The following is a 45,130-nucleotide window of genomic DNA, read 5'->3' on the forward strand; positions in this document are numbered from 1 at the left end:
GGCAGGCATGATGCCCACCCTCAAAGTTGATTTACGCTTCGTCTTTGACTGCCGCCTGATACAGGTAAACGGTTGCCAACGGCGGTACGGTAACAGACAGGGAATTTGGTTTGCTATGCGACCAAACTTCTTCTGTCTCCACCGTTGCGCCGGCAGAAACGCCGCTGCCTTTGTAATGCAGGTCGTCTGAATTGAGGATTTCGCGGTATTCGCCGGCAGAATTCACACCAAAGCGGTAGCCTTCGCGTACTACTGGTGTGAAGTTGCTGATGACGATAACGCGGTTGCCTTCGCGGTCGCGGCGCTCGAAAACGAATACGGAATTGTCGCCGTCATCGGCAACCAGCCATTCAAATCCTTCAGGCCATTGGTCTAATTGATAAAGCGGCGCAGTGTCTTTATAGACATGGTTCAACTCGCGCACGAAGTCTTGTACGCCTTTATGCCAGCCGCCTTCTTGCTCCAGCAAGAACCAATCCAGTCCTTCGTTGTAGTTCCACTCGCGGCCTTGTGCAAACTCATTGCCCATAAACAACAGTTTCTTACCGGGGAATCCGTACATAAAGCCGTAGTAGGCGCGCAGGTTGGCAAATTGTTGCCAGCAGTCGCCGGGCATACGTCCGAGCAGCGAACGTTTACCATGCACGACTTCGTCGTGCGAGAGCGGCAGGACGAAGTTTTCGCTGTACTGATACATCATGCCGAAAGTCATTTTGTTGTGGTGGTATTTGCGGTTGATGGGGTCTTCCATCATGTAGCGCAAAGTATCGTTCATCCAGCCCATATTCCATTTGAAGCTGAAGTTCAAGCCTTCTTGGCGGGTCACATTGGCAAATGAAGTGGACTCTTCGGCGATTTCAGTCGCAGCCGGAACTTCCTCTTTCAACATGGTGTTGGTATCACGCAGGAAAGCGATGGCTTCAAGGTTTTCATGGCCGCCGTATTGGTTCGGAATCCACTCGCCGTCTTTGCGCGAATAGTTGCGGTAAATCATCGAAGCCACCGCGTCAACGCGGATACCGTCAAAGCCAAAACGTTCTATCCAATACAGGGCGTTGCCTTGCAGGAAGTTTTTCACTTCGTTTCTGCCGAAGTTGTAAATCAGGGTGTTCCAGTCTTGGTGGTATCCTTCGCGCGGATCGGCGTGTTCGTACAGCGCGGTGCCGTCGAATTTGGCCAGGCCGTGGTCGTCGGTTGGGAAATGGCCGACCACCCAGTCGAGGATAACGCTGATACCTGCTTCGTGCGCGGCTTTAATCAATGCACGCAATTCTTCCGGCGAACCGAAACGGCTGGTCGGCGCATACAAACCGGTTGCCTGATAGCCCCATGAGCCGTCAAACGGATATTCGGAAACAGGCAGGAACTCGATATGGGTAAAGCCCATGTCTTTGACGTATGCCACCAATTCTTTGGCAAGCTCTTCGTAAGTCAGCCAGAAATTGTTTTCCGGATTGCGTTTCCACGAACCCAAATGCACTTCATAAATGCTGATCGGCGCATCAATGGCATTGGCGCGAGCGCGGAAGGCCGGTTCTTCCACTTCATCAGGCAAACCACGCACGATAGATGCGGTGGTCGGGCGCAGTTCCGCACCGAAAGCATACGGGTCGGCTTTTTCACGTACATTACCGTTGGCATCGCGGATTTCAAATTTGTAGAGGGCATTAAGTTTGACTGCAGGAATAAAGATGTCCCAAATACCGTTGTCGCGGTGGAAACGCATTACATGGCGGCGGCCGTCCCAGTTATTAAATTCGCCGATAACGGAAACGCGTTGCGCATTGGGCGCCCAGACGGCAAAGCGTATACCCTTCACGCCATCCAACTCGGCAAAATGCGCGCCTAAAGTCTCATAAGGACGCAGGTGTTTGCCTTCGGCCAACAGCCAGGAATCCATGTCTTGCAATGCAGAGCTGAAATGATAAGGGTCTTCTTCAATCACTGGCTCGGTGTCTTCGGTGTAACGGATACGCAAAGCGTAATCAGGCGCATCATCGGGCAAAACAGCCACAAAGAAACCGCGTTCATCAATTTTTTCAGACGGCACGATGAGTTCGCCGCTGCGGCGGTTCACAATATCCACGCTTACTGCGCCGGGAATCAAAACGCGTACCACTTCATCGCCCTCTGCAAGGCGATGTCGCCCCAGATAAGCGAACAAGTCGCTGTGGGTGGCAAGAAACAGGCTTTCGACCGTATCGCGCTCGATTTGGTCAAGTTCATGATAAGTCTTGATTTGGCTGTTTGTTTTCATGCGTACCTCGTCAATAATGGCAAGTTGGCCGCCCATGAGGCGGTGTTGTAGGAAATCTTCCAAAGAAACCGGCATTTTTTGCGCCCAGTTCGGATAGCCTTCGGTTACACCCGGGACATTCAGATTGTCGATGACGCCCAGCAGGTTTTCCAGTTGTACGGCGTAAAGTTTGCTGCGGCTCAATGCGCCGTATTTATGCAAAGCCGCCAGCAAGGTTTCATCGGCTTTTGCCGGCATTTGTACGTCTGCACCCAGACAGCCGGTTTCTTTCAATTTATCCAGCAAATCAGCTTTATCGTGTTCGCGCTCGTCCAAGGCCGTCTGAAAAGCGGCTGCATCAGGCAAAGTACCGAGTTTGAACATCGTATCCAAATCTTTGCCTATCCAATAGCCTGCCAAGGGCGCAACATCGTGGGTACTGATGACCGTAATCGCCTGCTCGGGGTATTCTTCAGGTAATTGAAAACCGTTCCAGCCCTTGCTGAAATACATGACTTTGTAAGAGAACACTTGATAGCGGTTGAGCAGATAACGCGCTTGATCGGGTACCGTACCCAAATCCTCGCCGATAATGACGCAACGGTTGCGCCGGCTTTCCAAGGCCAAAATGGCAAAAGTCACTTCGGCATCGTAATGCACATATGCGCCGAAATCTGCTGTTTTATCGTTTAAAACCCACCACAAACGACACAATGCCATCACATGGTCAATCCGCAACACGCCATACAGGCGCATGTTTTCGCGCAACAAATGGGCAAACTTCTCATAGCCCGTATGCTTCAACATCGACGGATTAAGCGGCGGCAAATCCCAATTCTGCCCTGTCGGCCCCAAAGGATCGGGCGGCGCGCCGACCGATACGTCCATACAATAATCTTGGCGGTTTAACCAAGTATCCGCGCTGCCTCGCGCCACGCCGACTGCCAAATCGCCGTAAATGCCGAGTTTGACACCGTATTCGGCAGCGGCTTGGTTGACTTCGCGCAACTGCTCCGCACAAAGCCATTGCAGCCACATATAAAAACGGATTTCACGTTCATGGCTGCGCGCGAATTTTTCTACCGCTTCGCCATCAGGCTGATGAAATTCAGACGGCCATGACTGCCAACCCACTTGTCCGGGACGGCTGTAATACTGGTCCAAAGCCTCAAACAAACCGAAGCCTTGCAAAGCCTTGCCTTTTTCCGCAACAAATGCTTCAAATGCAGCGCGTTCATTTGCCGCAGCTTCGCAGGTATTTTGTTCAAACGCATTAAACGCCATTTGCAGCGCATCACGCTTGCATGCCCAAACCGCCGTATAAGTCACCGTTTCCGTAACACGCAAAGCGGCAATACGCTGACGGATTTTCGGTTGTGCCAGCCAGTTTTTCAGTTGCTCGTTATAAGTAAACGCGCCGACTTTTTCGATATCCAAGTAAATCGGATTGAGCCATTCGCGCGAAGAAGGGCTATACGGGCTGGCAAAGGCAGGCTTGCTGGTAAACAAGGCGTGCAAAGGGTTGATACCGACAAAATCCAGCTTTTTCTCCCCCGCATATTTCATCAGGTTCAACAAATCAGTAAAGTCGCCTATGCCCCAGTTGCGCTCGGAACGCAGACTGTACAAATGCATGGTCAAACCATTCATCCGACCGCCATTGGCAAGCAGTTTGGGTTGGTAAACCGATTCAGGCGCAACAATCAGGCGTACAAGGCGACATCCGCCACCGGTATCGGCCGACAAAGTGTAATAACCGCAAGCCAGTCGGGGCAGCTTAATCCAAAGCGTATCGTTGTCGCCTGGATATAAAGTCAAGCTCTGGCACTCATCTGCCTCATCAATCAATACGACCGCTTCCGCACCATGAAATTCAGACGGCATCTGTAAAGATTCTTCGCCGTTTTCATGCGCGATCATCGTATTCAGATAAAGGCCGTCTGAATCCGGTTTGCTTTTGTCCAAAACAGCAACGATCGATTCCAACACTTCAGGTTTGGTCGCATGATATGTACCGTTGATGTCGTGGTAGCCTAAATCAATACCGGCCTCTACGGCCTGTCGCTCCAATGTCTCACTCATTGCATTCTGCCTGTTTTACCAATATCTGAATCTTAATACAGATTGTGTCGCACCGTTATATGTAATTTATTGTAGTCTCTAACAAAATCCATATTTCCCTGTTTGATTTGACCTGCGCCAAAATTTCCTATTTATCTGTCTTGTAAAAACTTAAAGGCCGTCTGAAAAGGAAGGTTTCATTCCTTTTCAGACGGCCTTTATCATGCTTCAAGCCTGATTAGTGGTGGTGATGACCGTGCGGGCCATGTACGTGACCGTGGGCAATTTCTTCCTCGGTCGCATCGCGCACACCTTCAACAGTCGCTTTGAACAATACTTTCATACCGGCCAAAGGATGGTTACCATCCACTACGGCTTTACCGTCGGCAACATCGGTTACACGATAAATCAATACATCGCCGGTTTCCGGATCATCGGCTTCAAACATCATGCCGACTTCAACTTCGACAGGGAACACGCTTACATCTTCAATACGCACCAGCTCAGGATCTTGCTCGCCGAAAGCATCATCAGGCGACAAAGCCACTTCAACGGTATCTCCTACATTTTTGCCGTGCAACGCTTCTTCCACCAAAGGGAAAATACCGTCATAACCGCCATGCAGGTAAGCAATCGGCTCTTCGGTTTTATCCAACAACTGGTTGTTTGCATCGTACATTTCATAATGCAGCGAAACTACGGAATTTTTAACAATAGACATCATGTCGTCCTTAATCAATATTTAAAAGTCAAGTCCAGGCTATTCTATCACAGCTGTAACTAAACAATCGGTTTACCTTAAACAAATACTTTTGGCAAACACAACAAAACCAAAAAAGCCCATATAAAAAACCAAATTGAATGATCCCAATCCATAAAAGTTGCTTTTTCACAACACAAAGTTGCTAAATTACAAAAAATTCCCCAAACGCAAAAACATTCTAAATCCTTAAAACCAACAACAGTTAAAAATAATCAAATTATTGAATATAAACAACTTTTTAAAAGTTCATTAATTATGAATATTTTTAGATGATTTTTTACCTGCCTCCCTGATTTACATTATTTTCGTTAATTTTGTATTGATTTTAATCCGCAAACGGTTAAGCAACGTTGCATTGGCCCACCCCGTGGGGCATAATAACGAAAATTCAGCAATGAATTTCTACTGTACAGGCCGTTTGACGGCTATTTTTAGTTTAAATGTTTAAATCGATTTAAAAAAGGTCCTCAAAAATGAAAAAATCTCTGTTCGCTGCTGCTTTGTTGTCTTTAGCTTTGGCCGCTTGTGGCGGTGCTGATAAAGCTGCTGAAACTGCTGCTTCTGCTGCTTCTGAAGCCGCTGCTTCTGCTACTGAAGCTGCTGCTTCTGCTGCTGAAGCTACCGAAGCTGCTGCTACTGAAGCCGCTGCATCTGCTACTGAAGCCGCTGCTTCTGCTACTGAAGCTGCTGCATCTGCTGCTGAAGCCGCTGCTTCTGCCGCTTCTGAAGCTGCTAAATAATATTCTTTTGAATATAAGAAAAGCAGGATACCATTGCGTATCCTGCTTTTTTACATTCCTCACACTCCCCTTCCCGACTTTTCCGCCTGACTGCCATGCACCTTCACGACCGTTTTGCTGAGTTTCTTTCCGCCTCTGAAATTATCGAAGCCACTCCGGCCTTGTTAAATGACCAACGCCACCGCTTTGTTTCTTCGCCGAATATTGTCTTACAGCCGAACTCTGTCGAAAGCGTGCAGAAAATCATGCGTTTCTGCTTTGAGAACCGTATCCGCGTCACCCCGCAGGGCGGCAATACCGGATTATGCGGCGCAACGGTAACCACCGAAGGTGTACTGCTCAATCTCTCCAAACTCAACCGCATCCGCGATATCAACCTTGCCGACAACAGCATGACGGTTGAAGCTGGCGTGATTTTGCAAAATGCTCAAAAGGCGGCAGCCGAAGCCGGACGACTGTTTCCGCTCAGCCTTGCCAGCGAAGGCTCTTGCCAAATCGGCGGCAATATCGCCTGTAATGCCGGCGGTTTGAATGTCTTGCGTTACGGCAGCATGCGTGATTTGGTATTGGGTTTGGAAGTCGTTTTACCAAACGGCGAACTGGTTTCCCACCTTCAGCCCCTGCACAAAAACACAACCGGCTACGATTTGCGCCATCTTTTTATCGGCAGCGAAGGAACATTGGGCATCATTACCGCCGCCACACTCAAACTCTTTGCCCAGCCCAAAACCAAAGCGACAGCATGGGTAGGTTTAGACGATATTGAATCCGCCGTCTCGCTTTTAACTGCGGTACAAGGCCATTTTGCCGAACGCTTGACCAGTTTCGAGCTGATCAGCCGCTTTGCCCTCGATTTATCTTCGGAATTCAGCCAACTCAAAAAGCCTGCCGATGCGGAATGGCATATTTTGATTGAACTTGCAGATTCCGTTCCCGATGCCGGACTGGATGAAAAGCTTGCCGAATTTCTCTATCAAAACGGATGGGAAAACAGCATCTTGGCGCAATCCGAGCAAGAGCGCTCCGATTTATGGACCTTGCGTGAAAATATTTCCGCTTCCCAACGCAAACTCGGCACCAGCATCAAACACGACATTGCCGTCCCTATCGCCCAAGTAGCCACCTTTGTCCGCCAATGCGCGCCTGCCTTGGAAACCCGTTTCCCCGGCATACAAATTGTCTGCTTCGGACATTTAGGTGACGGCAGCCTGCATTACAATACATTCCTTCCCAACGTATTGAGCAACGAAGCCTACCAATACGAAGACGCCGTCAATACCATTGTTTATGAAAACATCCTTGCCTGCCACGGTACGATTGCCGCAGAACACGGCGTAGGCATCATCAAAAAACATTGGCTGCCCCGCGTACGTACACAGGCCGAACTCGTTCTGATGCATGCCATCAAAAATCAGCTTGACCCTTATAGCATTATGAATCCGGACAAACTCCTGCCTTCTTTGGATTAACCAATACAAAAAGGCCGTCTGAAACATTTCAGACGGCCTTTTTATTTTATCCAAACTATTTCAATGCCGTTTTCCAATCCAATCCGCCCAACGACGGTACCTGTATCACTTCGTTGGTATCCAAATTGACCGCTGTCAGCTCTCCGCCCCACAACGCGCCGGTATCCAAAGCAATAACCTGATCGGTATTAACGTAACCCAATGACGACCAATGTCCGAACACGGTAATATAATCCAAATTCTGCCTATCCGGCGCTTTAAACCAAGGGCGCAGGTAAAGCGGCATTTTTTTCAGAGTGGATTTATATTCATAATCCAATTCGCCTTTATACGTCAGCGCCCGCATACGGGTAAAGACGTTGATAATCATGCGTAGGCGCTCATAGCCTGTCAAATCGTCCGTCCACTCGGTCGGCTTGTTGCCGTACATTTTGCCAAAAAATTTCCTGTACTTTTTACCTTGCAACTCATCCTCAGCTTCACGGGCAAGGCTTTCGGCTTTATCAACCGACCATTGCGGCAAAATACCGGCATGCACCATCACATGCCTGTCGCCGCGCACCAACAGCGGCTGATGACGCAGCCAGTCAAGCATGGCATGACTATCGGGATGGGTCAAAATCGGCTCAACCGTATCACTACGCTTGAGCGTTCCTTCACCGCAACCGACTGCCAAAAGATGTAAATCATGATTGCCCAAAACCATTTGCACACTGCTGTCATGCTCTTTGGCAAATTTCAGGGTTTCCAAAGACTTCGGGCCGCGATTGACAATATCGCCGACCAGCCAAAGGGTGTCCGTACCATGATTAAAGCCGATTTTGGCAAGCAACAAAGTCAGCTCATCAAAACAGCCTTGAATGTCTCCGATTGCGTAATGTGCCATTATTATTGTTTTCCGTTGTTATTATTTTCAGACGGCCTCAAGCCCAGCCCAGGCCGTCTGAAAACATCATTTATGCATTTAAAACCAATACTGCCTCTGCTTCAACCTGAACGCCTTTAGGCAGGCTGGCCACGCCAACCGCCGCACGTGCAGGGAAAGGTTGTTCGATAAATTCAGCCATCACTTCATTAAACACGGCAAAGTTGGCCAAATCGGTCAAATAAGCATTGAGTTTGACGATATCGTTCAAAGAACCGCCGGCCGCTTCGGCTACGGCTTGCAGATTTTTAAATACTTGCACTGCTTCGGCGCGGAAGTCGCCATCTCCGACCACAGTCATCGTAGCCGGATCCAAAGGAATCTGACCGCTCATATAAACCGTATCGCCTGCGCGGACTGCTTGGCTGTATGCACCAATCGCGGCAGGGGCTTTGTCGGTATGGATAATGGTTTTAGACATGATATTCTCCTCAAATAGAAATGTCAGAATCAGGTGGAAGCTTCGAATTTTACTTTCAACAGAAATACGTTTCAATAAAAGCATTCAATTAATGCGTTTAGCCCGTCTTGTTCTTCCCCGATTTTAAACCTACAATCCCACACATTATTCATTTCAAAGCCGAAATTATTATGTTTTTTGTCTTATCCCCAGCCAAAAACCTCAACGAAAAAGACCCCTCCCCCATCAGCAGCTTTACCCTGCCCGATCTTCTGCCCGAAGCAGAAATCCTGATGCAGGAGTTGCGTCAGCTTGCCCCCCAACAAATCGCCGAGCTGATGCATGTTTCCGACAAAATCGCCCTGCTCAATGCCGAACGCAATGCCGTATGGCACACGCCGTTTACCCCTGAAAATGCCAAACAGGCCGTATTTATGTTCAACGGCGATGTCTATGAAGGCATTGCCGCCGATACCCTCAAACCAGAACAAATCGACTATCTGCAACAACACGTCCGCCTGCTCTCCGGCCTATACGGCGTACTGCGCCCGCTCGACTTAATGCAGCCCTACCGCTTGGAAATGGGCACGGTCTTTGCCAACTCGCGCGGTAAAAACCTCTACGAATTTTGGGGCGATAAAATTACCGACCTGCTCAACCAAACACTGGAGCAGGCCGATAGCGACGTTTTAATCAACCTCGCCTCACAAGAATATTTCAAATCCATCAACACTAAAAAACTCAACGCACGCCTGATTACGCCGATTTTTAAAGACGAGAAAAACGGCAAATACAAAATCATCAGCTTCTACGCCAAGCGTGCGCGCGGTTTGATGGTGCGCTACGCGGCAGAACACAGCATTACCGAGCCTGAAATGCTCAAAAATTTCGACTACGAAGGCTATTCATTCAATGAAGCAGCTTCAAACGAAGCCAAATGGGTATTCATGCGTGAAGAACAATCCAAATAAAAACAAAATACTAGATATTTTCCCTAAAATACCACTTGGCAAAGGCCGTAAGTTCCATTAGTATTACGGCTTCAAGAACGGAAGCGTGGCAGAGCGGTTTAATGCAACGGTCTTGAAAACCGTCGAGGGTTGATAGCCCTCCGTGAGTTCGAATCTCACCGCTTCCGCCATTCTTGATAAGGATATAAAGACTTGATTGATTCAAGTCTTTTTTTTATTTTTGTCCTTTTGAAATTTAAGTTTATGTTGACAGGTCAACATTATCGATAAACAAAAGGCCGTCTGAAACTTCCCTATCCGGTTTCAGACGGCCTTTTAAACTTTATACCTATCCAAGCACCCCTTCCCTGTTTATAACCGAATACAAAACCAAAGGCCGTCTGAAAATCTCTTTTCAGACGGCCTTTGGTTTTTCTACAAATCAAACGCGGCATTAATCAAACGTTTGGTGTAGTCGTTTTGCGGATGGTGGAAAATCTGATCCGCGCTGCCGTACTCAACCATTTCTCCCTGCTTCATCACAATCACATTATCGCTGACAGCGCGCACGACAGACAAATCATGACTGATGAACATATAAGTCAGGCCGTATTTCTTCTGCAAATCGCGCAAAAGTTCGACCACTTTGGATTGTACGGAGCGGTCAAGTGCAGAGGTCGGCTCGTCCAAAAGAATGAATTTCGGGCGCAGGATAACGGCGCGTGCAATAGCGATACGCTGACGTTGTCCGCCGGAGAATTCATGCGGATAGCGGTTGAGCGCATCAAGCGGCAGGGACACTTCCTTCATGACTTCCAAAACGCGCTGGATACGTTCTTTTTTGGTCATTTCAGGATGATGAACCGTCAAACCTTCGCCAATAATTTCGCCAACGGTCAAACGCGGGGAAAGCGAACCGAACGGATCTTGGAACACAATTTGCCGTTGCGATTTCAGACGGCGTGCTTCTTCGGTGGTATAGTTTTTCAGGTCTTTGCCTTCAAAGGAAATATGGCCGGTATAAGGCAGCATCTGCATGACGGCTTTGCCCAGCGTGGATTTGCCGGAACCCGACTCGCCGACGACGCCCAATGTTTCGCCTTCTTTAATTTTGAGGCTGATGCCTTTGACGGCGTCAAAAGTTTTGAGCGGCTTGCCGAAAAAGTTTTGCTTCAATACGAAAGAAACATTGACATTATCGGCATCGATTAACACACCGGCGCTGGTTTCTTCCGGCTCTTTCATACCTTTGGGAATGGCATTGATGAGTTCGGCGGTATATTCGTGTTTCGGATGGGTAAATACTTCTTTGATTTTGCCGCGCTCAACAATTTCGCCGTTACGCATGACGCAGACGGTTTTGGAATAGTGTTCCGCCAAACCCAAATCGTGGGTAATGAAGATAATCGCCATGCCCATTTGCTGTTGCAAATCGTGGAGCAAATCGAGAATCTCAGCTTGAATGGTCACATCCAAAGCGGTGGTCGGCTCATCGGCAATCAGCAGGTCAGGTTCATTAATAAGCGCCATGGCAATCATAATACGTTGCAGCTGACCGCCGGAAAACTCGTGCGGATACTGCTTCATACGGCGTTCGGCTTCTTTGATGCCCACACGTTCCAACAATGCCAATGCCTTCTGTCCTGCTTCTTTTTTGCCGAGCTTTTTATTGTGCACACGCGCCGCTTCAATCAGTTGCGCACCGATACGCATAAACGGATTGAGGGAAGTCATCGGCTCTTGAAAAATCACGCTGATGCGGTTGCCGCGCAAATCACGCAGGGTTTTCTCATCTGCATCCAAAATGGAAATGCCGTCAAAAGTAATGCGCGAATCTTTGCTGTATCGGGCAAATTTTTCAGGCAGCAGGCGCATAACGGACATAGATGTTACGGACTTTCCCGAGCCGGATTCGCCGACCAAAGCCAATGTTTCGCCCTCTGCCACTTTAAAGCTGACATTACGCACGGCATGCACGGTTTTCTCATGCAGCTCAAAATCGATGTCCAGATTTTCTACAACCAGTAACTGTTTTGTCATTTTGATAATCCTTTTGGTTGCGGTTTAGCGGTCTTTCGGGTCAAGCGCATCGCGCAGGCCGTCGCCGATAAAGTTGAAACAGAACAAAGTGGTTACCAAGAAGAAACTCGGCACGAGCAGTTGCCATGGTGCGGCTTCCATCGAAATCGCACCTTCTTGCAGCATCGAACCCCAACTAGTCATCGGCTCTTGCACGCCCAAGCCCAAGAAGCTCAAGAAGGATTCAAACATAATCATGCCCGGCACCAGCAAAGAGGCATACACCATCACCACGCCCAAAACATTCGGAATAATGTGGCGCGTTACGATTTTACGTTTTGCCACGCCGCTCACACGCGCCGCTTCGACAAACTCTTTATGCTTCAAGCTCAAGGTTTGGCCGCGCACGATACGCGCCACGTCCAGCCAAGACACCAAACCTACGGCGGCAAAAATCAAAAGCAGATTGCGGCCAAAGAACGTGGTCAGCAGAATGACAAAAAACATAAACGGAAACGCGTTCAAAATTTCCAAAAAGCGCATCATCAGCGAATCGAGCTTACCGCCGATAAAGCCGGCAATCGCGCCATAAAGCGTACCGATGACAACGGCCACCAATGCGCCGGCCACACCGACCAGCAAGGAAATACGTCCGCCGGTTGCCGCGCGCGACAGCAAATCGCGACCGAGCAAGTCCGTACCCAGATAGTGATGAGTAGAAAGGGACGGCGGAATCTGCATATTGTCCCAGTCGGTGAAGTCGTAGGTGTAGCGGACAATCCATGGTGCCACAATCACAAAAATGCTGATCAGCAACAGGATGATAATGCTGTACACCGCCGCTTTGTTCTGTTTAAAACGCCGCCATGCGTCGCTCCACAGGCTTTTGCCGTGTACTTGGGCGTATTCTGCTGCCTCTGCGAGGGCCTGAGTCTGCTTCTTTTTAAATAACATAATGTTCTCTCTCGCTTTTTATTCTTTCTTCAGGCCGTCTGAACGTTTCAGACGGCCTTTGCGCAAATGGGATTAATAACGGATTTTCGGGTCAATAATGGCATACAGAATATCGAGGATGGCGTTGAACAAAATGGTCATAATGCCCACCAAAATCGTCAAACCCAAAATCATGCCGTAGTCGCGGTTGAGCGCGCCGTTGACAAATAATTGTCCGACACCGGGAATACCGAACACGTTTTCAATCACAATGGAGCCGGTAATGATGCCGACGAATGCCGGGCCTAAGAAAGAAACAATCGGCAGCATAGCTGGGCGCAGCGCATGGCGCAGGATGATGCGGCTCATGGGCAGGCCTTTGGCGCGTGCCGTGCGGATAAAGGGGCTGTTCAATACTTCAATCATCGCGCCGCGCGTAATCCGCGCGATACTGGACACATAACCGATGGACAAAGTAACAACGGGCAAAATCAAGTTCATCAGTGCGCCATCGTTCCAGCCGCCTGCAGGCAGCCATTGCAGTCTGACGGCAAACACCAGTACCAATACCGGCGCCATCACAAAACTGGGAACGACAATGCCGGTCATCGCGCCGCTCATCAGCGCATAATCCAGCCAGCTATTTTGTTTTAAGGCGGCGATGATGCCGATAAACATGCCGAAGATAGCGGCGATTAAAAAGGCGTAGAAGCCAAGTTCTGCCGATACCGGCAGGGATTGGGCAAGCAACTCATTAACGCTGAAATCTTTATATTTGAACGATGGCCCCAAATCCCCCTGCGCCAACTGCTTGAGGTAGTGGAAATATTGGAGGTACATCGGATCATTGAGGTGGTATTTGGCTTCGATATTAGCCATGACCGCAGGCGGCAGATTGCGTTCGCCTGTGAACGGGCTGCCCGGTGCGAGCCGCATCAGGAAAAACGATACGGTAATCAACACCAGCATGGTCGGGATGGAAGCACATATCCGTTTGATGATGAATTTCAACATAATCAGGCTGTCCTGTCTGAACATACCGGACTCGTGAAAACAAAGCTGACCTGAAGCGGAAATCGGATGAATGGCAGCAGGCGTCTGTAACGTCGCCGCGCCGGTTTCTCTCTCTATTCCGACCGGGTTATTGTTTTTATTCGGAGTCGGGTAAGGTTTTTTAGTTTTTAGATAATTGTTGTTATAAGGCCGTCTGAAACTTTGTATCCGCCGTTTCAGACGGCCTTTCACGTTAACGCGCCAAAGGTTCGGTGCGTTCAATCAGCCATGCTTTGGCCGCGCCTTCTGTCAAAGGCTCAAGACGGCGGCGCACTTCGGCGTGATATTGGTTCAGCCATTCGATTTCGCTACCGGTCATCAGTTTGGTATCGATGAGGCGCGTATCGATTGGGCAGAGGGTAACGGTTTCAAAATACAGGAATTTGCCGAACTCGGTTTCCTCTGGGTTTTCAACCGGACGGTTGATTACCAGGCTTTCGATACGGATACCCCATTTGCCCGGACGGTAAAGACCCGGCTCGTTGGAAGTCAGCATGCCTGACTTCATCGCGTGATGCGGTTGCGGCACAGCGGCAACGGCAATACTTTGCGGGCCTTCATGTACATTGAGGAAATAGCCCACGCCATGACCTGTACCGTGACCGTAATCGCATTGCGCCTGCCAGAGCGATTTGCGGCAGATGGCATCAATCATCGGGCCTTTGATGTTTTCAGGGAAAATGGTTTCCGCCAGAGAAATATGCGCTTTCAACACCAAAGTGTAGTCGCGTTTCATGGCCGCACTCGGATTGCCGACAGGCACCACGCGCGTGATGTCGGTCGTACCGCCCCAGTATTGGCCGCCAGAATCAATCAGCAGCATACCGTTGCCTTTGATTTTGCTGTTGTTTTCCGGTGTCGCGCTGTAATGAGGCAAGGCAGCATTGGCATTGTAGCCGGCGATGGTGTCGAAACTTGGCGAAATAAAGCCGGGACGTTGGCTGCGGTGTTTATAGAGCATGCCATCGATGTCCAGCTCGCTCAATTCGCCGCCGTCTGCCAAGATTTGTTCAAACTCGGCAAAGAAGCCGCACAATGCCGCGCCGTCTTCCGCCATGGTATTGCGGATATGGGCAATGTCGGCATCGGATTTAACCGATTTGAAGAATGTGCTTGGGTGGATGGCTTCAATCAAACGGACGTCTTCAGGCAGGCGGCGCAAAGTACCGACTGCGGTTTTGTTCGGATCAATCAGCAATGCGCCCTTAACGTCTGCCAAATAGTCCGCCGCTTGCGCATAAGGCAATACTTCAAAACCTGCCGCTTTCAAAGCTTCGGCAGATTCGGCTTTCAGACGGCCTGCATCGGTAAACAATACGGCTTTGTCTTGGCTGATAAACAGATGGGACAAGAACACGGGGTTGAACGGCACATCATCGCCGCGCAGATTGGTAATCCAAGCGATGTCGTCCAAAGATGAAACCAAATGCGCATCTGCGCCCTGCTCTTTCATGGCCGTACGGATACGGGCCAATTTTTCGGCCGCCGTTTCGGAAACGTAGTCGGGATGGTGAACGTAGATTTCCGGAGTCGGCAATGCAGGACGGTCGTCCCACACTTCGTCCAACAAGGTTTCAGGATATTCGAGGCGGATGTTTTTGGCGGCAAGTGCCTGTTTCAAACCGCGCTCGCCGCTGAGTGCGAACATATCGGCAGGCGCGCCGACGACTGCACCCTCGGGCAGATTTTGTGCCAACCACTCGGTATAAGGCGCATCAACGCCCATTTTTTGCAGCTCGATGCCGTTTGGAGAAAGCTGTTGGCCGGCCTGTTCCCAATAGCGGCTGTCCGTCCACACGCCTGCTTTATCGGCGGTTACCACCAAAGTGCCGGCCGAACCGGTAAAGCCGGAAAAATCGCGACGTGCCTGCCAATGCTCGGGCAGGTATTCGGAAAGGTGAGGATCGGCGGAAGGAATGACAAACGCGTCCACGCCATGTTTTTTCATGGCTTCGCGTAAAACGGACAAACGTTGTTGTACAGATTTCATGTGTTATGTCTCCTGTTGTTTCAGACGGCCTCTGTCATCAAGGCCGTCTGAAAACTTGTGCTGTCTATAATCAATCTATTTTTTCGGTGCGAACGACCAGCTTTTGACCGTGTAGTTCCGCAAAGGGTCTTTGTCGGAATAGCCGATAATATCGGGTTTGACCATACGCACTTCAACCTGATGATACAGCGGAATCAGTGCAGCGTCTTCTTGAAGCTGCTTCTCCGCATCGGCATAAAGCTGGCTGCGCGCTTCCTTGCTGACACCATCTTTCAGCGTATTGTTCATAAATGTATCAAACGCCGCGCTTTTGTAGCGGAATGCATTGTTTGAGTTGTTGGATTTCAAGATATTGAGCATACCCGCCGCATCATTGAAGTCGGAACACCAGCCGCTGAACGAAACCTTGAAATTGCCTTGCGCGCGCGTATCCAAATAAGTTTTCCATTCCTCGTTGGACAAAGTCGGACGGATAAACGGAATGGCGGCTTTCCACACCGACTGCACGGCAGTAATTTGTTTTTTGGACGCTTCGCTGGTGCTGTACAAAATATCAAACTCAAGCGGATGGTCATCGTTGTAGCCTGCTTCGTTCAACAGTTTGCGCGCGGTTTCGATGCGTTTTTCAGGCGTCCACTCTTTCCACTCCGGATAAACAGGAATCACACCCTGCATTTGCGGCGGCGTCAATTGGAACGCAGGCGTATCGCCACGGCCGCCCACTTTGACGACGATGTCGCGGCGCGTCAGCATATTGAGCGCCTTGCGGACACGCGGATCGTTAAACGGCGCCGCTTCGTGGTTCGGCTCCAAATACCAGCTGCACAAAGAAGTCGTGCGTCTTACTTGGCCGGGAAACTCAATATCCGCCACTTTGACCTGATCGCTGGGAATGCCGTAAGTTACGTCAATTTCATTGGCGCGATAACGGTTGTATTCACCGCTACCTGACAAGAAAACCGCCTTCGGAATGGCTACTTTGTCTTTATCGTAATAATTGGGATTGCGTTCCATATTGATGTGGCTGTTGACTTTCCAATCCTTTAACAGATAAGCGCCACTGGAAACATAATGACCGGGCTGCGTCCACTTGTTGCCGTATTTTTCAACAGTGGCGCGGTGAACTGGAAAAGTGAATTGCTGAATCAGCATATCAGGGAAATAAGGTACAGGCGCAATCAACGTAAATTGCAGGGTCTTCGCGTCCAACGCCTTGACGCCCAATGTCTCAGGCTTGGCTTTGCCGTTTAATATATCTTCCGCATTTTCCACTTGGGCATCGACCAAATAGCTGCCGAAAGGTGCGCCGGTGGCCGGATCGGCAAGACGGCGAAAGCTGTACACGAAATCTTCGGCAGTAATCGGATCGCCATTGCTCCATTTGGCATCACGCAGATGGAAGGTCCAAACACGCTCGCCCTCGCTCTCCCATTTTTCCGCCAAAGCAGGAATGGTTTTGCCTTCGGCATCCGTACCGACCAAACCATCCATCAACTGACGGATAATCGCACCGGCCGCCATATCGCCGCTCATCTGAGGATCCAGCGTGCCTGGCTCGACGCCGTTGCTGACTACCACGCGCTCATAATCGGTACGCTTAAACTCAGGAGCAGGCTTAACATCGCGGCTGCACGCCGACAATGCGAATACGGCAGCCAATGATGCAGTCAACAGCGGGTAGGTTTTTCCGGCCATATTTCATTCCTTCTTTTGGGTATTCTTCTTTTTCAGACGGCCTGATTATTCAAACTACACTTAACTACAAATATTTGAGGTTTTTAAACCCAGTTAAAGCCTCTATTTTTAGATATAAAAATAGTGTTTAAAACTACCTATACCATCGAAATAAAAGCAGCCGTCTAAGATTGTCGGCAAATTAACACAAAAATACGTAACTGAAAACTATTTTTCAATTTATCCTACGATAAGTTACAAATGTATTGATTTTTTATGATTTGTCAAATAAGATTATCCGAACTCTTTCGCCATAAGCAAGAAAAAGACATAAAAAGGAGAATCAAATGAAGAAGTTATCTTACTTTATTGCCACTGCCCTCATAGGCTCTTCCCTAAGTGCCGCCCACGCCGAACCTAAAATGAGCGGCACCATCTACATCATGACCGAGGTCGAACACAACAATAAAACCGGCGTCACCAATACAACCATTTCCGATAAAAGTTCCAGTCTTTATCTCTCCGATGAAGTACGACTCAACAACGACTTATGGCTGAAATGGCAACTTGGCTCCTTTATTTACTTCGATTCCGACCGCTGGGGCGGCTGGGGTACTGCCGACTCATACGTCGCGCTCAACAGCTACAAAAACCTCGGCACCGTCAAAATGGGTTACATCAGTACGCCCATGAACAGCATTTATCTGAACCCGTTCGACACCAACAGCCCGATTTTGGAGTTCGGCAAAATTTCTCGCTTCGGCCAACGCCGTGTTTCCATGGCTTATGAGTCGCCTTGGAAAAACGGTTTCCAATTCAAATTCAACGTTTCCCCCGGTTCCAATGCCGCACGCAACAACAATGACTGGAATCCGGACAAAAAACGTGACGGCGACTGGGTCTTCGGTTGGGGTGTAGACTACTACCACCCAAACAACGGCTTTAACGCACACTACGCTGCCGAATACGCACCCAACGACTCTCCGACCGAAACCAAAGACTTCCAAGCCCATGCATTCATGGCCGGATACAGCAAAGACAAAATCTCCGTCGATGCCGCGTTCCAATACGCCAAAAACACTTGCGATGGCTTCAGCTGCTGGGGCGTATGGAAAGATGCGGCAGGCAACGTAGCCGGTTCTTACGACAAAGAAATCAACAACACCAAAGAATTTATGGTGTCCGGCTCATACAAAGTGGGCAATTTCAAACCTCAAATCGGCTTTGCCTACGGTAAAAGCTCTGTCGGAGAAGACTACAAACACGTCGCCGTCAGCACCGATTACAGCTTCTCCAAACGGACGACCGCCACACTCGGCGCCGGCTGGTTGAAAGAAAACGTCAATCCGAAATACGAAGAAGATTTGCCGAAAAAATCTTCTTACGCCGTGGGCATGGTATTCAAACACCGCTATTAATGTCTGACAGATTAAAGGCCGTCTGAAACAATTTGTTCAGACGGCCTTTTCTACATCCTATAATTAAACTTGCAGCCCACCTTAAAAATCATTACATTGCCCACACTCAAGCAACAAAAACGTCATCATGAACGCCCACCGCACCCTCATCATCTCCGTTTTTATCGTCGCCAGCTGCGGCCTCGCTTACGAGCTCATCATCGCCGCGCTCGCAAGCTATCTTTTGGGCGACAGTATTTTACAGTTTTCCTCCGTCATCGGGCTTTATCTGTTTTCAATGGGTATCGGCGCCCACCTGACCCAATACATCAAAGATAAAGACGTATTGCACCGCTTTATCGAAATCGAACTTCTGGTCGGCATCATCGGCGGCATTTCCGCACTGGCATTATTTGTGGCCTTCGGTTTATCCGCCGCCCCGTTCCGCACCCTGCTCTACGCTTTTGTACTGATTGTCGGCATGGTTGTCGGCATGGAAATTCCTTTAGTCATGCGCGTGTTAAACCAAAAAGGTGCGGAATTTAAAGAACTCGTTTCCAAAGTATTGACTTTCGACTACTTGGGCGCACTTGCCGTCTCGTTATTATTTCCGCTCCTGCTCGCCCCCAAACTCGGCATGGCGCGTTCCGCCTTGTTGTTTGGCATCTTCAACGCCGCCGTCGCCTATCTGACCGCCCGCGTATTCAAATCCGAATTACCCCGCTATCACGCCATCCGTACGCGTGCGTTTATCGTATTGACCGTGCTCATTACGCTCTTCATCTACGCCGACCGTATTTCCTTTAAAGCCGAACAAAGCTATTTCGGCGATCCCGTCGTCTATCAAAGCCATTCACCCTACCAACGGCTGGTCGTGACACGCTGGAAAGACGACACCCGCCTCTACATCAACGGCAACCTGCAATTCTCCTCACGCGACGAAGCCCGTTACCATGAAGCACTCGTTCTGCCTGCCATGCAGATGGTTCCCAATGCAGAACGCGTCCTGATTCTCGGCGGCGGCGACGGATTGGCGGCACGTGAAGTCTTAAAATATCCGCAGGTCAAAAATGTTACTTTGGTCGATCTCGACCCCGACATGACCGCCACTTTTAGAACCTCCGCCACCTTGAGCGCGCTCAACCAAGGCTCGCTGTCCCATCCCAAAATGCACATCGTCAACGACGATGCCGCCAAATGGCTGGAAGGGTCGTCTGAAAAATTCAACGTTATCATCATCGACCTACCCGACCCGTCCAATTTCTCGCTGGGCAAACTCTACTCCGTCCCCATGTACCGCCTCGTTGCCCGTCATCTTGAGCCGCAGGGCAAGATTGTTGTGCAATCGACTTCGCCTTATTTCGCCCCTAATGCCTACTGGTCGGTCGTTGCCACCCTCGAAGCGGCCAAGTTGAATACCGCACCCTATCATGTCTACGTCCCTTCCTTTGGAGAATGGGGATTTGTGTTGGCAGGGCTTGACCAAAACTTCCCCATTCCGCAAAAATTCGACGTACCCACCCGCTATCTCAATGCCCAGACCGTTGCCGAAATGTTCCGTTTTCCGCCTGATATGGCAAGGCGCAAGGTGGAAGCAAATTATTTAAACAACCAAATTCTCGTCAGTTATTTTGAAAGCGATTGGAACAATGTGATGCGATAGAATATCTAAAGGCCGTCTGAAACATCTGTCTTCTTTTTATCCCCGTTCAGATGGCCTCATCGCCCGTTTACCCTTTTTCACACAGCATTTGCTTGAAAAAATAAGGTTTATCTTTATCTAGATAGAACACAATCGACACTATCCGTTGAATGAAGGAACAAACTCTTATGCAGTATTTTGGAATCGGTTTTTTGGTTTTAATCTTTTTGGAAATCATGTCCATCGTCTGGGTTGCCGACTGGATAGGTGGCGGCTGGACGCTGTTTGTGATGGCTGTCAGCTTTATCAGCGGTATCTTTATGCTGCGCCATACCGGCATTTCCGGCCTTTTGCTCGCAGGCGCAGCCGTCCGCAGTGGCCAAAACATTTCCCTCTATCAGATGCTGTGGCCGATTCGCTATACCGCCGCCGCGGTTTTCCTGCTCAGTCCCGGTTTTATTTCAACCGCCGTTGCCCTGCTCTTGCTGATTCCGTTTAAAGGCAATGCGACCGTTTCTTCTGCGCAGTCTTTCCAAAGCCGTCAGACTTATAGCTCCGCCAAAGAGGATGAAGACATTATCGAAGGCGAATACACGGTTACGCGCACCAGCAAAGCCGACAAACCGCAAGACTATATCGAACACAAACCCGATTGACGACTGCCTTCATAACAGGCCGTCTGAATTAGGAATACCTCAAAAGTGTTTCCTATTTCAGACGGCCTTCGTCATTTCCAGGCTTTGAAAATGTAAATATCGGTTTGTAATTCGGTTATTCCGCATAAATCATTTAAAATAAGTAGCTATTTTGATTCTAAAAACGACACGGTACCCAATGAACGTTCAACGTCTTTTCCCTCTCTCCCTCAGCTTGATTACCGCCGCTGTTTTATCGGCGTGCGCCACCCAAAACACACCGACTGCTTCGAAAACTGAAACCGTCGTTCAGCCTAAATCCACTTCTATTCCTTCACGCCGCGCCGACAGCGAATCCAAAGTCCTGTCCGATTACAGCCAATACCAAAGCGCCATCGATGCCGCCAAACGCGGCGACGATGCTTGGGTTCAACAATTTTTATCCCAAGCCAGCGACAGCGCAATGACTGAAAACGTCCGCAACGAATGGCTGAAAACCTTGGGCGCACACGGCCAGTGGGATTTATTCCGTCAAGAATTCGGCAAATTGAACGCCGCCGGCGTCGCACAAGAAGTGCAATGTTATGCCGATTTGAGCAGCGGCAATTACAGCAAAGCCGCCGAGCTGGTTCGCGTGACCGGCAAACTGCCTGCCGGCTGTACCCGCTTAGTTGAAAGCGCGGCAGCTTCAGGCCGTCTGAACACCAACGACGCATGGCGTCGCGTGCGCGGCTTGTTGAGCAACAGCCAAACCACGGATGCACGCAACCTCGCCGCCGCATTGGGCAGCCCGTTTGAAGGTGGCGCGCAAGGTGCGACCGAATATAGCCTGTTGAGCGTAATCGGCAAAGATGCACGCAAATCCGCTTCTGCCGCCGCTACCCTGTCCGACATGGAATCAGGCCTCAGCCGCGAACAACGCAGCTTCGCATGGGGCGTATTGGGCCACTACCATGCACAAAGCCAAAACATGCCGACTGCTTTGAGCTACTACGGCCGCGTTTCCGACCGCAAGCAACTGACCGACGAACAATTGGAATGGTACGCACGCGCCGCTTTGCGCCTGCAACGTTGGGACGAATTGGCAAGCGTAATTCAGCATATGCCTGAAAAACTGCAAAAAGACCCGACATGGCAATATTGGCTGGGTCGCAGCTTTGCCGCACAAGGCAAAGGCAGCCAAGCCAAAGAAATGTACGAAAAAGCCGCCGCTTCCGGCCGCAATTTCTACGCAGTATTGGCAGGTGAAGAGCTGGGCCGCCGCATCAATACGCACAACAACGTTTCCGATGCCGATGCCAGAGACGTCCGCCGCATGAGCGAAGACGGTACCATCAAACGCGCATTGGTTCTGTTTAAAAACAGCCAAAGCAACGGCGACTCCAAAATGCGCCGTCAGGCACAGGCAGAATGGCGTTTTGCCACCCGCGATTTCAACGAAGACAACCTGCTGACTGCCGCGCAAGTCGCTTTTGACAACCAATTCTACGACATGGCAATCAACAGCGCAGACCGTACCGACCACAAGCTCAACTACAAACTGCGCTACCTCTCTCCGTTTAAAGACCTGACCGTCCGCTATGCCGCACAGGCAGGCGTTGACCCTGCATGGGTTTACGGTTTGATTCGCCAAGAGAGCCGCTTTGTCATGGGCGCTCAATCCAGCGTCGGCGCACAAGGCCTGATGCAGGTCATGCCTGCGACCGCCCGCGAAATCGCCGGCAAAATCGGCATGAGCAGCAGCGAACTCTACACCATGGACGGCAACATCCGCATGGGTACTTGGTACATGGCAGATGCCAAACGCCGCCTGCAAAATAACGAAGTGATGGCCACCGCAGGCTACAATGCCGGCCCAGGCCGCGCCCGCAACTGGCAGGCTTCTTCGCCTTTAGAAGGCGCGATTTACGCCGAAACCATCCCATTTACCGAAACCCGCGACTACGTGAAAAAAGTCATGACCAACGCGACTTATTACGCGTCATTGTTCAACGAACCGCAAACTTCGTTGAAACAACGTATGGGTACGGTTCCCGGCCGTTATTAATACCCGATAGGCCGTCTGAAAAGTGCGACAGAATCAAACGTTCAGACGGCCTGAAACCTTGACAGACTATCGGGTTTATAAGATAATCGCCCGATTGTTTCTGACCGCAAAGGTCACTTGCACGGCAAAAGCCGACTTGTTAGGAGGTGATGTTTACATCACGGCGCGTATCCCGCCCTGCCCTAGGCAAACCAGCGATACAACAACTCTCCCATTATGACAAACCGTCCTCTATTTCTTAAAACGGTTTGATTGAACAAAATTTAAAGGAAATAAAATGCCTGCTATTCGTGTTAAAGAGAATGAACCATTTGAAGTTGCCATGCGTCGTTTCAAACGTGCCGTAGAAAAAACCGGTCTGTTGACCGAACTGCGCGCCCGTGAAGCGTACGAAAAACCAACTACCGAACGCAAACGCAAAAAAGCTGCTGCAGCTAAACGTCTGCAAAAACGTCTGCGCAGCCAACAACTGCCTCCTAAAATGTACTAATTACAGGCCTGCCCTGTGATAAACGACACACCGCAAGGGCAGCTTTGCGGTGTGTTTTGTTTTTCAGACGGCATTTTTTATATAAAGTGAGAACATTATGAGCCTAAAAACACAATTAACCGAAGACATGAAAACCGCCATGCGCGCCAAAGACCAAGTGTCTTTAAGCACCATCCGCCTGATTAATGCCGCCATCAAACAATTTGAAGTAGATGAGCGTACCGAAGCCGATGACGCAAAAGTCATCTCTATCCTGACCAAGATGGTGAAACAGCGCAAAGACAGCGCCAAAATCTACACTGAAGCCGGCCGTCAAGATTTGGCTGACAAAGAAAACGCGGAAATCGACATCCTCAACCGCTACCTGCCGCAAATGATGTCCGCAGAAGAAATCAAGACTGTCGTTGAAGCAGTCATTACAGAAATTGGTGCATCAGGCATGGCCGATATGGGCAAAGTCATGGGCGTATTGAAGACCCGCCTGGCTGGCAAAGCCGACATGGGCGAAGTCAACAAGGTTTTGAAAACCGCATTGACTGCTTAATCCTCAATAATCAAAAAGGCCGTCTGAAATATTATTTTCAGACGGCCTTTCTTATTGTGCCAATCAAGCAGCAGTTACTTTACCTTCATGACGCAACAAAGTAATCAAATCGCTGATACGTTTTTTCATGGAACGGCGATCGACGATTTGGTCGATTGCCCCCTTCTCCAACAAGAATTCTGCACGTTGGAAACCTTCCGGCAAGGTTTCACGTACAGTCTGCTCAATAACGCGTGGACCTGCAAAACCAATCAGCGCATTCGGTTCTGCCAAAACCACATCGCCCAAGAAGGCAAAGCTGGCAGATACACCGCCCATGGTTGGGTCGGTCAATACGGAAATAAACGGCAGACGTTTTTCAGTCAGCAAATGCAAAGCCGCGCTGGTCTTCGTCATCTGCATCAAAGAGTTAATCCCTTCCTGCATACGCGCACCACCGGAAGCCGCCACGCAAATAAACGAACAATTATCTGCAACGGCACGACGTACCCCCTGAACGAAACGCTCACCCACGACCGAACCCATAGAGCCGCCGATAAAACGGAATTCAAACGCAGCCACAACGACAGGCAGGCCGTTCATGGTGCCTTTCATAACAACCAATGCATCGTCTTCGCCAGTTGCTTTACGCGCAGCTGCGAGGCGGTCGGGATATTTTTTGCTGTCTTTGAATTTCAGCGGGTCGGTCGGTTTAATATTGGCTGCAATCTCTTCACGGCCTTCTTCATCCAAAAGCAGGTCCAAACGTTCGCGCGCAGAAAGCGGATTGTGATGATTACATTTTGGGCAGACTTCGCTGTTTTGTTTCAACTCGGTTGAGTAAACCGTTGCCGAACAAGACGGACATTTGTGCCACAGACCTTCAGGGACGCTGGACGAACTGCTTCGGTTTTTAATTTTCGGAGGAAGAATTTTATCTAGCCAGCTCATGAATGACTCCTTAGGATTCAGAATTCAGACGGCCCGTTGAATATAAGGCCGTCTGAAACAATGGAATAAAAAATATTAGCGAATCGCGTCTTTCAACTCTTTAACCAACACGCCTACCGCTTCGGCCTCGCTACCTGCGTGGCTTTCAATCTCTTTGACGATACGGCTGCCGACAATAACGGCATCCGCTACCGCACCAATTTTACGCGCATTCTCCGCATTATTGATGCCGAAGCCGACACCGATCGGAATATCGATGTATTTGCGCAAAAGCTCTATTTTACGCGAAACTTCTTCAGTATCCAAACTTGCCGCACCGGTCACGCCTTTGAGCGATACATAATACACAAAACCGCCGGCCACTTTGGCAATCGTTTGAATACGCTCCTCAGTTGTTGTTGGCGCAATAAGGAAAATACAATCAATACCTTGCGCTTTCAGCGACTCATGTAAAGGAGCAATGGTTTCTACAGGAGAATCCACAGTCAATACGCCATCTACGCCTGCTTCGGCAGCCGCTTGCGCAAACGCTTGATAACCCATTTTATGTACTGGGTTCAAATAGCCCATTAACACAATCGGCGTTTTATTATTGGTTTGGCGGAACAAACGTACTGTTTCCAATACGTCGTGCAAAGAAACATGATTTGCCAACGCCCTTTCGGCTGCACGCTGAATGGTCGGACCATCCGCCATCGGGTCAGAAAACGGCACACCCAGTTCCAAAATATCAGCACCATTAGCCACCAGGCTATGCATCAATGCCAAGGTTGTCTCAAGGCTGGGATCACCCACCGTAATATAAGGAATCAGTGCTTTTGCGCCATTGAGCGCTGAAAAAGTTTGTTGGATTCTGCTCATTTTCTGCTATCCATTTCATCGATTTGAATGTTGTCCGACAACCTGTTTATTCTGCCGTTACATTTGTTTTAAAAACCTCAGTCTGCCATGAAAAAGCGGCATTTATCCGCATTATCTAATGACTGTTTCTTCTCAATCGGCAAACAAGAGGCTAAGTATAACATTTACGGCTATTTCATAGAATCATTTGCAATCAAGATTCTGATATTTTAAAAGCAATAAAAAACAATAAAGGCCGTCTGAAAATCATTCAAACAGCCTTTATTAGAATCAATTATGCAAATCTTTGTATGCCTTCGCACTTTTGATCAAAATTTCCCTATCGATTACAGCTCGACATGGTGGTTTTGTTGTTCAGAACCCAGATGACGCTCCAAATCAGACAAAATCTGCGTCAGACCATGACGGACTTCTTCTGCATTGGCGGCAGGATTGCCGTTTGCATCCAAAGCACCACGGCTGAACGTATCAATATACGGTTCAAATGTATCTTTCAGTTTCAATAACTTAACTACATCTGAGCGCGTATATCGATCGCCACCGTATCCAATCACAACATTATTTTCATGTTGCCATTGGGCAAACTGAGCCGGGCTGATTTGCACCAATTGGCACATCTCATCCAACGTAAAATAACGCTTGGCAGGAATAACCGGATTATTGTTGTTTGTCATAGTAATGCTCCACCATGCCTTTGAGTTTTTGGCTGGCATGGAAAGTTACCACACGGCGTGCGGTAATCGGCACTTCTTCGCCTGTTTTAGGGTTACGGCCTGGGCGTTGAGGTTTGTCGCGCAATTGGAAATTACCGAAACCGGAAATTTTAATTTCTTCACCACGCGCCAAAGTGCTGCGGATTTCTTCAAAAAAGAGCTCGACGATTTCTTTGGCATCATTCTTGGTGACGTTGCTGACTTTGTCGACCAAAATATCAGCCAATTCTGCTTTAGTTAGTGTCATGTGTTTACCTTCATTCAAACTGGTGCAATTATTACCAAAATTCTTTTAAAAATCAAGTCCTCACCAAAAAATCAAATATTATTGGTGATTTTTGGCGACAACTTTTATCTTATTTTAAGCGCGAAGCTGTGCGTCTTTTTCGGCTGCCGCTTTAATCATTTTCGCCACCAAAGGCTCGATGACTTCATCTGTCAGCGTGTTTTCCATATCTTGCAAAATGATTTTGACGGCAACGCTCTTCATTCCTTCAGGCACGCCCGTACCGCGGTAAACGTCAAACACGCTGATTTCTTGAACCAGCTTGTTCGCCGCCGCTTTCAGGGCATTTAACAAATCATCATGCGTCACAGCTTCAGGCATTACAAATGCCAAATCTCGGCGTGCAGGTTGGAATTTGGATACAGACTGATAACGGGTTTTCTCACGACCCAATACCGCATCCATATCGATTTCAAATACCAGTGGCGCTTGTGGCAAATCATATTTTTGCAGCCATTTCGGATGCAACTCGCCAACAAAACCAACTACTCGGCCGCCTGAAACAATATTGGCGGCACGTCCAGGATGCAATGCCGGATGTTCGTTCTTAACAAAGGATACTTCCTTGTTTTTCAAAAGGCTCTCAACATCGGCTTTCATATCGTAGAAATCTACGTTGCGTGTTTTCTCACCCCATTGCTCAGGCAACACGGAGCCATACCACAAACCGCCGATACGTTCGTTTTGAACAAATTGATCAGCCGAATCTTTGCTGAACACACGGGCAATTTCAAATACGCGTACGCGGTTTTGCTTACGGTTCAAATTGTTTTGCAAAACTTCCACCAAACCGCCGATAAGCGTAGAACGCATGACGGCATACTGAGCCGCCAACGGATTTTGCAGGCGGATAGGATTAGTATTGGCAGCAAAGTCTTGCTCCCATTGCTCATCCACAAACGCATAGCTGACCACTTCGCGGTAACCGCGAGCCGCCATTTCGTTATAAACCGCAAAACGCGGACGTTTGGTTTCAGGCAAAGCCAACATTTTCAGACGGCCTGAAGTATAGTCGTCAGGAATATTTTCATAACCGTAAACGCGGCCGATTTCTTCAATCAAATCGGCTTCGATTTCGATGTCGAAACGGAAGCTAGGAGAAGTGACACGGAAGCCTTCTGCAGTTTTCTCAGGCTGCAAACCCAAGTGTTGCAAGATAATTTCGACTTGCTCGGCAGGGATTTCAACGCCCAATACCGTTTTCAGACGGCCTAAACGCAATTCGACCTGTTTTGCCTCGGGCAATTTTCCTTGTGCCTCAACCATTTCACCGGCTGCACCACCGCAAATCTGCAACACCAATTCGGTGGCACGCTCAATGGCATCAGCTTGCAAACGGTAGTCCACGCCACGTTCAAAACGGAAAGAAGAATCCGAGCCAAAACCGTATTGACGGGATTTACCGGCAATAATCTCCGGAGCAAACCAAGCAGCTTCCAACACAATATTTTGTGTCTCATCAGAAACCGCGCTTGCCTCGCCGCCCATCAAACCAGCCAAGCTCAACGCACCTTTTTCATCAGCGACCACCAGTGTATTGTCAGCCAAAGTAACCGTCTTCTCGTTCAGACACGCCAAAGTCTCGCCATTTTGAGCACGGCGGACAATCAAACTGCCTGACAGCTTGTCAGCATCGAAAACATGCATAGGCTGACCGATTTCCAGCATGACATAGTTGCCGATGTCCACCAATGCGGAAATGCTGCGGATACCGCTGCGTTCCAAACGTTGTTTCATCCAATCAGGAGTAGCCGCTTTCGCATTAACATTTTCAATAACGCGGCTGATAAAACGACCGCAGTCGGCCGGTGCATCAATACGGACAGCCTGTTTTTTCTCACTGCCGATAGAGGCTGTCTGAATTTCAACAGGCGTAAACGCACATTGAGTCAACGCAGAAACCTCACGCGCAATGCCCTTAACACTCAAGCAATCAGCGCGGTTAGGCGTAATTTTCAACGTAAACAACGTATCGTCCAAATCCAAGTATTCGCGGATATTGGTACCGACAGGCGCATCTTCAGGCAGAATGTGCAGACCGTCTACACCATCATCTGGCAAACCCAGTTCATTGGTCGAACACAGCATACCGTTTGATGGTACGCCGCGCATTTTAGTCGGCTTAATTTTAAAGTTACCCGGCAAGACTGCACCCGGCAAGGAACACGGCACTTTAATTCCCGGCTTGACATTCGGCGCACCACAAACAATCTGAACCAACTCGCCCGTACCGGCATCAACTTGGGTAACGTTCAAACGGTCTGCATCAGGGTGTTTTTCAACGGATTTTACTTCGGCAACAACCACGCCACTAAAAGCAGGGGCGGCAGTATCGATTTCTTCCACTTCCAAACCGGCCATGGTCAAAAGATGTTCCAGTTTATCGGCAGAAAGATCAGGATTGGCTTGGGTTCTCAGCCATGAGTAGGAGAATTGCATGTTATGTTCTCAATTAACTAATTAACTTTTGTTTTATCAGATTTTGTTTTCAGACGACCTGTTTATTTAGGAGCACAGGCTGCTTTTTAACTTTGTTGGGGGCGTTGCTTTCAGGTAGCCTTTTCAAACCTTAAGTAAAAACAATAAATATTGTTACAAACCACGCCAACAAGGCATAGCCTAAGGTGACACTGACTGTAAACGCCACACGCTCCCACCTTTTGAACCACGGCATCAACCAACTGCCGATCACGGTGACAAAACAGGATACAACAAACGCGGCAGATCCATAATTCGACCACCTTATTGCACCTTCCATATCGTCGCCGGTCATAATTTTCAAATCGGCTAACGCCAAAGCACGATTTTCGCAATATATGGACAGAAGCCACAATGCAAAAGCAAGCGTATAGCAAACGGATGGGGCAATATAGCGTTTCATGATTTAGCTTTCTGCGGTGCAGACTGCTTTTTCATTTTTAGACAACCTGCACGATCATTTTGCAAACTGCTTCAAAAAGTTCAAATCATTATCGAAGAACAAGCGAAGGTCATTGACGTTGTAGCGCAACATGGCAAAGCGGTCGAGACCGATACCGAAAGCGAAACCGGTATATTTTTCAGAGTCAATATTCACATTTTTCAACACGTTAGGATGTACCATACCGCAACCGCCGACTTCCAACCATTTGCCGTTTTCGCCCATAATGTCGATTTCGGCAGAAGGCTCGGTAAACGGGAAGAAAGACGGACGGAACCGTACTTGCAGATCATCGCGTTCAAAGAAGCGACGGATAAAGTCAGTGAACACTGCTTTTAAGTCGGCAAAAGTTACTCCCTCTTCCACCCACAAACCTTCGGCTTGATGGAACATAGGCGAGTGAGTGGCATCACTGTCCACACGGTAAACGCGGCCGGGAGCAATAATACGGATAGGCGGTTCTTTTTTGTCGAGCATATAGCGGATTTGAATAGGCGAAGTGTGTGTACGCAAAACGTCACCGTTTTCAACGTAGAAAGTATCTTGCATCGCACGCGCTGGGTGATTTGCAGGAATATTCAAGGCTTGGAAATTATGGAAATCGTCTTCGATTTCAGGGCCGTCCGCCACTTCAAAACCCATACCGTGAAACAGCTCGACCACACGTTGCAAAGTCAAAGTAACTGGATGCAAACCGCCATGTTCTTGCGCACGACCCGGCAAAGTAATATCCAAGGCTTCTGCAGCCAATTGAGCTTGCAGTTTGGCTTCATTCAGGGCATCGCGTTTGGCATTAAAGGCCGTCTGAAACTGATTTTTGCATTCGTTGATGTGCGCGCCTATGGTTTTACGCTCTTCAGGAGACATTTGACCCAAAGTTTTCAAAAGTCCGGTCAATTCGCCGGTTTTACCAAGATAGCGTGCTTTAATTTGTTCTAAGGCATTGAAGTCTTGCGCGGCTTCAATAGCGGCAATACCTTCTGCAACGATACGGTTTACATTTTCCATAGTGGTTTATCGTCTGTTTGTTGATGGCAGGCCGTCTGAAACAACAAAGCCGTCTGTTGGATTTGATTGCAAACCCGTTCAGACGGCCTTTTGTCTTACTGCGGCCAATCCGTTTGATAAGAGAGGCCTATTTTATCGCAAATTAGTATAAAAAAATAGAGTTTAAAGAAAGAAAATCAACTACATAGGATTTCTTTAAGAAAAGAAAAAAGGAAGCATAAGCTTCCTTTTTAAATAATCTTATCGAATTAAGCAGCCAAAGCAGCTTTAGCTTTTTCAACCAATTGTGCAAATGCAGCTTTGTCGAATACAGCCAAATCAGCCAATACTTTGCGGTCGATTTCGATAGCAGCGCGTTTCAGGCCGTTCATGAATTTGCTGTAAGACAGACCATTTTCACGGGCACCTGCGTTGATACGAACGATCCACAGTTGACGGAATTGACGTTTGCGTTGGCGACGGTCACGGTATGCGTATTGACCGGCTTTCATTACCGCTTGTTTGGCAACACGGTAAACGTTTTTACGACGACCGCGGTAGCCTTTGGCTAACGCGAAGACTTTTTGGTGACGAGCACGAGCGGTAACACCGCGTTTTACGCGTGGCATATTCTAAACTCCTTAAGCGTAGGGCAACATTTTAGCAACAGAAGCCAAATCGCGTGAATCCACCATAGCGGTGCCGCGCAATTGACGTTTAGTTTTAGTGGTTTTTTTGGTCAGGATATGACTTTTGAACGCATGACCGCGTTTCACACCACCGTTACCCAGTACTTTAAAGCGTTTTTTCGCGCTAGACTTGGTTTTCATTTTAGGCATTGGAAAACTCCATTCGTTATTAGATAAGGTATAAGGGGTTTTGAAATAAATTTCAAACACTTGTATCCCAAAATACCACGGTTTTTGCCGCTAATTAAACCTTATTCCGAGCGGCAATCGAAATAAGCCTTGCATTATAGCTTTATTTTTTCTTAGGCGCAATCATCATCACCATTTGGCGGCCTTCCATTTTAGGGAAGGACTCGATTTGTGCCACTTCAGCCAACTCTTCTTTTACGCGTTCAAGCAGTTGGGCGCCCAATTGTTGGTGGGCCATCTCACGACCGCGGAAACGCAATGTCACTTTGACTTTGTCACCATCGGCGAGGAAACGGTTGATGTTGCGCATCTTGATTTGATAGTCGCCTTCATCAGTACCCGGACGGAATTTAATTTCCTTAATTTGTACCTGCTTTTGGTTTTTCTTGGCTTCGTCGCGCTTCTTGGCTTGTTGGTATTTGTATTTACCGTAATCCATCAGTTTGCATACGGGCGGTTTGGCAGTCGGGGAAATTTCTACCAAATCGACATCTTGCTCTTCGGCCATAGCCAGAGCTTCACGAACTGAAACGACACCAAGCTGATCGCCTGACTCACTGATTAATCGCACTTCTTTGGCGGTAATTTCACCATTGATTCGTGCTTCGCGTTCTTGAGCGATGATGAATACTCCTATAAAAATTAATGATTGACGAGGGCATCAGTGATTTCTTGCTGCAATTGCGCAATAAAATCATCTACATTCAAAGAACCCAAGTCTTCTGCTTTGCGGCGTACCGCAACTTTGTTTTCTTGTTTCTCTTTATCGCCGACAACGATTTGATAAGGGAAACGGTATTGGCTATTGTCGCGGATTTTGTAACCGATTTTTTCGTTACGCAAATCCAATTCGACACGGAAGCCTGCCGCCTGCAATTTGGCAGCCACTTCGCGACAATAATCTGCTTGGTTCTCGGTGATATTCATAATCACCATTTGAACCGGAGCAAGCCACAATGGGAATGAGCCTGCATGGTTTTCAATCAGAATACCGATGAAGCGCTCCAACGAACCCAAAATAGCACGGTGCAACATTACAGGACGCGCACGGTCGTTGTTTTCAGTTACATATTCGGCATTCAAACGCTCCGGCAATACGAAGTCCAACTGCAGGGTACCGCACTGCCAAGAGCGACCCAAGGCATCTTTGACATGATATTCAATCTTAGGACCATAGAATGCGCCTTCGCCAGGCAATTCTTCCCACTCTACACCGCAAGCGGTCAATGCATCACGCAAACCTTGTTCGGCCTTATCCCAGACTTCGTCAGAACCTGCACGTTGTTCAGGGCGGAGGGACAACTTCACAGCAACATCATGGAAGCCGAATTGTCTGTAAATGCGAACAAGCAATTCATTGAATGCACGTGCTTCATCAACGATTTGATCTTCGGTACAGAAGATGTGCGCATCATCCTGCACAAAACCGCGAACACGCATCAGACCATGCAACGCACCGCTTGGTTCATTGCGGTGGCAAGAACCGAACTCGGCCAAACGCATTGGCAAATCGCGATATGAGCGCAAGCCGTTATTAAAAATTTGTACATGACCCGGACAGTTCATCGGTTTAACCGCGTATTCACGTTTTTCGGAACTGGTCACGAACATATTGTCTTTATAGTTTTCCCAGTGGCCAGATTTTTCCCAGAAGGTTTTATCCATAATCTGAGGTGTTTTCACCTCTTTATAACCAGCAGCATTCAGTTCTTTGCGCATATGCTGCTCAATCACTTGCCACAAAGCCCAGCCTTTAGGATGCCAGAACACCATGCCCGGTGCTTCATCTTGCAGGTGGAACAAATCCAATTGTTTACCCAGCTTACGGTGGTCGCGTTTTTCCGCTTCCTCGATGCGTTGGATATAGGCTTTTAGTTCGTCTTTACTTGCCCAAGCCGTACCGTAAATACGTTGCAACATTTCATTATTGCTGTCGCCGCGCCAGTATGCACCTGCCAGTTTGGTCAGCTTAAAGTTTTTCAAGAAACGGGTATTGGGAATGTGAGGACCGCGGCACATATCGACGTATTCTTGATGATGATACATACCCATTGCTTCCACTTCAGGCATGTCTTCAATCAGACGTAATTTGTACTCTTCGCCGCGATCTTGGAAAATTTTGACGACTTCTGCACGAGGCGTCATCACTTTAATGACGTCATAGTCTTGTGCAATCAACTCCTTCATGCGCGCTTCGATAGCGGCCATATCATCAGGCGTAAATGGTTTTTCAGTCGCAATATCGTAATAGAACCCGTCTTCAATGACCGGGCCGATAACCATTTTGGCATCAGGGTAGAGCTGCTTGACCGCATGACCGACCAAGTGCGCGCAGGAGTGGCGGATAATTTCCACGCCTTCTTTGTCTTTTGGCGTAATGATTTGAACATGAGCATCTTCAGTAATCGGATCGCAAGCATCCACCAATTTACCGTTAACCTTGCCCGCTACCGTTGCCTTTGCCAGACCTGCACCGATAGACGCTGCAATTTGCGCCACGGTAACGGGTGATTCATATTGGCGGACCGAACCGTCCGGCAAGGTAATGTTCAACATCAGAAAGCTCCAAAACATTAAAAAATAACGGCATAAAGCCGTTATGGAAATTTGGTAGGCACAATTGGACTCGAACCAACGACCCCCACCATGTCAAGGTGGTGCTCTAACCAACTGAGCTATGTGCCTTCATCTAAGTCGCTTATTGTAACGAAGCGTGTTCCCTTTTGCAAGCATCTGTAAATACTTTTCAGACGGACTGAATATTTTTGTTTGATTTATACCTCATTATTCTATCTCCTCCGTCATTCAGGCCGTCTGAAGCATTGTTTTGACAAAGATAAAATCCAGCCGTCAACCAACGAAAAATCCTTTATAATCTGCCCTTTCATTTCGCACACACGCGAACGTCCAATCTATTATTACTATGCTCAAATTTACCTTGCACAAAAAAGACGGTCATGCCCGACGCGGCACTTTGGAACTGAACCACGGCAAAATCGAAACGCCGGTATTTATGCCGGTCGGCACATATGGTTCGGTCAAAGCAATGAACCCGCAAAACCTGCATGACATCAAAGCACAAATCATCTTAGGCAACACTTACCATCTGTGGCTGCGCCCAGGTTTGGAAGTCATCGAACAATTCGGCGGCCTGCACGAATTTATAGGTTGGGATAAGCCGATTTTGACCGACTCGGGCGGTTTTCAAGTATTTTCGTTGTCCGACATGCGCAAGCTGACCGAAGAAGGCTGCACATTCCAAAGCCCGATCAACGGCGACAAACTGTTCCTCTCGCCCGAAGTGTCGATGAAAATCCAAACTGTGTTGAATTCTGACATCGTGATGCAGTTGGACGAATGCACCCCTGGAGAAGCAACGCACAGCCAAGCGCAAAAATCGCTGCAAATGAGCCTGCGCTGGGCGGAACGAAGCAAAAAGGCTTTTGAAGACCTGAAAAACCCAAATGCGCTGTTTGGCATTGTACAAGGCGCGATGTATGAAGATTTGCGTGAAGAATCGCTGAAAGGTTTGGAAGAGCTCGACTTCCCCGGCTTAGCCATCGGCGGCTTGTCCGTTGGCGAACCTAAGCCCGAAATGTACCGTATGTTGCGCGCTGTCGGCCCTATCCTGCCGGAACACAAACCACATTATTTGATGGGCGTCGGCACGCCTGAAGACTTGGTGTACGGCGTAGCACAGGGCGTGGATATGTTCGACTGCGTTATGCCTACCCGCAATGCGCGTAACGGCTGGCTGTTTACCCGTTTTGGCGATTTGAAGATCAAAAACGCCAAACACAAACTCGACAAGCGTCCGATTGATGAAAGCTGTACCTGCTACGCCTGTCAGAATTTCAGCCGCTCCTACCTGCATCATCTGCACCGTGTCGGCGAAATCTTGGGCGCACAGCTCAACACCATCCACAACCTGCACTTCTACCAAGTCATCATGGCAGAAATGCGCGAAGCCATCGAACAAGGTAAGTTTGCCGATTGGCAGGCGCAATTCCATGAAAACCGCGCCCGCGGTGTGGATTAATCCTTTTAAAGGCCGTCTGAAATCAGGTTTTAATTCAAACTGTTTTTCAGACGGCCTCAATATTCTTTATTAATAAAGCACAATCATGTCCCGTTTCCATACCGAACCTCCCTTAGCCTACACCGCACAAAACCGTACCGCCGTCCTGCTGCTCAACCTCGGCACGCCTGATGCGCCCACTGCTGCCGCAGTCAAGCCTTACTTGAAAGAATTTCTGTCTGATCAACGCGTTGTCGAACTGCCCAAGCTCCTATGGCAACCGATATTGCGCGGCTTGGTATTGACTTTTCGTCCAAAAAAAAGCGCGCATGCCTATGAAAAAGTTTGGTTTAAAGAAGGTTCGCCGCTTGAGGTTTACACACGTCGCCAAGCAGAAGCCCTGGCCAAACATTTGCCCGATGTCATCGTCCGTCATGCCATGACTTACGGCAACCCAAGCGTTGCCGATGTTTTGGCGGAACTCAAAGCCCAAGGCGTGGGCAAATTGCTGGTCATTCCGCTCTATCCGCAATATGCCGGTTCTTCTACCGGCGCGGCTTTGGACAAAGTGTTTCAAGAGTTATTGCTGCAACGCAACCAAATGAGCGTCCGCACCGTCTCCCGTTATTACGACGATGCCGCCTATATTCAAGCCATGAAGCAGCATATTGAAGCCTATTGGGCCCAAAACGGACGCGGCGAAAAACTGATGTTGAGTTTCCACGGCATTCCGCAAAAGCATCATGACTACGGCGACCCCTATCCTGACGAGTGCCACCATACTGCCAAACTGCTGGCGCAGGCATTGGGCTTGGCCGAACAAGAATACATCGTTTCTTTCCAAAGCCAGTTTGGCAAATCCCAATGGGTCAAGCCCAGCACGCAATCCCTGTTTGACCAGCTGCCGAAACAAGGCACAACCAAACTCGACGTATTCTGCCCCGGCTTCTTGGCCGACTGCCTCGAAACCATGGAAGAAATCGCCATTATGGGACGCGAACAATTCCACGCCGCAGGCGGCAAAGAATACCGTTACATCCCCTGCCTCAACGATTCCGCCGACTGGATTGCCGCACTTGCACAATTAAGTCGGGCCAATCTGCAAGGCTGGATTTGACCTAAACCAAAGGCCGTCTGAAAAATCCACTTTCAGACGGCCTTTAGCGTTATCATCAAGCTATTAAAACGCAAACCAAGCGTGTAGCCATCAAAAACAACACTACTCAAAAAGGAACACATCATGACTGCACTCCGCCCTATCTTGCTCCTTCTGACCGCACTCAGTATCCCAACCGCTTTTGCCGCTGATGCCGCGTTGATGAGCAAAGGACAAAAAATTTACGAAACCAACTGCGCTGCCTGCCACGGTAAAAAAGGTGAAGGTCGGGGTGCCATGTTCCCACCTTTATTCCAGTCCGACTATATCAATAAAAAACCGCAAGTGCTGTTGCAAAGCATGACCAAAGGCATCAACGGCCCGATTAAAGTAAACGGCAAATCCTACAACGGCTTCATGCCTTCTACCGCCATCAATGATGCCGATGTTGCCGCCGTTGCCACTTACATCATGAACGCCTTCAATAATGGCGGCGGTACGATTACTGAAGCAGATGTCAAAAAATCTCACGGGAAAAAATAAAACGTCTCTCCCCTAAAGGCCGTCTGAACATTTCAGACGGCCTTTTCGATACGGAACACATTTTCGTTTCTATATTTATGGTTACGCAACATCAACAAACATACGCAAAAAACCGTCAAACCAAAAAAAGCATATGCGTTTTGTGTTAAAGTAAACATTATTTAACGGCTGTTTTGCGTCCAGGTCGTCTGAAAGGTTTTCTGTTATGAACTTTTTCCGCAAGACTGTTTTATTTCTAGTCGTCCTCTCCATATTTGCCGCCTGCGGCTCCTTTATTTCCCAATACGTTTTGGGCATGAATCCGTGCGTATTGTGCATCCTGCAACGCTTGTGCGTATTGGGTGTCGGACTGTTGGCCATTGTTACGGCATTCAGTTCTCAATCTTCCAAATTTGCCCGCTCGCTCTCGGCATTATTGATTGCCGCCCCGGCCGTTTACGGCGCCGGTGTCGCCGCCTATCAAATTTGGCTGCAAAGCCTGCCGCCCGGCACCGCCCCTTCTTGCGGCGCACCTTGGACCTTCCGCCTGCGCGACTGGCCTTTGTTCGATTGGTTTGAACCCATCGTCCGCGGCTTTGGCAACTGCGCCGAGCCGGACTATCTATTCGGCGTTGCCCTGCCGGTGTGGAGTATTTTGTATTTCAGCTTCGTGGTATTGCTGCTGTTTTGGGCTTGGTTGAAAACCAGAAAAATCTGATTGGTTTCGATATAAAAAGGCCGTCTGAAATTTCAGACGGCCTTTTGTTCTTTAAACTATTATTCCAAATTCAACACGGCAGAAGTGTAAACATCTTGTACGTCGTCCAAATCTTCCAATGCGTCAATCAGTTTTTGCATCTTAACCGCATCTTCGCCGCTCAACTCAGTTTCGTTTTGGGCGCGCATGGTAACGTCGCCGTCAACAGATTTATAACCTGCCGCCTCCAAAGCCGATTTTACACCGGCCCAGTCGTTTGGCGCGGTAACCACTTCGATGGAACCGTCGTCGTTAGTGATGACGTCTTCCGCACCGGCTTCCAAAGCCGCTTCCATCAGCGCATCTTCGTCAACGCCCGGTTCAAACACCAAATAGCCTTGATGAACGAAGTTGAACGCTACGCAGCCGTCGGTACCCAAGTTACCGCCGTTTTTAGTGAACGCATGGCGCACATCGGCAACGGTACGGGTTTTGTTGTCGGTCAGACAGTCCACCATCAAAGCCGCGCCGCCGATGCCGTAGCCTTCGTAACGTAACTCGATGTATTCCACGCCTTCCAGATTGCCCGTACCTTTATCGATGGCACGTTGCACGTTGTCTTTAGGCATATTGTTTTCAGCGGCTTTTTCCAAAGCCAGGCGCAGGCGCGGGTTTGCGCCGGGATCGCCGCCACCCATGCGGGCAGCAACGGTAATCTCTTTAATCAGACGGGTAAAGATTTTGCCGCGTTTGGCATCTTGTCGGGCTTTTTTGTGTTGGATATTTGCCCACTTACTATGGCCTGCCATGTTGATTCCTTTCGTTTTTTCACGCGTTGAGGCGGAATTTGCTTCATTTGTAAGGCGTGCATTTTATCATAAGTTGCCTTTAGCCAAAATATTCAGACGGCCCAAACATTTGCAAAAACAGGCCGTCTGAAAACAAAGAAACCCTTTTTAAATAAAGAAGCACATTTACGGCAAACCTTAGTCAGTTTTTCGTTTTAATTCACGAAGGTTTACGGTATGATGACAAAATCGGTCAAAATTGTTAACAACTTAACCGGTATCGAATGGCAAAACGGCCTGCTCGCCGATATTGCCAACCGCGAAAAATGAGTGGGAGTAGTTACCCGTATCATTTTATTTTTATTGTTTTTATTAAAGGTTTTATTATGGAAGAAATATTGTCTGCTCTGGTGGGTGCAGTCAATCAGGTTCTTTGGGACTACCTGCTGATTTATGCCTTAATCGGCATCGGCCTGTTTTTTACCCTGTACTTAGGAGCACCGCAAGTGACCAAATTAGGGGCGGGTTTCAAATCCGTTTTCGGCGGCTTGTTCAGCAAAAAAGACAAAGACCACGAAGGCAAATCCCTGTCTCAATTTCAAGCACTTGCCGTGGCGATTTCCGCGCAAATCGGTACCGGTAACGTTGCCGGTGTCGCCACTGCAATTACTGCCGGCGGCCCGGGTGCCATTTTTTGGATGTGGTTGTCTGCCATTTTGGGCATGTCTACCATTTTTGCAGAAGCCGTTTTGGCGCAAAAATACCGCGTGGTCAGCCACGGCAAATACATCGGCGGCCCTGCGTTTTACATTACGCACGGCCTGACCCCGAAAATTGGCCGGGGCGCGGCACGTTTCCTGTCCGGCTTTTTCTCCATTGCCTTGATTATCGCGCTGGGCTTCATCGGCAACGCAACCCAATCCAATTCCATCGCTTCGGCCATGAATTTGGCTTTCGATATTCCCCCGATGGCTGTCGGCATTGCTTTGGCGGTATTCGCCGGCCTGATCATCATCGGCGGCATCAACCGCATTGCCGGTATCGCGCAATTTGTCGTGCCGTTTATGGCGGTGATTTACATCTTGTGTGCCGTGATTATTTTGTTCAAATTCTCCGACCACATCATCCCGATGTTCCACAGCATCTTTGTCGCCGCCTTTAATCCTGAAGCGGTATTGGGCGGTGCAGCCGGTATCGGTATGCGCGAGGCAGTCCGCTTCGGTGTGGCACGCGGCCTGTTTTCCAATGAAGCCGGTATGGGTTCGACCCCGCACGCTCATGCGACCGCCAACGTCAAACACCCTGTGCAACAAGGTATGGCCGCGTTTATCGGTATTTTTATCGATACACTGATGGTTTGCACGGCAACCGCGCTGATTATCCTGCTGACCGATGCCAACCTGTCCGGCGAAACCGGCGCTGCGGTTACCCAACTGGCGTTTAACAAGGCCTTCCCGGGTTTCGGTTCGCAACTGCTCGCCGTCTGTCTGACCTTCTTCGCCTTTACCACCATCATCGGCTGGTACTACTTCGGCGAATCCAATATCCGCTTCCTGTTCCGCGGCAAACACTTGGGCATTTACCGCGCACTGGTTTTGGTGGCCATCGTATTGGGTACATTGGGCAAAGTGGATTTGGTTTGGAGTATGTCCGATATGTTCAACGGCTTTATGGTCTTGCCGAACTTAATCGCCCTCTTCCTGCTGCGTAAGGAAATCCGTGCGGTTTACGACGATTATCTGGCGCAAACCAAAGCCGGCAAAGAGTTGACCTACAATTATGAATTCCACGAATTTCACGACAAAAACCCAGGTTAACGACAAACAAAAACCTCTCAGTCAACCTGAGAGGTTTTTTATTTCAGGCCGTCTGAAACTACAACACATAAAAATAAATGCTGATAAATTGCGTCAAACTACCTGCCAAGACAAACAAGTGCCAGATACCGTGGCCGTGGCGGATTTTCGTATCGTTGATAAACCAATAAATCCCCGCGCTATACAATCCGCCGCCCAACACCAGCCAAAATAATCCGCCTGCCGAAAGCGACTGTATCAGTGGCCATACCGCCACCACAATCAGCCAGCCCATCAACACATAAATCACCATCGACAGCAGCCGTTTCTCGCTTTTGCGTCCAATCGTCAGCTCCTGAACAATGCCCAGCAAAGCCAGCCCCCACGACACGCCGAAAAGCGACCAGCCCCAGCCGCCGTGAAGGGTAATCAGCGTAAACGGCGTATAGCTGCCTGCAATCAAAAGATAAATCATGCAATGATCGACCTTTTGCAAAATTGCCTTGGCCTTCGGCTGTGGAATGCTGTGGTATAAGGTTGAGCCCAAATACAGAAGCAGTAGGCAAACTCCGTAAGTCAGTGCACCGGCAATCCGATAGCCGTCCGCCGACTCTACCGCTTTCACCAGCATCAGCACCAAGGCCGCCACTGCCAACAAGAAACCGGCCAAATGGCTGTAAGCATTAAATCTCTCGCCGTGATACATAAACCATTCTCATTTCTAAAAAACCAAAGTGTACGCGAAGACAGAGGCTTCGTCAGAGAAATCGGTTTAAAAATAAGTTAAAGCGCAAAGGCCGTCTGAAAAACACGGCCTTGCAATATAACAAAAACATCTTTGCAACAAACAAACCATTCTTTCCCTTTTTCAGACGGCCTCACTAAAGTATCGACTATCGCCAAGATTGCAAAGAGAGAAAAAATGTCCATCCAAAACCATCACCTCGACTGGCTCGAAGCCGAGTCTATCTACATTATCCGCGAAGTGATTGCCAATGCCCAAAACCCGGCCCTGCTGTTTTCCGGCGGTAAAGACTCCGTCGTATTGCTGGCGCTTGCCGTCAAAGCCTTCCAAGTCAAAGGCCGCCCGCTGAAGCTGCCGTTCAAACTCCTGCACGTCGATACCGGCCACAACTACCCCGAAGTGATTCAGTTCCGCGACGATACGGTCGCCCGCACCGGTGTACAACTTGTAGTCGGTAGCGTAGAAGAATCCATCCGTAAAGGAAGCGTCGTCTTGCGCCGCGAAACCGATTCTCGCAACGCCGCCCAAGCCATTACGCTGGTTGAAACCATTGAGGAACAAGGCTTTGATGCGTTGATGGGCGGCGCACGCCGCGATGAAGAAAAAGCGCGCGCCAAAGAACGCATCTTCTCTTTCCGCGACGAGTTCGGCCAATGGGATCCTAAAAACCAACGTCCTGAATTATGGTCGCTCTACAATACGCGCCTGTTCCAAGGCGAAAACATGCGCGTGTTCCCGATTTCCAACTGGACGGAATTAGACATCTGGCAATACATCGCACGCGAAAAACTCGCCCTGCCGCCGATTTATTACACCCACAAACGCGAAGTCGTCGAACGCAACGGCCTGCTCGTTCCCGTTACCCCGTTGACCCCAAAACGCGAAGGCGAAATTGCCCAAATCCGTGATGTCCGTTTCCGCACTGTCGGCGATATTTCCTGCACCTGCCCTGTTGCCAGTACCGCCGCCACACCCGAAGACATCATTGCCGAAACCGCCGCCGCGACCATTTCCGAACGAAGTGCCACACGCATGGACGACCGCGTATCGGAAGCGGCAATGGAAGAGCGCAAAAAACAAGGCTATTTCTAAACTGTTTTTTTCAGACGGCCCATATATATTTCAAACCCGAACAACACGGCAAAGCCATCCGCCCCTGCCGTGTTGTTTGCTTTATTATTCTTGCAAATATCATTTAACAACAAAAGCTTAATTAAAAATCCTTACCAAGCGACAAACAATAAAACATAAACAAACATGGTATAATAAACACTTTCAGGCAGAGATTTAGACAAAAGTCTCAGGCCGTCTGAAGGAGGAGAAACATGAACCGACGCGTTTATATCGTACATGGCTTTGAAGGCAATCCGCATGGCAACTGGTTTGACTGGCTTTGCGCCCAAATCAAAAGCACCGGCGCACAAGCAATCTCCCTCGCCATGCCCAATCCCGACAAACCAAGCACGACCGCGTGGCAGTTTACCCTTGACCAGCACATTGGCAAGCCCGATGCCCATACCTTCCTAGTCGGCCACAGCCTCGGCTGCATTACCCTCCTTCACTTCCTCAGCCGCCAACAGCCGCAAAAAATCGGCGGCCTGTTGCTTGCCGCAGGTTTTGCCGATACGCTGCCGCCCTTACCTGCGCTCGATGCCTACATTAAAGCAGCGTCGCCCGATTTCGACATCCTGCGCAAAATCGACATGCCCAAACACTGCCTGGTTTCCGACAACGACACCCATGTTCCGCCCGAACTGACTTTGGACATGGCGGCCAAACTCAAAAGCCCTGTTACCCATATTCCCGAAGGCGGCCATTTGATGGCTTCAGACGGCTTTACCCAGCTGCCGCAGGCTTGGGAAGCGCTGAAACCCATGTTGACCGAATAAACGCACAATATAATCCGGTTTTCAGACAGCCTTGTCTGTCTTTCCTCCCCATAACAGGCCGTCTGAACAACAATAAAAAAACAACCTGCCTTTTCAAGCAGGTTGTTTCTTTTTATGCCTCATTGACGGCAAATTTAATATTGCACCGTCCATTCGATCTCGCCGCCGGCCCTCATCGGTACAAGCTCGCCATCGCCGTAAGGTACGCTGGCAGGTACGGTTTGCGTTTGTTTGAGCAATGTGATGGTATCGGAATTTTCAGGCAGACCGTAGAAACGCGGGCCGTTTTTAGAAGCAAAGGCTTCCAGTTTGTCCAACGCGCCTGCTTTCTCAAACACTTCGGCATAAAGCTCGATGGCGGTCATCGCGCTGAACATACCGGCGCAACCGCAAGCATTTTCTTTGGCAGTTTTGGCATGTGGCGCAGAATCCGTGCCGAGGAAGAATTTGTGCGCCTTATCGCCGGTAACGGCGGCAACCAAAGCCTGACGGTGGGTTTCGCGTTTGAGTACAGGCAGGCAGAAATGATGAGGACGCACGCCGCCGACCAAAAGGTCGTTGCGGTTGAGCAGCAAGTGTTGCGGCGTAACGGACGCGGCCACATTATCGCTGGCTTCCAATACCAGTCGGGCAGCCTCGGCAGTGGTGATGTGTTCAAACACGACTTTAAGATTCGGCACTTGCGCCAAAACTGGCTTCATCACGCGCTCGATAAAGGCGGCTTCGCGGTCGAAAATATCAATTTCAGCATCGGTCACTTCGCCGTGAACCAAGAACAAAATGCCCTGTTTCGCCATTTCTTCCAACACGGGAATCAGCTTAAACAAGTCGGTTACGCCGGAATCGGAATTGGTGGTCGCGCCTGCCGGATAGAGTTTGAAAGCCACAATACCGGCAGCCTTGGCTTCGCGCACGAGTTCGGGAGTGGCATTATCGGTCAAATAAAGCGTCATCAACGGCTGGAAGGTGCTGCCTTCGGACAGGGCGGCCATAATGCGCTCTTTGTATGCTTTGGCATCGGCAACGCTGACAACGGGCGGCTTCAGGTTGGGCATGATAACCGCGCGGCCCATTTGTCGGGCGGTGTACGGGGCAACGGCTTTGAGCGCGTCGCCGTCGCGCAGGTGTAAGTGCATATCGTCGGGGCGGATGATGGTCAGGGTTTGCATAGCTTACTTTCGAGTGGTTTGGTTTGATAATGTTTCAGACGGCCTTTATTCGGCGGTAACGGTTTCTATCGATTTGATATTTCAATCGTCAACTGATCTAAGGTAAAACGGCGGCCTTATTGTCGTAAGAATGATGGGTCAAATAAAAAACAGCCTGTACCGGAAAATGCTCGGACGACGTTGTTTTGACAGTCAACAAGGTTTCTTTCGGACTGCCGGACGCGCGCCATGCATAGGAAATCTGACGCATAGGCAACGGGGTTTCCGCCAAATTATCGGCACGCAACTCAGCGTTCAAACCTTGCGGCGGATTTTCTGCCAAAGCCAAAAATTGTTTGAAAATCAGATGGTCGTCGGCTTTAGCTGTGCGCACGCTACAACTGTCTTCAGTCAGGCTCAAATAATAATCCGCGCCGTTTACCGTTTTTTTCCAAATGCTTAATGCCTCCAAATCAATCATTCCGGCAGGCAAATCGGCAATATCTTTTTTCGACAATAAAACCAGTTTGTTGGCATTGGCAAACTCGCCGACAAGGGCAGCATCGCCGTCTGCGGCTACACAGCTTTGGCGGAACAAGTCGGTTACATTTTGGGCATAATCGGCAGCGTTCTGCGGCGAAACGCCTTCATTGCCGCATGCACTCAGGCAGACGGCCAATACAGCGGCAGACAACGCGATGGCTTTAGACATTTCAGACGGCCTTTATTTGTGTTTCAACACCAGCTTGAACACGCCGTCGGCCTCGCTCGATTCCAACAAAACATGTCCGGTCTGACGGCAAAACGCTTCAAAATCGCCTGGAGCGCCGCCATCGGTGGCCAATACGGTCAGCACTTCGCCCTCCTGCATTTGCGCTAAAGCTTTTT

The 45,130-nt window shown here is 49.1% G+C and carries 41 protein-coding genes and 2 tRNA genes; 17 read left to right on the forward strand and 26 right to left on the reverse strand.

Features of this window, described 5'->3' with window-relative positions; translation table 11 throughout:
- Positions 1–31: 31 nt before the first annotated feature.
- Positions 32–4,318 (reverse strand): 1,4-alpha-glucan branching protein GlgB, encoded by a 4,287-nt coding sequence (gene glgB, locus HMPREF2608_RS07455; RefSeq protein ID WP_070826494.1) that lies wholly within the window; start codon positions 4,316–4,318, stop codon positions 32–34.
- Between the two features lie 217 nt (positions 4,319–4,535).
- Positions 4,536–5,018 (reverse strand): FKBP-type peptidyl-prolyl cis-trans isomerase, encoded by a 483-nt coding sequence (locus HMPREF2608_RS07460; protein ID WP_003683125.1) that lies wholly within the window; start codon positions 5,016–5,018, stop codon positions 4,536–4,538.
- Between the two features lie 515 nt (positions 5,019–5,533).
- Between HMPREF2608_RS07460 and HMPREF2608_RS07465 the strand changes: the two genes are divergently transcribed.
- Entirely contained in the window at positions 5,534–5,800 is a 267-nt protein-coding gene (locus HMPREF2608_RS07465) for a hypothetical protein (RefSeq protein ID WP_070826495.1), read from the forward strand.
- Positions 5,801–5,895: 95 nt separating this feature from the next.
- Positions 5,896–7,269 (forward strand): FAD-binding oxidoreductase, encoded by a 1,374-nt coding sequence (locus tag HMPREF2608_RS07470; RefSeq protein WP_070826496.1) that lies wholly within the window; start codon positions 5,896–5,898, stop codon positions 7,267–7,269.
- Between the two features lie 55 nt (positions 7,270–7,324).
- Here the strand turns inward: HMPREF2608_RS07470 and HMPREF2608_RS07475 are convergent, their stop codons facing one another.
- Together HMPREF2608_RS07475 and HMPREF2608_RS07480 are read right to left on the reverse strand one after the other, a co-directional pair.
- On the reverse strand, positions 7,325–8,155 hold the full coding sequence (locus HMPREF2608_RS07475; protein ID WP_063068237.1) for a symmetrical bis(5'-nucleosyl)-tetraphosphatase: 831 nt from the start codon (positions 8,153–8,155) through the stop codon (positions 7,325–7,327).
- A 70-nt stretch (positions 8,156–8,225) separates the two neighbouring features.
- The gene (locus HMPREF2608_RS07480) at positions 8,226–8,615 is read right to left on the reverse strand and encodes a RidA family protein (protein WP_036472307.1); all 390 of its coding nucleotides are present in this window, start codon (positions 8,613–8,615) and stop codon (positions 8,226–8,228) included.
- Positions 8,616–8,785: 170 nt separating this feature from the next.
- Between HMPREF2608_RS07480 and yaaA the strand changes: the two genes are divergently transcribed.
- Both yaaA and HMPREF2608_RS07490 read left to right on the forward strand, forming a co-directional pair.
- Positions 8,786–9,565 (forward strand): peroxide stress protein YaaA, encoded by a 780-nt coding sequence (gene yaaA, locus HMPREF2608_RS07485; protein ID WP_070826593.1) that lies wholly within the window; start codon positions 8,786–8,788, stop codon positions 9,563–9,565.
- Positions 9,566–9,644: 79 nt separating this feature from the next.
- Positions 9,645–9,735 (forward strand) — tRNA-Ser (locus HMPREF2608_RS07490).
- A 244-nt stretch (positions 9,736–9,979) separates the two neighbouring features.
- Here the strand turns inward: HMPREF2608_RS07490 and HMPREF2608_RS07495 are convergent.
- From HMPREF2608_RS07495 to HMPREF2608_RS07515, 5 genes are all read right to left on the reverse strand, one after another.
- Entirely contained in the window at positions 9,980–11,584 is a 1,605-nt protein-coding gene (locus tag HMPREF2608_RS07495) for an ABC transporter ATP-binding protein (RefSeq protein WP_070826497.1), read from the reverse strand.
- Positions 11,585–11,608: 24 nt separating this feature from the next.
- A complete protein-coding gene (gene oppC, locus HMPREF2608_RS07500; RefSeq protein ID WP_049335539.1) occupies positions 11,609–12,517 on the reverse strand; it encodes an oligopeptide ABC transporter permease OppC in 909 nt (302 codons plus the stop codon).
- Positions 12,518–12,589: 72 nt separating this feature from the next.
- Positions 12,590–13,510 carry an oligopeptide ABC transporter permease OppB gene (gene oppB, locus HMPREF2608_RS07505; RefSeq protein WP_036490316.1) on the reverse strand — a complete coding sequence of 307 codons (921 nt, stop codon included), beginning with the start codon at positions 13,508–13,510 and terminating at the stop codon, positions 12,590–12,592.
- A gap of 232 nt (positions 13,511–13,742) precedes the next feature.
- Positions 13,743–15,539 carry an aminopeptidase P family protein gene (locus HMPREF2608_RS07510; protein WP_070826498.1) on the reverse strand — a complete coding sequence of 599 codons (1,797 nt, stop codon included), beginning with the start codon at positions 15,537–15,539 and terminating at the stop codon, positions 13,743–13,745.
- A 75-nt stretch (positions 15,540–15,614) separates the two neighbouring features.
- On the reverse strand, positions 15,615–17,234 hold the full coding sequence (locus HMPREF2608_RS07515; protein ID WP_070826499.1) for an ABC transporter substrate-binding protein: 1,620 nt from the start codon (positions 17,232–17,234) through the stop codon (positions 15,615–15,617).
- A gap of 326 nt (positions 17,235–17,560) precedes the next feature.
- Here HMPREF2608_RS07515 and HMPREF2608_RS07520 point away from each other — a divergent pair, with 326 nt between their 5' ends.
- From HMPREF2608_RS07520 to HMPREF2608_RS07545, 6 genes are all read left to right on the forward strand, one after another.
- Positions 17,561–18,631 (forward strand): porin, encoded by a 1,071-nt coding sequence (locus tag HMPREF2608_RS07520; RefSeq protein ID WP_070826500.1) that lies wholly within the window; start codon positions 17,561–17,563, stop codon positions 18,629–18,631.
- A 124-nt stretch (positions 18,632–18,755) separates the two neighbouring features.
- Positions 18,756–20,273 carry a polyamine aminopropyltransferase gene (locus HMPREF2608_RS07525; RefSeq protein ID WP_349267273.1) on the forward strand — a complete coding sequence of 506 codons (1,518 nt, stop codon included), beginning with the start codon at positions 18,756–18,758 and terminating at the stop codon, positions 20,271–20,273.
- Positions 20,274–20,440: 167 nt separating this feature from the next.
- Positions 20,441–20,908 (forward strand): FxsA family protein, encoded by a 468-nt coding sequence (locus HMPREF2608_RS07530; RefSeq protein ID WP_070826502.1) that lies wholly within the window; start codon positions 20,441–20,443, stop codon positions 20,906–20,908.
- Between the two features lie 178 nt (positions 20,909–21,086).
- Complete coding sequence (locus HMPREF2608_RS07535; protein WP_070826503.1) at positions 21,087–22,934, forward strand: lytic transglycosylase domain-containing protein; 1,848 nt, start codon at positions 21,087–21,089, stop codon at positions 22,932–22,934.
- A 277-nt stretch (positions 22,935–23,211) separates the two neighbouring features.
- On the forward strand, positions 23,212–23,424 hold the full coding sequence (rpsU, locus tag HMPREF2608_RS07540) for a 30S ribosomal protein S21 (protein ID WP_003680926.1): 213 nt from the start codon (positions 23,212–23,214) through the stop codon (positions 23,422–23,424).
- A 97-nt stretch (positions 23,425–23,521) separates the two neighbouring features.
- Positions 23,522–23,968 (forward strand): GatB/YqeY domain-containing protein, encoded by a 447-nt coding sequence (locus tag HMPREF2608_RS07545; protein WP_070826504.1) that lies wholly within the window; start codon positions 23,522–23,524, stop codon positions 23,966–23,968.
- A 63-nt stretch (positions 23,969–24,031) separates the two neighbouring features.
- On the opposite strand, the gene accD is transcribed toward HMPREF2608_RS07545, so the two are convergent.
- From accD to HMPREF2608_RS07605, 12 genes are all read right to left on the reverse strand, one after another.
- Entirely contained in the window at positions 24,032–24,898 is an 867-nt protein-coding gene (gene accD, locus HMPREF2608_RS07550) for an acetyl-CoA carboxylase, carboxyltransferase subunit beta (protein ID WP_070826505.1), read from the reverse strand.
- Between the two features lie 75 nt (positions 24,899–24,973).
- Entirely contained in the window at positions 24,974–25,759 is a 786-nt protein-coding gene (gene trpA, locus HMPREF2608_RS07555) for a tryptophan synthase subunit alpha (RefSeq protein ID WP_070826506.1), read from the reverse strand.
- Between the two features lie 326 nt (positions 25,760–26,085).
- Positions 26,086–26,433, reverse strand: a complete 348-nt coding sequence (locus HMPREF2608_RS07560; RefSeq protein WP_004519475.1) for a hypothetical protein — start codon at positions 26,431–26,433, stop codon at positions 26,086–26,088.
- Complete coding sequence (locus HMPREF2608_RS07565) at positions 26,417–26,719, reverse strand: integration host factor subunit alpha (RefSeq protein WP_003680933.1); 303 nt, start codon at positions 26,717–26,719, stop codon at positions 26,417–26,419. Before HMPREF2608_RS07565 ends, HMPREF2608_RS07560 begins: the two co-directional genes overlap by 17 nt.
- Before the next feature lie 114 nt (positions 26,720–26,833).
- Positions 26,834–29,197 carry a phenylalanine--tRNA ligase subunit beta gene (gene pheT / locus HMPREF2608_RS07570; protein WP_070826507.1) on the reverse strand — a complete coding sequence of 788 codons (2,364 nt, stop codon included), beginning with the start codon at positions 29,195–29,197 and terminating at the stop codon, positions 26,834–26,836.
- A gap of 130 nt (positions 29,198–29,327) precedes the next feature.
- Positions 29,328–29,639 (reverse strand): hypothetical protein, encoded by a 312-nt coding sequence (locus HMPREF2608_RS07575; RefSeq protein WP_070826508.1) that lies wholly within the window; start codon positions 29,637–29,639, stop codon positions 29,328–29,330.
- A gap of 54 nt (positions 29,640–29,693) precedes the next feature.
- Positions 29,694–30,686 (reverse strand): phenylalanine--tRNA ligase subunit alpha, encoded by a 993-nt coding sequence (gene pheS, locus HMPREF2608_RS07580; RefSeq protein ID WP_070826509.1) that lies wholly within the window; start codon positions 30,684–30,686, stop codon positions 29,694–29,696.
- Between the two features lie 248 nt (positions 30,687–30,934).
- Complete coding sequence (gene rplT / locus HMPREF2608_RS07585) at positions 30,935–31,294, reverse strand: 50S ribosomal protein L20 (RefSeq protein WP_003675502.1); 360 nt, start codon at positions 31,292–31,294, stop codon at positions 30,935–30,937.
- A gap of 12 nt (positions 31,295–31,306) precedes the next feature.
- A complete protein-coding gene (gene rpmI / locus HMPREF2608_RS07590; protein ID WP_003675505.1) occupies positions 31,307–31,504 on the reverse strand; it encodes a 50S ribosomal protein L35 in 198 nt (65 codons plus the stop codon).
- Positions 31,505–31,646: 142 nt separating this feature from the next.
- Positions 31,647–32,168, reverse strand: a complete 522-nt coding sequence (gene infC / locus HMPREF2608_RS07595; protein WP_079453677.1) for a translation initiation factor IF-3 — start codon at positions 32,166–32,168, stop codon at positions 31,647–31,649.
- 17 nt (positions 32,169–32,185) lie between these two features.
- Positions 32,186–34,099 (reverse strand): threonine--tRNA ligase, encoded by a 1,914-nt coding sequence (gene thrS, locus HMPREF2608_RS07600; protein ID WP_070826594.1) that lies wholly within the window; start codon positions 34,097–34,099, stop codon positions 32,186–32,188.
- A gap of 52 nt (positions 34,100–34,151) precedes the next feature.
- Positions 34,152–34,228 (reverse strand) — tRNA-Val (locus HMPREF2608_RS07605).
- 238 nt (positions 34,229–34,466) lie between these two features.
- Between HMPREF2608_RS07605 and tgt the strand changes: the two genes are divergently transcribed.
- The 4 genes from tgt (at position 34,467) to HMPREF2608_RS07625 (ending at position 37,897) form a co-directional block, all read left to right on the forward strand.
- Entirely contained in the window at positions 34,467–35,582 is a 1,116-nt protein-coding gene (gene tgt / locus HMPREF2608_RS07610; protein WP_070826510.1) for a tRNA guanosine(34) transglycosylase Tgt, read from the forward strand.
- Positions 35,583–35,667: 85 nt separating this feature from the next.
- Complete coding sequence (hemH, locus tag HMPREF2608_RS07615) at positions 35,668–36,678, forward strand: ferrochelatase (RefSeq protein ID WP_070826511.1); 1,011 nt, start codon at positions 35,668–35,670, stop codon at positions 36,676–36,678.
- A gap of 123 nt (positions 36,679–36,801) precedes the next feature.
- The gene (locus HMPREF2608_RS07620) at positions 36,802–37,200 is read left to right on the forward strand and encodes a c-type cytochrome (protein ID WP_070607853.1); all 399 of its coding nucleotides are present in this window, start codon (positions 36,802–36,804) and stop codon (positions 37,198–37,200) included.
- Between the two features lie 205 nt (positions 37,201–37,405).
- Positions 37,406–37,897: a disulfide bond formation protein B gene (locus HMPREF2608_RS07625; protein ID WP_070826512.1), complete on the forward strand. Its 492-nt coding sequence runs from the start codon at positions 37,406–37,408 to the stop codon at positions 37,895–37,897.
- A gap of 59 nt (positions 37,898–37,956) precedes the next feature.
- Here HMPREF2608_RS07625 and HMPREF2608_RS07630 read toward each other — a convergent pair whose 3' ends face one another.
- A complete protein-coding gene (locus HMPREF2608_RS07630; RefSeq protein WP_070826513.1) occupies positions 37,957–38,685 on the reverse strand; it encodes a YebC/PmpR family DNA-binding transcriptional regulator in 729 nt (242 codons plus the stop codon).
- 365 nt (positions 38,686–39,050) lie between these two features.
- Between HMPREF2608_RS07630 and HMPREF2608_RS07635 the strand changes: the two genes are divergently transcribed.
- Positions 39,051–40,481: an alanine/glycine:cation symporter family protein gene (locus HMPREF2608_RS07635; protein WP_070826514.1), complete on the forward strand. Its 1,431-nt coding sequence runs from the start codon at positions 39,051–39,053 to the stop codon at positions 40,479–40,481.
- 58 nt (positions 40,482–40,539) lie between these two features.
- Here HMPREF2608_RS07635 and HMPREF2608_RS07640 read toward each other — a convergent pair whose 3' ends face one another.
- Positions 40,540–41,166, reverse strand: a complete 627-nt coding sequence (locus HMPREF2608_RS07640) for a PAQR family membrane homeostasis protein TrhA (protein WP_070826515.1) — start codon at positions 41,164–41,166, stop codon at positions 40,540–40,542.
- A gap of 198 nt (positions 41,167–41,364) precedes the next feature.
- Here HMPREF2608_RS07640 and cysD point away from each other — a divergent pair, with 198 nt between their 5' ends.
- Both cysD and HMPREF2608_RS07650 read left to right on the forward strand, forming a co-directional pair.
- A complete protein-coding gene (gene cysD / locus HMPREF2608_RS07645) occupies positions 41,365–42,297 on the forward strand; it encodes a sulfate adenylyltransferase subunit CysD (RefSeq protein ID WP_084824612.1) in 933 nt (310 codons plus the stop codon).
- Between the two features lie 233 nt (positions 42,298–42,530).
- On the forward strand, positions 42,531–43,094 hold the full coding sequence (locus HMPREF2608_RS07650) for an RBBP9/YdeN family alpha/beta hydrolase (protein ID WP_049322739.1): 564 nt from the start codon (positions 42,531–42,533) through the stop codon (positions 43,092–43,094).
- Between the two features lie 134 nt (positions 43,095–43,228).
- Here the strand turns inward: HMPREF2608_RS07650 and pyrC are convergent, their stop codons facing one another.
- The 3 genes from pyrC to HMPREF2608_RS11160 all read right to left on the reverse strand — a co-directional run.
- Positions 43,229–44,263: a dihydroorotase gene (gene pyrC / locus HMPREF2608_RS07655; RefSeq protein WP_070734627.1), complete on the reverse strand. Its 1,035-nt coding sequence runs from the start codon at positions 44,261–44,263 to the stop codon at positions 43,229–43,231.
- 97 nt (positions 44,264–44,360) lie between these two features.
- On the reverse strand, positions 44,361–44,954 hold the full coding sequence (locus HMPREF2608_RS07660) for an NMCC_0638 family (lipo)protein (protein ID WP_070734629.1): 594 nt from the start codon (positions 44,952–44,954) through the stop codon (positions 44,361–44,363).
- Positions 44,955–44,966: 12 nt separating this feature from the next.
- Positions 44,967–45,130: sulfurtransferase TusA family protein (locus HMPREF2608_RS11160; RefSeq protein ID WP_141761482.1), on the reverse strand; the 164-nt coding region annotated here is incomplete at its 5' end.

This window comes from Neisseria sp. HMSC064D07 (assembly GCF_001837185.1).
Lineage (GTDB): Bacteria > Pseudomonadota > Gammaproteobacteria > Burkholderiales > Neisseriaceae > Neisseria > Neisseria flavescens_C.

Excerpts from the sequence above, each read along its gene's own strand:
- rpsU (WP_003680926.1), top strand. The coding sequence starts at position 23,212 with ATGCCTGCTATTCGTGTTAAAGAGAATGAACCATTTGAAGTTGCCATG.
- HMPREF2608_RS07465 (WP_070826495.1), top strand. The coding sequence starts at position 5,534 with ATGAAAAAATCTCTGTTCGCTGCTGCTTTGTTGTCTTTAGCTTTGGCC.
- HMPREF2608_RS07625 (WP_070826512.1), top strand. The coding sequence starts at position 37,406 with ATGAACTTTTTCCGCAAGACTGTTTTATTTCTAGTCGTCCTCTCCATA.
- HMPREF2608_RS07510 (WP_070826498.1), bottom strand. The coding sequence starts at position 15,539 with ATGAAATCTGTACAACAACGTTTGTCCGTTTTACGCGAAGCCATGAAA.
- HMPREF2608_RS07515 (WP_070826499.1), bottom strand. The coding sequence starts at position 17,234 with ATGGCCGGAAAAACCTACCCGCTGTTGACTGCATCATTGGCTGCCGTA.
- HMPREF2608_RS07650 (WP_049322739.1), top strand. The coding sequence starts at position 42,531 with ATGAACCGACGCGTTTATATCGTACATGGCTTTGAAGGCAATCCGCAT.
- HMPREF2608_RS07660 (WP_070734629.1), bottom strand. The coding sequence starts at position 44,954 with ATGTCTAAAGCCATCGCGTTGTCTGCCGCTGTATTGGCCGTCTGCCTG.
- HMPREF2608_RS07620 (WP_070607853.1), top strand. The coding sequence starts at position 36,802 with ATGACTGCACTCCGCCCTATCTTGCTCCTTCTGACCGCACTCAGTATC.
- HMPREF2608_RS07520 (WP_070826500.1), top strand. The coding sequence starts at position 17,561 with ATGAAGAAGTTATCTTACTTTATTGCCACTGCCCTCATAGGCTCTTCC.
- HMPREF2608_RS07475 (WP_063068237.1), bottom strand. The coding sequence starts at position 8,155 with ATGGCACATTACGCAATCGGAGACATTCAAGGCTGTTTTGATGAGCTG.
- yaaA (WP_070826593.1), top strand. The coding sequence starts at position 8,786 with ATGTTTTTTGTCTTATCCCCAGCCAAAAACCTCAACGAAAAAGACCCC.
- rplT (WP_003675502.1), bottom strand. The coding sequence starts at position 31,294 with ATGCCACGCGTAAAACGCGGTGTTACCGCTCGTGCTCGTCACCAAAAA.
- HMPREF2608_RS07545 (WP_070826504.1), top strand. The coding sequence starts at position 23,522 with ATGAGCCTAAAAACACAATTAACCGAAGACATGAAAACCGCCATGCGC.
- pheT (WP_070826507.1), bottom strand. The coding sequence starts at position 29,197 with ATGCAATTCTCCTACTCATGGCTGAGAACCCAAGCCAATCCTGATCTT.
- HMPREF2608_RS07560 (WP_004519475.1), bottom strand. The coding sequence starts at position 26,433 with ATGACAAACAACAATAATCCGGTTATTCCTGCCAAGCGTTATTTTACG.
- trpA (WP_070826506.1), bottom strand. The coding sequence starts at position 25,759 with ATGAGCAGAATCCAACAAACTTTTTCAGCGCTCAATGGCGCAAAAGCA.
- accD (WP_070826505.1), bottom strand. The coding sequence starts at position 24,898 with ATGAGCTGGCTAGATAAAATTCTTCCTCCGAAAATTAAAAACCGAAGC.
- rpmI (WP_003675505.1), bottom strand. The coding sequence starts at position 31,504 with ATGCCTAAAATGAAAACCAAGTCTAGCGCGAAAAAACGCTTTAAAGTA.
- thrS (WP_070826594.1), bottom strand. The coding sequence starts at position 34,099 with ATGTTGAACATTACCTTGCCGGACGGTTCGGTCCGCCAATATGAATCA.
- HMPREF2608_RS07470 (WP_070826496.1), top strand. The coding sequence starts at position 5,896 with ATGCACCTTCACGACCGTTTTGCTGAGTTTCTTTCCGCCTCTGAAATT.
- HMPREF2608_RS07460 (WP_003683125.1), bottom strand. The coding sequence starts at position 5,018 with ATGTCTATTGTTAAAAATTCCGTAGTTTCGCTGCATTATGAAATGTAC.
- HMPREF2608_RS07530 (WP_070826502.1), top strand. The coding sequence starts at position 20,441 with ATGCAGTATTTTGGAATCGGTTTTTTGGTTTTAATCTTTTTGGAAATC.
- tgt (WP_070826510.1), top strand. The coding sequence starts at position 34,467 with ATGCTCAAATTTACCTTGCACAAAAAAGACGGTCATGCCCGACGCGGC.
- HMPREF2608_RS07575 (WP_070826508.1), bottom strand. The coding sequence starts at position 29,639 with ATGAAACGCTATATTGCCCCATCCGTTTGCTATACGCTTGCTTTTGCA.
- HMPREF2608_RS07495 (WP_070826497.1), bottom strand. The coding sequence starts at position 11,584 with ATGACAAAACAGTTACTGGTTGTAGAAAATCTGGACATCGATTTTGAG.
- HMPREF2608_RS07480 (WP_036472307.1), bottom strand. The coding sequence starts at position 8,615 with ATGTCTAAAACCATTATCCATACCGACAAAGCCCCTGCCGCGATTGGT.
- HMPREF2608_RS07565 (WP_003680933.1), bottom strand. The coding sequence starts at position 26,719 with ATGACACTAACTAAAGCAGAATTGGCTGATATTTTGGTCGACAAAGTC.
- HMPREF2608_RS07640 (WP_070826515.1), bottom strand. The coding sequence starts at position 41,166 with ATGTATCACGGCGAGAGATTTAATGCTTACAGCCATTTGGCCGGTTTC.
- pyrC (WP_070734627.1), bottom strand. The coding sequence starts at position 44,263 with ATGCAAACCCTGACCATCATCCGCCCCGACGATATGCACTTACACCTG.
- HMPREF2608_RS07635 (WP_070826514.1), top strand. The coding sequence starts at position 39,051 with ATGGAAGAAATATTGTCTGCTCTGGTGGGTGCAGTCAATCAGGTTCTT.
- hemH (WP_070826511.1), top strand. The coding sequence starts at position 35,668 with ATGTCCCGTTTCCATACCGAACCTCCCTTAGCCTACACCGCACAAAAC.
- HMPREF2608_RS07630 (WP_070826513.1), bottom strand. The coding sequence starts at position 38,685 with ATGGCAGGCCATAGTAAGTGGGCAAATATCCAACACAAAAAAGCCCGA.
- oppC (WP_049335539.1), bottom strand. The coding sequence starts at position 12,517 with ATGTTATTTAAAAAGAAGCAGACTCAGGCCCTCGCAGAGGCAGCAGAA.
- glgB (WP_070826494.1), bottom strand. The coding sequence starts at position 4,318 with ATGAGTGAGACATTGGAGCGACAGGCCGTAGAGGCCGGTATTGATTTA.
- HMPREF2608_RS07535 (WP_070826503.1), top strand. The coding sequence starts at position 21,087 with ATGAACGTTCAACGTCTTTTCCCTCTCTCCCTCAGCTTGATTACCGCC.
- oppB (WP_036490316.1), bottom strand. The coding sequence starts at position 13,510 with ATGTTGAAATTCATCATCAAACGGATATGTGCTTCCATCCCGACCATG.
- pheS (WP_070826509.1), bottom strand. The coding sequence starts at position 30,686 with ATGGAAAATGTAAACCGTATCGTTGCAGAAGGTATTGCCGCTATTGAA.